Genomic DNA, 42,886 nt, shown 5'->3' on the forward strand with positions numbered 1-42,886 from the left:
GAGGTTCTCGCACTTCAGGTGGACCGGCGCGCCGACCAGCGCGGCGAGGTGCCGGCTGGTCTCCATCGGGGTGACCCGGGCGATCCCGGCCAGCACCGGAGCCGGGCGGCCGGGCCCGCGGACGGCGGGCGGGAGACGTCAGCCGTTGACCTTGTCGTCGATCAGCTTGGTGACGGTCTGCCAGGCCTTGGCAGGGTCGGTGCCGTGCTGCTCGATGTCGAGGATCCCGTTGTCGGTGATGATCGTCTTGACCGTGCCGTCCTGCTCGCCGATCGGCGCGGGCTTGATGTTCCCGGCGGTGGTGGCGAAGATCTGGCCGGTCGGGGTGGAACCGAAGTAGTCCAGCCGGGCACCCTGCACCGCCGGCAGCTGCAGGCCCGCCGTGGTCGAGGGCAGGTTCCCGACCTTGGTGAACACCTTGGCCTGCTGCTCGGGCGCGGTCAGCCAGGCGGCCAGCGCGGCGGCCTCGGCGGTGTGCTTGCCGGCCTTCGGTACCGTCAGGAAGGCACCGCCCCAGTTGGAGGCGACCGGGGCCTGGGCGATGTCCCACTTGCCCTTGCCACTGTCGCCGGAGTACTTGCTGATGATGCCGGTCATCCAGGACGGGCAGACCACGGTCGCGAACTGGGCGTTGGTGAAGGCGGTGTTCCAGTTGTCCTGGAACTGGCGGAGCCCGGCGCTGATCTTCGCCTGGGAGGCGCTGACCGCGATGTCCCAGGCCTTCTTCACCCCGGGACTGTCCCGGTAGACCAGCTTCCCCGAGGCGTCCGAGTACTGCTGCGCCTCGGCGGACAGCGCCGCGTTGAACAGCCCGCTGGCCGAGTCGGTGAAGAAGGTCCCGGCGGGGGCCTTGGACTGGTACTGCTTGCCGGCGTCGACGAACTTGCTCCAGTCACCCGCCCAGAGCCTGCCGACCGCCTCACGGTCGGACGGCAGACCGGCCTGCTCGAACAGGTCCTTGCGGTAGCAGACCGCCATCGGGCCGATGTCGGTGCCGAGCCCGATCAGGGCGCCCTTGGCGGTGGTCGCCTGCTTCGACTTCCAGGGCAGCCAGGCGTCCGCCTTCACCCCGTCCGCCTTCGACAGGTCGGTGAACTTGTCGCCGAGGGTGCCGGCCGCCTGGGCGATGTAGCCGACCTCGACCGCCTGGATGTCCGAGAGCCCGCTGCCGGAGGCCAGGTGGGTGGTCAGCGCGTCCCAGTACTTCTGGCCGTCCTGGACGGTCTCGTACTTGATGGTGATGTTCGGGTGCGCGGCCATGTACTCGTCGTACAGGCCGGCCTCCTTGTACCCGAAGGTGCCGAAGTCGCCGACGGTCAGCGTGACCTGCGCGGACCCCGGGCCCGCCGATCCGGCGGACTGCGGGCCGCCGCTGCTGCAGGCGGTCAGCAGCAGGGCGGAGCAGAGCAGCGCCGCGGCGGCCGGGGCGGTGGCTCTGCGGGGGCGGGAGGTGGTGCGCATGTGCGTCTCCTTGTTCCGAGGACGGTTCCGAGGACGTTCCGTGGGCGTTCGTTCCGTGGGCGTTCCGAGGGCGTCCGTGGACGGGCCCCGCGGGGTGCGGCCCGCGGCGGCCGGGCCGACCTGCGCGGACGGGTGGCGGATGGGGTGCCTGGTGTTGTCGTACGGGGGTGCGGTGGGGTGCGGTGGGGCGGGGCGCCCCGGCGTACGCTCGCCGAAGGCTGCGTGGGAGCGCTCCCACTCGGCCTGTGGGAAGGTTGCTGCGTCCCGGGGCCGGGTGTCAAGCCTGTGTGTCGGATCTGTTTCCGGCGGCCGTCCCGGGCGGTCCCGGCGGCGGGCGGAGGCCGACCCGGTTGGTGTCCGGCGGCGGGGCGCGGGGACGATGGGGTGGTGGCCGGGCGCGAGTGGAGCCCGGCCGGGTGAACGGAGAGGCGGCAGGATGGCACGGATGGTGGGCGGGCAGGCCGGCGGCCCGGCCGGCGGCGCAGCCCGGGGGGCGGCGCGCCCGACCCTCGAGGAGGTGGCCGCGCTGGCCGGGGTGGGCCGCGGGACGGTCTCCCGGGTGGTCAACGGCTCGCCGCGGGTCAGCGAGAAGGCCAAGGAGGCCGTGCTGGCCGCCATCGCCGAACTCGGCTACGTGCCCAACCGGGCGGCCCGGACCCTGGTCACCTCGCGGACCGACTCGATCGCGCTGGTCGTGCCGGAGGCGGAGACCCGGCTGTTCTCGGAGCCGTACTTCTCCGACATCATCAGCGGGGTGTCGGCCGAACTCGCCGAGACCGAGATGCAGTTGCTGCTGATCCTGGTCCGCAACCGGCGCGAGCGCGAGCGGCTGGCGGCGTACCTGACCGCGCAGCGGGTGGACGGCGTGCTGCTGGTCTCGGTGCACCGGGACGACCCGCTGCCGGCACTGCTGGAGAGCCTGGAGATCCCGTCCGTGCTGGCCGGCCGCCGCGGTGACGCGGAGCCGCTCGGCTATGTGATCGCGGACAACGCGGGCGGCGCCCGGATGGCCGTGCGGCACCTGCTACGGCGCGGCTGCGACGCCATCGCGACCATCACCGGCCCGCTGGACATGGAGGGCGCCAGGGCCCGGCTGGGCGGCTACCGGCAGGCCCTGGAGGAGGCCGGCCGGCCGTACCGGGAGGACCTGGTCGGGCTCGGCGACTTCACCGAGGAGGGCGGCCGGCTCGCGATGCGGGAGCTGCTGGGGCGCAGCCCCGGGCTGGACGCGGTGTTCTGCGCCTCGGACCTGATGGCGGCCGGGGCGATGCAGGTGCTGCGGGCGGCCGGCCGGCGGGTGCCGCAGGACGTGGCGGTGATCGGGTTCGACGACTCGGTCGTGGCCCGGCACACCGAACCGCCGATGACCAGCGTCCGGCAGCCGATCGAGGAGATGGGCCGGACCATGGCGCGGCTGCTGCTGGAGGAGATCGGCTCGCCCGGCCGGGCCCACCGGCAGGTGGTGCTGGCGACCGAGCTGGTGGTCCGCGACTCGGCCTGAGGGTGCGGCGCGACGGCCTGCGGCGCGGGGGTCGGCGAGTGCGGTGCGGGAGCGCTCCCATCCGTCCGTCCGGGTGGTCCGGACCCGTTCGGTGGGCCGAATGGGGGTACCGGCGTTCACTCGTCGGTGGCGACCGGGCCCGGTGCCGCGCCTGCTCGGCTAGCGTCTGCCCTGCCCGACCCCTGACCTCGGCCGGTGCCCCACCCGGGCCGGACCGGACCGGGCGGAACGGGGGACGGATCCGCGGCCGTCCCGAACACCTCGCAGGGGAACCGAACGTGAACCACAGACCGGTGCTCACCGCCGCCACGGCCACGGCCACGGCCGTGCTCGCCGCCCTCGCCGCGCTGCTGCTGGTCGGTGAGGCAGACCGTTCACAGGCCGACTCCGCCCCGGCCGCCGCAGGTGACCCGGCCGCCCGGCCGGACGGGGTGACCCGCGCGCCCGCCGCCGCACCGCCGCCCGCCGACACCGTGGCGGGCAGCGGCCCGGCGGGCGGGCTGACCGTGCTGACGGCCCGGCAGTCCGGGCTGAGGATGCACGCGTTCGGCGTGGCGGAGTCCCGGGCGGCGGACGGCGCAGCCGTGGTCGGCATGCCCCCGGACGCCGAGGCGGACCAGGAGTGGCTGGTCCTGCCGTCGGCCACCGGCGAGCTGGTCCTGCGGTCGTTGCTGGCCCCCGCCGACGACGCCGGACCGCTGCTGCTCACCACCGACCCCGACGACTCGGTCTACCTGCAGCACGGCCGGTCCGCTGGCCCGCAGGAGGACCCGGCCCAGCTGTGGACCTTCGCGGGGGACCCGGCCCGGACCGACGCGGCCGCCACCGACTCCCCGTTCCGGATCGTCGCGCAGCGGGGCGGCTGCCTCCTCGACAACGGGTACGGCGAACGCCTCACGGTCGGTTCGTGCGAGGACCCCGGGGCGTGGTGGACCTCCGACGGCACCACGGCCGCCGCGGGCGCGGACGGACCGGCCGTCAGGTCCTGAGGCCGGCGCCGGGCTAGTACACAAAGTAATTTGATCAAAACATGGAGTGACCTTTCGGGTCGGCGCCGCTGCGCGCTCAGTGAGGGGCGTCCTGCCCGGCGTCCTGCTGGGCGTCGTGCGCGAGCAGGGCGACGTACAGCGAGGTGAGCTGCTCCAGGTCGTCGAGGTCGGTGCCGAGCAGTTCCTCGATGCCCTGCAGCCGCCGGTAGAGCGCCGGGCGGCTGATGTGCTGGTGCTGCGCCGTCAGGGACTTGTTGCGGCCGGTGCTGAGGTAGCCGCGCAGCAGTTCCAGCAGGTCGGGGCGGCCCAGCAGCGGCCCGAGCTCACGCACGATGAAGGACTGCAGCTGCGGGTCGTCGCGCAGCAGCCGGACCAGCCCGCGCAGCCGTACGTCCCGCAGCCACGCCACCGGACCGGCCGGCGGCCCGGCCAGGGCGGCGTCCGCGACGTGCACCGCCTCGACGAACGAGCGGCTCAGCTCGTCCAGCACCGCGCAGCCGAAACCGGCGCCGGCTGCCGCCCGCGCGCCGAGCGCGGCCAGCCGTTCGTGCAGCCGGACCGCCAGCCGGCGCACCTCCTGCTCGGCGTCGCGGCCCGGCGGCAGGCTCAGCAGGACGGCCAGGGCGTCCGGCCGGATCCAGGCCGTCAGTGCCGCGGTGCCGTCGTCGGCGAGCTGCCGCTCGACCAGTTCGCGCAGGCCCGGGACGCGCCCGTGCGGGCGCAGCACCAGCGGGACGAAGGTCCGCCGGCCGGCCGGCAGCCCGGCGGCGCGGATCCGGGGGAGCAGGTCCTCCGGGCGGGCGGTGCCGGCCGCGAGGTCGGTCAGCAGCACCTCCGCGGCCTGCTCCTCCCAGCCGCGGCCGCGTTCGCCGAGCAGGTGGTGCAGGGCCAGCGCCTCGGCGGCGCGGGTGCCGATCACCCGGGCGGTCTGCGCGGTGCCGGGGTGGCCGAAGAGCACCAGCTGACCCCACTGGCGGCCGCGGGCCTCCAGCCGGGCCACGATCCAGCCGTCCGGGCCGAGCGTCACCGGTGAGTTCCCGGCCATCGCGGCGACCTGCCGGGACACCAGGTCCCAGTCGCGCAGCAGGTCGCCCAGTGCGGTACGCGGCCCGGCGCAGGCGAGCACCCGGCGGGCCAGGTTGACCACCACCGCGGGGCCGCCGCCGTACGCGGAGATCTCGTCCAGCAGACGCTGCAGCGGGACGCCGGAGAGGTTGAGTGCGGTGAGGGCGCTGCTCATCCGGTCGGAGAGGTCCAGTGCGGCGAACCGGCCGTGCAGCAGCCGGGCGTGCACCTCCTCGGTGAGGCGGGTGAACGGCGCAGGGCGGTGCAGCACGATCAGCGGGACCCGGCAGCGCTCGGCGGCCCGGCGCATCGCCTCCGGCGTGGTCCGGAAGCCCCGGCCCAGCCCCAGCACCACCGCCGCGGCCTCGGCGCGCTGCATCGCCTCCACGTACTCCACCTGCCGGCGCTCGTCGCCGGCCAGGAGCACCCCCGTGGTCAGCACCATCTCGCCGCCGGAGAGCATCACCGCGACGTCGGTCGCCTCGGCCACATGCAGCCAGCGCACCGGCCGGTCCAGCCGGCCCGGGCAGGCCGCCACCTCGGCGCCCCAGGTCACCATCGGGTCCAGGTCGAGCACGTCCTGCACGGTCAGGCGGCCGTCCTCCAACTGCGCCTCCCCTCCGGGTGATCGTCGGAGTCTATGCCGCCCGCCGGGCCCGCGGTGTGCCCCGGCGCACATTGCCCGCGGCGGGCCCCGGATGACAGAGTGCGACCATGGTCCACCCCGCCGTGCCGCAGGCCTCCCTCGCCCCCGCCGCCGTGTTCGACTGGCTCGACGAGGCCGCCGAGCTGCGCGCGGGCGCCGGACTGACCCGGACCCTGCGCAGCCGCCCCGCCGAGGACCCGGTGCTCGACCTGGCGGGCAACGACTACCTGGGCCTGGTCCGCCACCCCGCCGTGACCGGCGCCGCCGCCGAGGCCGCGCTGCGCTGGGGCGGCGGCGCCACCGGGTCCCGGCTGGTCACCGGCACCACGGCGCTGCACACCGAGCTTGAGAACGAACTGGCCGCGTTCTGCGGGTTCGAGGCCGCGCTGGTCTTCTCCTCCGGGTACGCGGCCAACCTGGCGGCACTGACCGCCCTGACCGACCCGGACACCCTGATCGTCTCGGACGCGTACAACCACGCCTCGCTGATCGACGGCTGCCGGCTGGCCCGCGCCGACGTGCACCGCGCCCCGCACGCCGACCCGGCGGCCGTCCGCCAGGTGCTGGCGGACCGGACGCAGCGGCGCGCCCTGGTGGTCAGCGACTCGGTCTTCTCGGTCGACGGCAACGCGGCGCCGCTGCCGCGACTGGCCGCCGCCGCCCGCGACGGCGGCGCCGCGCTGCTGGTCGACGACGCGCACGGCCTCGGGGTGCTCGGCGAGGGCGGCCGGGGCGCGCTCGCCGCCGCCGGTCTGGCGGGCGAGCCGGACGTGGTGGCCACCGTCACGCTGTCCAAGTCGCTGGGCTCGCAGGGCGGGGCGGTGCTCGGCCCGCGCCGGGTGGTCCGGCACCTCACCGAGACCGCCCGCACCTTCATCTTCGACACCGGTCTGGCCCCGGCCGCGGTCGGCGCCGCGCTCGGCGCGCTGCGCCTGCTGCGTGCCGAGCCGCACCGGGCGGAGCGCGCCCGGGAGGTGGCCCGCACCCTCGCGGCCCGGCTCGCGGCGGCGGGACTGCAGGCCAGCACGCCGGACGCGGCCGTGGTCTCGGTCCGGGCACCAGGACCCGAGGCGGCGGTGCGGTGGGCGGCGGACTGCCGTACGGCCGGGATCGCGGTCGGTTGCTTCCGTCCGCCGTCGGTGCCGGACGGCGTCTCCCGGCTGCGGCTGACGGCCCGCGGCGACCTGACGGAGGACCAGATCGAGCGGGCCGTCGCCACCATCGCCGCCACCGCGCCCTGACCTGCCGCGCGCGGCGCGCGCAGCCGGGCGGCTACGGCGTCACGGCCGGCCGGCGGGGACCGGGCTCTCGACGGCCGGGCGCTCGGTGGCCGGGCGCGCGGGGACCGTGGCACCCGCGGCTGCCGCGGTGCGGCGGCTCCGGCCGGCCAGGCGGCAGCCGAGGCAGTCGGCGTGGGCGGTCATGGTGTCCCGCACCCGCCACGGCCACTGCTGCTCCGGGCGCGGACCGCTGGGCTTGCCCCAGCCGGCCAGGTGCAGGACCCAGGTGACGACGGCGGCCAGGACGGCCAGCGCGCCCCCGAGCCACAGGCCCGCCACCGACCCGGCGCACAGCGCCACCCCGGCCACCGTGAAGCCGGTCAACGCGACCGCCGTGCCGGTCCACCCGGCGACGGTGTGGCCCATGTCGTGGTTGCCGTGCAGGGCACTCATCGCTTCCTCCGGGGGATGTGGGGGCATGGCACGTAGGCTGGAGAGACCGTTTATCTCACGAGCTAAGTATCTTAGAGACTAAGAGGAATCCGCATGCAGGGCAAGCCCCGTCCGGCGGCGACGGCCGCACAGGCACTCGCGGGCATGGACCAGCTGATCGCGCTCAGCCACATCGGGCAGCAGGACATGGCGCAGCGGCTCGGGCTGAGCAGCACCGACCTCACCTGCCTCGGCCACGTCATCGGCGCGGGCGAACAGCCCATCACCGCCGGCGAGCTCGCCGCCCGCGCCGGGCTGACCACCGGCGCCGTCACCGGCGTCGTCAACCGGCTGGAACGTGCCGGGTACGCCCACCGGCAGGCCGATCCGGCGGACCGCCGACGGGTGCGGATCGTCCCCGAGGAGACCGCCAACCTCCGTGTGATGGAGCTCTACCAGCCGTTCTACGAGCGGCTGAACGCGCTGTTCGCCGACTACACCCCGGACGAGGTCGCGGTCCTGACGGACTGGTTCACCCGCACCACCGACCTGATGCGCACCCGCCTGGAGGAGATCCGGCACGGCTGACCGCGCCTGCCCCGGATGCCGCCGCCCGCCCGCGGCAACCGGCGATACCCCCGGCTACTCGCGCGCGGCCGCCCAGTCGTACGGCGCCGGCAGCAGCTCGGCGATCCCTACCGACCGGGGCCCGCCGGGTGCGCCCACGATCACCCGGATGTCGGGGAAGCAGTCGGCCAGCACCTGCCGGCAGCGGCCGCACGGCGGGATCACCCCCCGCTCACCGTCGGCGACCGCGACCATGGTGACCAGGTCGTACGCGCCCTGCCCCGCGGCCGCGCCGATCACGGTCAGCTCGGCACACGGACCGCCGGTGAAGTGGTACACGTTCATCCCCGTGACGATCCGTCCGTCGGCGGCCCGGGCCGCGGCGGCCACCGTGTGCCGGTCACCGGACGCGTAACGGGAGACCACCGCCTCGGCGGCCTCGACCAGCTCCAGGCCGGCGGCGTCGGCGGCTGTGCTCACGGGCGGACTCCCTGGTCGGACGCGGGAACGGGGGCGGCAAGGCAGACGTGAACGGGGCAGGCACCGGCGCCGCGCGGGGCCGGCCCCGTCCACGATAGGTCGCCCGACCGGCCCGGCCCGGCGGATCGCTCCCGGCGCGCCGCCGAAGTGCGCGGCGCACTCGCGCGATACCCGCATCCGCCGTGAACGCCGTGAACCGGTCAGGTCAGGCCCAGGTACCGGGCCAGCGGGTCGTCCCGGCCGGGAGCCAGCAGCAGCGGCGCCAGCGCGCGGCACCAGGCGAGCACCCGGTCGCCGTCGGCCGCGGGCACCAGCGCGGCCAGCTCCTCGATCCGGGCCGTCAGCTCCGCCGGGCCGCCGACCCCCGCCACCGCCCAGTCGACCAGGTCGAAGTCGGGGTCACCCAGACAGGGGCGGGGATCGATCGCGACCGGGCCGTCCGGGCCGTCCAGCACGTTGGCGGGGTGCAGGTCGCCGTGGACCAGCGCAACCGGGCCGCCGGCGGCCAGCTCCCGAGCGGCGCCGCGGCAGCGCTCCGGCACCGGCACGTCCCGGCGCAGCGCCAGGTCGAACACCAGCTCCGTCCGCTCGGCCAGCCGCGGCAGTCCCGGCGGCAGCCCGACCGGTGCCCGCAGGGCGGCCAGCAGCCGCCCCACCTCGGCGGTCCGCCACGGCCGGCCGCGCAGGGTCGACCCCGGCTCGACCCCGGCCAGCAGCAGCGCCCCGGCCGCCGGCTCGTACGCCAGCAGCCCGACCACCGACGGCACCGCGGCCCAGGCCGTCAGGGCCAGTGCCTCCTGGCGGGCGATCAGCGGATCAGGCGTCAGCTTCAGCCACACCGGGGTCCCGTCCGGCCCGCGCGCGCAGCGGTACAGCAGCGCCGTGCCGCCGCCGCCCGCGGCCAGCACCTCCAGGTCCCAGCGCTCGGCCAGCCCGGCCACCAGGTCCGGCACCTCCCGGTACCAGGCCAGGGCCGCCGGCCCGAACCGCCGGACCAGCCGCTGCGCGCCCCCGGCGCCTGGGCCGTCCACCACCGGGTGCTGTCCGGCCGCTTCCACCGCTCCCCCTTCGATCGATCCGTCCGCCCCCGATTCTGGCAGGGCCCGATTCTGGCAGGGCCCGCCGCCGGCCCGGCGGAGCGGGAGCGGGACCCGGGTGGATACCGGCGGCGGGCGGGGGCAGGCGTGGGGTCACGGACACGCGAACAGAGGAGGAGTACCGATGAATCTCGTCATGGTCCTGCTGCTGGCTCCGCTCGCCCTGGCCGCCGTCGTCACCGCGCTCACCCCCGGCAGCCAACCCCGCCACCGCGGCCGCCGGGCGCCCGGCGCGGCCCGGCCCACCGGCGCCGCACCGCGCCACCGTCTCGGCTGACGGAGGATCGGGGAGCGCGGCCGGCGGGCCGGGTCAGGTGGTCAGGTGGTCTTCCTGGCCCGGCTCGGCTGCACCCGGGCGGGCTCGCCCGGCATCTTCGGGTGGTCCGGCGGGTACGGCAGGTCGCCGAGGTCCTGCCGGTGGTACAGCTCCAGCACCGGGTCCAGCGAGAACGCGTGCTGCTCGATGTCCGCGTGCACGTCCCCCAGTTCGGCGAACCGCTCGGGCACCGTGCGCAGGTCGAAGTCGGTCGGGGCGACGTCCGGCACCTCCTCCCAGCGCAGCGGGGTGGACGCGGTGGCCTCCGGCCGGGGGCGCAGCGAGTACGGGGAGGCGATGGTCCGGTCCCGGGCCATCTGGTTGTAGTCCACGAAGATCCGCTCGCCGCGCTCCTCCTTCCACCAGGCGGTGGTCACCCGGCCGGGCATCCGCCGCTCCAGCTCGCGGCCGAGCGCGATCACCGCGTGCCGGCAGTCGGTGAAGGTCCAGCGCGGCTCCAGCGGCACGTACACGTGCAGGCCGCGCCCGCCGGAGGTCTTCGGCCAGCCCCGCAGCCCGTACTCCTCCAGCAGGCCGCGCAGTTCGAGGGCGGCTGCCACCGCGTCGTGGAAGTCGGTGCCGGGCTGCGGGTCGAGGTCGATCCGCAGCTCGTCCGGGTGCTCGGTGTCCGTGCGGCGCACCGGCCAGGGGTGGAAGGTCAGGCAGCCGAGGTTGGCCGCCCAGAGGACGGCGGCCGGCTCGTTCGGGCAGATCTCGTCCGCGGTACGGCCGCTCGGGAAGGCGATCCGGGCCGTCGGCAGCCACTCCGGCAGGCCCTTGGGCGCGCGCTTCTGGTAGAAGAACTCGCCGGTCACCCCGTCCGGGAAGCGTTGCAGCGTGGTCGGCCGGTCGCGCAGCCCGCGCAGCACGCCGGGCGCCACCGCCAGGTAGTAGCGCGCGATGTCCAGCTTGGTGTAGCCGCGCTCGGGGAAGTACACCTTGTCGGGGTTGGAGAGCCGCACCGCCCGGCCGTCCACCTCCAGCTCCACAGCTCCTGCCATGGCCCCACGCTAGACCGTGTCCGACAATTCGCGTCGGATCAGCGCGCGGCGTCTGGGTGCGTGGATCGCAAGGCGGAGGAGAGAGCCCATGCGGAGTATCGGCGACCGACGACAACGCGGCGAGGCGCGTGCCCAGGCGTCGCGCGCCCGGCGGGAATTGTCGGACACGGTCTGAGCCGGGCGCGCCGAGGCGGGCGTATCGGCGCGCGGAGGGGCCGCCGGGCCGCCACCATCGGAGCATGCAGCTACCCGTGATGCCGCCCGTCCCGCCGATGCTCGCCAAGTCCGTGGCCGAGATCCCGCCCGGCATGCAGTACGAGGCCAAGTGGGACGGCTTCCGGGCGATCGTCTTCCGTGACGGCGACGAGGTGGAGATCGGCAGCCGCACCGGCAAGCCGCTCACCCGCTACTTCCCCGAGGTGGTCGCGGCCTGCCTCCGGGAGCTGCCGGAGCGCTGCGTACTGGACGGCGAGATCGTGATCGCCCGGGACGGGCGGCTGCGCTTCGAGGAACTGCTGGAGCGCATCCACCCCGCCGCCTCCCGGGTCCGCACCCTCGCCGAGCGCACCCCGGCCTCCTTCCTCGCCTTCGACCTGCTCGCCCTCGGCGACCGCGCCTTCGACCAGGAGCCGCTCGCCGAACGCCGGGCCGCCCTCGCCGAGGCCCTGGCCGGTGTCGCCGCCCCGGTGCACCTCGCGCCCGCCACCACCGACCTCGGCCTCGCCCGTACCTGGTTCACCCAGTACGAGGGCGCCGGCCTGGACGGTGTGGTGGCCAAACCGCTGGACGCGCCGTACCGGCCCGGCGAACGGACCATGTTCAAGGTGAAGCACCAGCGCACCGCGGACTGCGTGCTGGCCGGCTACCGCGAGCACAAGAGCGGCCCGGTGGTCGGCTCGCTGCTGCTCGGCCTGTACGACGACACCGGCCGGCTCCAGCACGTCGGGGTCAGCGCCTCGTTCCCGATGGCCCGGCGTCGCGAACTGGTCGAGGAGCTGCAGGAGTTGCGGATGGACTCGTTCACCGGCCACCCCTGGGCCGAGTGGACCGAGGAGAGCGCCCAGGCCGCCTCCCGGCTGCCCGGCGGCCAGAGCCGCTGGACCGGGAAGAAGGACCTCTCCTGGGTGCCGCTGCGTCCCGAACGCGTCTGCGAGGTCGCCTACGACCACATGGAGGGCAGCCGCTTCCGCCACACCACCCAGTTCCGCCGCTGGCGCCCCGACCGGGACCCGGCGAGCTGCACCTACGAGCAGCTGGTGGAACCCGTCTCGTACGACCTCGGGGAGCTGCTCGGGCCGTAACTGCTCGGACCGCAAGGGGGAGCGGGCGGAAGGAACTGCGCCCGGGGCTCGTCCCACTTTCAACCTACAGCCGGGTGGGGGCCTTGCCGCAAGGCCCCCACGGTGGGCCAGAATCCATCCTCCCGACCCCACCACCGCTCCGCCGAGGAGGACCCTTCCGATGCGCTTCCTGCTGTCCACCATCGGGTCTCGAGGTGACGTCCAGCCGATGGCCGCGCTGGCGTCGGAGCTGAGCGGGACCGGGCACCAGGTGCGGGTGTGCGCGCCGCCCGACTTCGGCGAGTGGATCGAGGGCCTGGGGATCCCGTTCGTCCCGATCGGGCCCGAGCTGCGCACCGCCGCCGCCTCCGGGCCCCGGCCCGCGGCGGCCCGGCCGACGCCGGAGCAGCTGCGCCGGCTGGCCCGGTCCACCGTCGACGCCCAGTTCGCCACCCTTCCCGCGGCGGCCGACGGCTGCGAGGTCATCGTGGCGGGCGGGGCGCTGCAGATCGCGGCCCGCTCGGTGGCCGAGCAGCTGGGGATCGGCTACGTGTACGCGGGGTACTGCCCGACCACGCTGCCCTCCCCGCACCATGCGCCGCCGCCGCTGACCGCACTGGGGCAGCGCCCGGCGCCGGCGGCGGCCGACCACCTCGGGCTCTGGGCCGAGAACGCGGCGCACCTCAACGACACCTTCGGCGCCGCGCTCGCCGAGCACCGGGCGGCCGTCGGGCTCGCGCCGGTCGACGACGTCCGGAGCCACCTGTTCACCGACCGGCCCTGGCTGGCCGCCGACCCGGTGCTCGGACCCTGGCCCGGGAGTCCCGGCGGGCCGGAGGTGGTGCAGACGGGTGCCTGGCTGCTCACCGACGAGCGTCCGCTGCCCGCGGAGGTGACGGCCTTCCTGGAGGGCGGCGAGCCGCCGCTGTACTTCGGCTTCGGCAGTATGCGCGCACCGCAGGACCTCGCGGCGACGATGCTCGGCGCCGCCCGCGCGCTGGGCCGCCGGGCGATCGTCTCCCGCGGCTGGGCCGGACTCGCGCCGGCCGACGGCGGCGCCGACTGCCTGTCCATCGGCGAGATCAACCAGCAGCTGCTGTTCCCCCGGGTCGCCGCGGTCGTCCACCACGGCGGAGCGGGCACCACCACGGCGGCCGCCCGGGCCGGCGCGCCGCAGGTCGTCCTGCCGCAGATGTACGACCAGTACTACTGGGCCGGGCGGGTCGGGGAGCTCGGAATCGGGACCCCGCACCCGAAAGGTGCTCCGACGGTCGACTCGCTGACCGCCGCGCTCGGCCGGGTGCTGCGGCCCGGGGTGGCGGCCCGCGCCCGGGCCGTCGCCGCGACGGTCCGCACCGACGGTGCGGCCACCGCCGCCCGGCGCCTCACCGAGCGGACAGCGGTCTGAGGCGGCCGGGCCGGTGCGCTCAGCGGCGGTTGCGGGGGTGCTGCTTGGCGGTGCGTTCGTTGCCGTGCTTGTAGTGGCCGGTCCACCGGGCCATCACCAGCTGGGCGTCTCCGGATTCGGCCTCGGTGGTGAACTCGGCGGCGCGCGGTCCGCGCAGCTTCGCGGCGACCTTGCCGTGGTGCCACACCACGACGGTCCCGTCGGGGCGCTGGTCGTAGCTGAATCCGGATGGTGACGGCATGGGTTCCTCTCGGCGTGGTGCAGGGACGCCCGTACCTTGGCAAGACCGTGCGGCGGGTGCAACGGGTTTTCCGGCTGCAGGCCGCGGGCCGCGGTCCGCGGCGCCGGTTCAGGGGCGGGCGGTGGCGACCAGGACGGCGATGCCGTCCAGGATGCGCTGCAGGCCGAACTCGAACAGCAGGTCCAGGTCGAAGTCGTACCCCTCGGTGGCGAGGCGGTCCAGGGTCGGGAAGCCGCCGGCGGCGAAGACCGCCCGCAGTTCGGGCTCGTGGGCGTCCATCCACTCCTCGCTGTCCAGGCCGGTCGCGGCCTGCGCCTCGGCCTCGGTCTCCAGGTTGACCGCCGTGCCCCGGATGTAGTTGATCAGCGCCAGGTAGCAGGTGAAGGCGGTCTGCAGGTCGAGGCCCTGCCCGGCCAGCGTCGCCAGCACCCACTCGCTGAACGGCATCGCGCCGGGCAGCGGCTGAGGCCTGGTCAGCGACATCGCCGGGGCCAGCCACGGATGGCGGCGGAAGGTCGACCACAGGTCGCGGGCCGCGGCCTCCAGCCGGTCCCGCCAGACGGCCTGCGGCCCGGCCGGGAAGGACCAGCCGGCCAGGGCCGTGTCCAGCATCTGCACCACCAGGGCGTCCTTGTCGGCCACGTGCCGGTACAGCGACATGGTGGCCACGCCCAGTTCGGCGGCGACCCGGCGCATCGACACCGCCGCCAGCCCCTCGGCGTCGGCGACCGCGATGGCGGCGGTGACGATCGGCGCGAGGGCGAGCGTCTGCTCGGGCACCGCCCTGCGACGCGCGGGCGGCGCGGGGGCGGGCGGTGCGGGGGCGGGCGGCCCGGGCCGTACCGGCGCGGGGCGGGCCGCCACCACGGTCCCGACGCCGGGGACCGCGTGCACCAGGCCCTGGTGCCGCAGTTCGGTGAGCGCCTTGGTGGCGGTGGCCATCGCGACCCCCCACTGCCGGGTGATCTCCCGGGTCGACGGGACCCGGTCGCCGGGCGCGAGTTCGCCGGCCGCGATCCGCCGTCGCAGCTCGGCGGCGATCCGGGCGGCCGCCCCCGGTCCGGTGCCGCCGGCCGCGGGCGGGCCCGCCGGGCCGTTCGCCGACCCGCCGTCGACCGACTTGTTCACCACGACTCCTCCGCTCCGAACCGGTGCACCTCGACGGGCGCCTGCGGGCACCATCGGCCCTGCGACGACAGTCGCGCCGCGGTCAGCGTACGGGGGCGGCGCTGTCCTGGTCCTCCTGGCGGTCGAGTTCGGTCAGCAGGCCGCGCAGGAAGGAGCGGGTCCGGACGAGGTCGTCCTCGGCGAGGCCGGTGAGGAGTTCCCGGTGTGCGGCGGCGGCGCGGGCGGTGACCAGGGCGAGCGCCTCCTGGCCGAGCGGGGTCAGGGTGAGCAGGGGGGAGCCCTTGTGGTCGGGGTTGGCCGCGAAGGCGGCGTGGCCCGAGGCGGCCAGGTCGTTGGCGACGCGCTGGATGTTCTGCCGGCTGACGCCGAGCCTGCGGGCGGCCTGGGCCACGGTGACCGGGGTCGCCGAGGCCACGCTGAGCACCTGCCAACGGGCCTGGGTGAGCCCGGCCGCCCGGGCGGTCCGCTCGCCGAGCCGGCGCAGCGCCCCGGCCGCCTCGAACACGTCCGCGACCAGCAGGGCCATCATGTCGGCCGCCATCGGCGCCGCCTCCTTTGACAACATATTGTCGATGTGTGAGTCTGTTGTCATCCTACCGCGGGAAATCCAGTTCGAGGAGACCTCCCATGCCCACGATCGACCTGTACCGCAACGTCCACCTCGGCCAGCGGCGCCGGCTCCTCGGCCTCGCCGTCGAGCTCGGCCGTGCCGACGCCGCCCGCCCGGGCCGGGTCGCCGCCCTGGCGGGCGAGTGCCTGGCGATGACCCGCGAACTGCGCGAGCACGCCGACCACGAGGACGCGTTCATCCACCCCCTGCTGCGCGAGCGTGCCCCGGAGGCCGCCGACGCCCTCGAGGCCGAGCACCTGCGGCTGGACGCCTCGCTCGCCGCGCTCGACCGGCGGGCCCGCAGTCTGCCGCAGGCGGGCGACCCGGCCCTGCCGGAGGCGCAGCACGCGCTCTACCTGGCGCTGAACGAGCTGATCAGTGCCTACCTGGCCCACCTGCACGCGGAGGAGACGGTCGCGATGCCCGCGCTGCGCGACCGCTGCGAGGAGTCGGAACTCGCCGGAGTGCTACGGGACTTCCACGCCTCCCGGGCGCCGGAGGCGGCGGTGGCGGACCTGCGGCAGATGCTCCCGGCGCTGCCGCCGGCGGTCCGTGCCGACATCGTGCGGGGCCTGCCGGCCGAAGGGCCCGGTGGTGGCAGCATGCCGGCCGCGGTCGGCGCCGGGCTCACCCGCGAGCAGTACGCCCGGCTGCTGGAGGACCTCGGCATCCCCGAGAGCCACGCCGTGCGGGCGGCCGCCGGCCCGGGTGCACCAGTGCACCAGAACTCCGGTGCACTAGGGCGCTAGTGCGCCGTAGGTCCATTGCTCTGGCGGAATTGGGCTTGCCATGAGTCTGCGTACGCCGTACATTCGGAGGCATGGGACACACCGACATTCTGATCTCCGGCGGCGGCATCGCCGGCCCGGCCCTCGCGTACTGGCTGCACCGGGCGGGCTTCGCCGTCACGGTCGTCGAACGCGCCCCCGCGCCCCGGCCGGGCGGCCAGACCGTGGACCTGCGCGGCGCGGGCCGCACCGTCATCGAGCGGATGGGGCTGATGCCGCAGGCCCGCGAACTCTCCGTCCAGCAGCACGGATTCGTGCTGGTCGACGCGGCCGACCGGATCACCGCCCGGGTGGGCGCGGACAGCTTCGGCGGCGAGGGGATCATCTCCGAGATCGAGATCCTCCGCGGTGACCTCGGCCAGCTGCTGTACGAGGCGACCCGCCCGCACGTCGAGTACCTCTTCGACGACACCATCACCTCCCTCGACCAGGACGAGGACGGCGTGAGCGTCGGCTTCGAGCGGGGCGGCCGACGGCGCTTCGGCCTGGTGGTCGGCGCGGACGGCCTGCACTCGGTGGTCCGGTCCCTCGCCTTCGGGCCGCAGGCGGGCTCCGTCCGCCCGATCGGGATCTACAACGCGTGGTTCACCATGCAGGGCGGCACCGACCTCGGCGGCTGGTTCCGGATGTTCAACGCACCCGGCGGGCTGGTCGCCTCCGCCCGGCCCGGCCGGCACCCCGGCGAGATCAAGGCCGGCCTGGGCTTCCGCTCGCCGCCGCTCGACTACGACCGCCGCGACCTCGACGCCCAGCGGGCGCTGGTGGCCGACCGGTTCGCCGGCGTCGGCTGGCTGGTGCCCGAACTGCTGGCCGCCATGCGCACCGCCGAGGACTTCGCCTTCGACCCGATGGGGCAGGTGCACCTCGACAGCTGGCACCGGGGCCGGACGGTCCTGCTCGGCGACGCCGGGTACTGCGCCACCCCGCTCACCGGCCTCGGCACCAGCCTGGCCCTGGTCGGTGCGTACGTGCTGGCCGGCGAGCTGGCCGGGGCGGGCACCGACCCGCAGGGGGCGCTGCGCCGCTACGACGCCGTGATGCGGCCCTACGTCCGCAAGGCGCAGGAACTGCCGCCCGGCGGCGCCGGCGGCTTCGCACCGTCCTCCGCCCTCGCGATCCGGCTCCGGGCGGCCTCCATGCGGTCGATGAACCGCTGGCCCGTGCGCAACCTGATGGCCGCCCAATTCGCGAAGGCCGGGGACATCGCGCTTCCCCATTACCCGGAACTGAACTGACGTACAGTCATTGAAAGCCACTGCCGGTGCCCATGGTGACGCTGGTTCGGCGGGGGGTCACGTGAAGTTCATCCGCACCGGGCAAAAAGAATCCCGGGTGCGGCCCGGAGGCGGCACCCGGGATTTCCCGGCGAACGGTCAGCCCTGCACGGAGGCGAGCTTCGGGTTCGGGCCGTACTGGTTGTCGTTCGGCTGGCCCTCGGTCGCCAGGAAGACGATCAGGATGATCGAGCCGATGAACGGGATCAGGGAGATCAGCACCCACCAGCCGGAGCGGTTGGTGTCGTGCAGGCGGCGAATGCCGACCGCGATCGAGGGGAGGAGCACGGCGAGCGCGTAGATCGAGCCGAGGACGGCGGTGCCCGCGACGTTGTCGATGACCGCCAGCACGATCGAGATGATGATGTTGACGAGGGCGAACATCCAGAATTCCTGGCGGCGTGCCCGCCCGCTGAATCCGACGTAGTTCTTCAGTACTGCCAGGTACCAGTCCACCGTGGTGCTCCTATTTCTCATGGCTGCTGAGCGGAGCGAACCTATGGCCCGGTCAACTCGCGGTCAAGGTATTTGTGCCGGGCCGATGCGCAACTGTGACGGCGGGCCGGAAACACCCGCCCCATTGCTGCGCACACGCGTGAAATTCCCCCGGTGGACGCACGAATTCCGACGCCGGGTCAGCCCCTCGACCGCGGCCGTTCAATGCCGGTGGTGATTGTCCGGCTGGGCCGGGTCGCCGGGGTGTTCGAGGCCGGGGACGAGGGTCAGCCGGGTCGCCCTGGCATGGTCGAGCCACCGCGTGAACGCTGTGCGGCGGGCGGACTCCAGCAACTGCCCGCACCGGTCCGCCGGGTGCGGCCGGGCGGTCCGGCGGGCCGTCAGGGTGGCGGTCCAGCCGCCCGCCGTGACCGGCCGGCCCTCGGGCGCCCGGCTCAGAGCGGCGGCCAGCTCGGCCGGCAGTGACTCCGGCGCGGCCTCGAACTCGCCGTCCGGCGTGGCCAGCCGCCAGAGCTCGACGGGCGGCCCGGGATCCGCCGCCGGCCGGCGGACCGGGTCGGCGACGGTGTCGGCGGTGACGGCCCGGTAGACCGCACGGACCGCCGCACTGCCCTCGAACGCCGCCGCCGTGATGGACCCCAGCTCGACCGCCGCCCGCTGGTCCAGCCTGACCGGGGCGGTCCCGGTGCAGTCCAGACCGCGCTCGGCCGCCTCCGCCGCGCACAGCGCCTCGGTGAGGAGCACCTGTGCGACCCAGCGGGTCAGCTGCCGGTCCTCCGCGCTGCCCGCCACCGGCAGCGCGGCGGACCGCGGCCCGGCCCGCAGCGCGGCGAGCCGCCGGTCCAGCTCCGCCCGGTCCAGCGGGCGCCCGTCGAGCAGGCCGAGCACACCAGGGTGCGGGTGGGCGTGCGCGTGCTCGTGGCGCTCGGAGTGGTCGTGGTGCTCGTGGTGGTGCCGACTCACGGGGCCACCACCAGCTCGACGGTCGGCGCGTACTGGCAGCGCCCGAACCACATCGCCTTGGCGAGCGCCCAGTACGCACCCGGCTCGGCGTCCGGCGGCGCCGCCAGCTCGAAGGTGACGGTCTGCTCGGCGCCCGCCGCCACCGCGAACCCGCGCACCGGTTCGCCCACCGTGTCCCAGACCCCCCAGGGCGAGACCACCTGCAGCTCGCCGTGGATCTCACCGCGGGTCCGGTTGGCCAGTACCAGGGCCAGCTGCGCCCGCCCGCCCGGCCGTACCCGCAGCGACTGCTCCGCCACCGTCACCGTGAGCCCGGTGTCCCGTCCGGTGGCGGCCTTGGTGCCCTGCGCGGCGGTCCAGTCCTCCGGGACCTCACCGGCCACCGGGAGCAGCGCCGGCAGCTCGCCCAGGGCGATGGTGGCGACGTCCTCGATCCGCTGCCCGGCGTGCTCGATCCGGACGGCGGCGAAGTACAGGCCGGGCTCGGCCCCCGGCGGCGGGGTCAGTTCCACCGGGAAGCGCAACTGTCCGGCGGCCGGCAGCCGGTACGGCCGGCGGCCCGTACTCACCCGCCAGCCGTCCGGGGCGATCACCTCCGCGGTGCCCTCGACCTCGGCGTCCACCAGGTGCGAGGCGAGCACGGCGGACAGCTCGACCGGTTCGCCCGTGGTGCGCAGCAGGCCGGGGGACAGGCCCACCGAGACCGGCAGGTAGCCCATCGGCGCGGGGCCGCGGTTGTGCAGCCAGTACCGGGCGTGCACCGGCTGGGCGGCTTCGGCCGTCGGGCCGAGCGGCGGGCCGTCGCTGCGCGCGCCGACCGGCCGTGCGGTGACGGTGAGCACCTCGCTGCCGGCCAGCGCGATCTCCTGGCCGAGCGCGGCGGTGGCTCGTTCCAGCAGGTCCGCCCGGTGCGGGCGGGTGAGCCGGAGCGAGCCGCCGAGGCGGGCGGTGCGGCCGAGGCCGGTGGACTCGACCAGCCGCAGGGTCACCCCGGAGGCGGCCGGGTCGCCGACGGCCGCCGAGCCGTGCGCGATCGGGTTGCCGGTCGGCTTGAGGGTGCCGAGCAGGACCTCGCGGGCCGGGTCGACCCGCAGCCAGCTGTGGGTGGCCGGCAGTGGCCCGGCCTGGGCCGGTGCGAGCCGGGGGAGCAGCGGGTGGTTGAACTCCTGCCCCTGGGCGGGCAGCGCCAGGGCCCGCCAGTCACCGTCCCCGGACACCAGCGAGTACGAGAACTCGTGCGTCCAGTGCTGGAGTTGGAAGGAGGCGCCGTCCGGCAGGGTGCGCTGCGGCGGGTCGATCCACACGCCCGACGGCCAGCCGGTGCAGGAGCGCATCAGGGACAGGTGCAGGGCGCCGGTCGGGTCGACCGCGAACCCGGGCAGCCCGTAGGTCAGCAGGGCGACGGTGTGGTCGGTGAGCCGCTCGGAGGCGGGCAGCGCGCCGGGGCAGACGGCGTGCACCACGGCGTCGGCGAGGTCCTCGGCGAGCGCCGCCGGGTCGGTGACCACCAGTGCGGGCAGTGCGCGCAGGTCCCGCAGGTCGGCGCCCGGCTGCCAGACCTCGTGCAGCGCCTTCTCGGCGGGTACCCAGACCCGGCCGTGCGCGGCCAGCGCCGTGGCGTACTCGGCGCCGGCCCGTTCCAGCACCTGCCGGGCCGCGTCGTTGGTGTCCGGGCCGCCCAGCACGATCCGGAAGTCAGGCAGGTTGGAGTCGACGTCGAGCCAGCCGTAGCGGGCCCGTTCGGCACTGCCGGTGGTGGCGGTCACGCCGACCCGGGCGAGCGCCACCACCAGGTCGCGGGCGTCGGCGGCCGAGGCCAGGTCGGCGGCCACCACCTCGGCGACGCCGAGCGCCCGGTCGCCGAGCGGCTCGCCGGCCGGGCCGGTCAGCGTGACCCGGGCGGTGGAGCCGAGACCGAACCAGGTGTTGGCCGGGTTGTCCAGCGTCCAGGGCGCCTCGGCGGCGTCCACGTCGGGCAGCGCGAAGCCGCGGCCGACCACCGCGTCCGCGACCTCGCTGACCGGCAGGGCGCCGGGCAGGTCGACCGGGAAGCGCAGCCGCAGCAGCCGGTCGGCGCCGGCGTAGTCGACCACCGTGGTCCGGCAGTCGACCCGGTCGACGCCGTGCCAGAGCGTGACCGTCTGCCGGTACCCGATGCCGTCGACCGTCCCGGCCACCACCAGCCGCTCGCCGAGCGGGCCGCGCTCGCGGCGGACGGTGGCGGGCGCCTCGCCGGCGCCGGTCACCGGGCCCTTGGGGACCAGGTGCCAGGGGCCCTCGCCGAAGTCCGGGTGCTGCGGGTACTCCTCGTACACCCGCAACTCGTTGCCGACCTGGCCCGCGCGGATCAGCTCGCGGCCGGACGCCTTGTCCAGGACGGAGACCAGCGCACCGCCGCGGTCCGGGTCGGCGGCCACCCGGTAGCGGGCGTTCTCGGCCGCCGTCCCTGCGGCGGCCGACCACAGCGGCGCCGCCGGGCCGCCGGCCAGCCGCCAGCTGCGCCAGCCGAGCGCGGGGACGTCCGCCGCGAGGAACCACAGCGTGCCGCGGTCGACGGCGCTCGGCACCTCGGCGCCGGTGTCGTCCAGCACCCGGCCGCCCTCGGTGCCGGACGGAAGCCGGACGGCGGCGAGCGCGGTCCGGTCGAAGGACAGCGTGTTGGTGACCACGACCGCGCTGCCCTCGCCGCTGGTGTCGATCCGCGCCACCAGCGCGTCCAGGGCGGTGTCGCGGACCTCGGCGGCCAGGTCGTGCGCCTCCCGCCAGCCGCCCAGCAGGTCGATGTACACCTGGTCCGACTCGGAGCCGGTGATCGCGTCGTGGTGCGCGCCGTACGCGAGGTGCCGCCAGACCTTGTCGAGCGCCGCGTCCGGGTAGCGCCCGAGGCCCTGGACGGCGGCCAGGGTGGCGAGCTTCTCCGCGTCCACCGCCGCCACCTCGGCGGCCCGCTGGGCCTGCTTGGTGTCGATGTACGAGACGTCCTTGCCGGTGTAGACCGGGTTCATGTCGCGGGTCTGCGGGCTGGGCCGCCGCCCGGTGGCGGCGAGTTCGGCCCGGACGGCGGCGAGGAACTCGCGCGGGGTGCCGCAGACGAACCGCGGCCACAGGTACTTCTCGGCCCAGGAACGGTGGACGGCGGTGACCCACTTGTTCGGCGGGGTGTAGTCGGTGCCTACCGGCAGCAGCAGGTTCTTGGTCGCACCGACCGGCTTGATCTTGCGGTAGAGCTCGTACACGGCCTGCTCGGCGGTGGCCAGGTCGGGCGAGGAGTCCATCCACCAGCCGGCCGAGTAGTGGTGCGCCATGAAGTGGGTCAGCACCCCGCGGCCCGAGGGCGAGAGCCACTCGAACTCGCTCGGGAACTGCATCACCGTGGCGTCGTCCTTGGCCTCCCGGAAGTTCTTCTGGATCGGCCCCCACTGGTGGAACGGGCCGCGCGCCCAGGCGCTGCCGGTCAGCCCCGCGTCGGCCAGGTAGCCCGGGAACTGCGGGTCGTGGCCGAACACGTCCAGCTGCCAGGCGGTCTGCGGGTCGCCGCCGAGGATGTCACGCTGGTAGCCGATGCCGTACACCAGGTTGCGGATGGTGCTCTCGGCGCCGGTCAGGTTGGTGTTGGGCTCGTTGTAGGTGCCGCCGACCAGCTCGACCTGACCGCTCGCCAGCAGCCGCCGCAGGTCCGCCCGGCGCTCCGGGTGCTGGTCGAAGTACGGCTTCAGGTAGTCGATCTCGGCCAGCACGAACTTGTAGACCGGGTCGCGCAGCGCCAGGTCGAGGTGGGTGTCCACCAGGGCGAAACCGTTGCGCTCCCACAGCGGGCGGGTGGTGGCGTCCCCGGACAGCAGCTCCCACGGGGAGGTGTACGCCGCCTGGGTGTTCCACCAGACCGGGTCGTAGTGGAAGTGCGAGACCAGGTACATCGTCCAGCCGGGCTCGGCGGGTTCGAGCAGCGCCTCGGCCCGGGCCGGCCCGGCGGTGACGGTGATCGGGCGCCCGGTGCCGGGCACCGGGTCGGCCACGGTCAGCGGCACCTCGACCACCCCCGTGCCGGTCGCCTCGCCCTCCACCCCCGGCCCGCTGACGGTGATCCGGGTGGGTGGGCCGTCGAGGGTCACCCGCAGCAGCTGGCGCGGTGCCTCCTCGGGCCCGGTGAACAGGTCGGTGCTCTCGACAGCGGTGATGGTGACCGGCACGGGCTGGCTTCCTCTCGGTCGGGCGGTCGGGCGGTCGGGCGGTCGGGCGGTCGGTGCGGTGGGTGCGGTCGGGCGGTACGGCGATGCTGCGGTGCGGCGTTACGAGCCCCAGGCCTCGAACTCGTAGATCCGGGCGGCCGGATCGCCGGTCTGGGTGGGTTTGGTGATCACCAGCCGGACGTACCGGGCGGTGACCGCGGCCGGGCTGGTGGTGGTGGCCGCGGTGTTCCCGGTGACGGTGGCGGCGGTGGTCCACGGGTCCGCGGTGGAGGAGCGGACCTGGACGGTGTAGTCGCGGGTGTTCCAGGTGGCGCTCTCACCGCCGGCCGCCGCGTGCTTCACGGTGAACCGGGACAGCTGGTGCGCCGAACCGAGGTCCACCTCCAGCCACTTGGCGGTGGTGAGGGTGCACCACTTGTCGGAATTGCCGCCACCCACGCTGCCGTTGACGGCTTTGGCCGGGCCCTCCGCACTGTTGCACTGCCCGGAGGCGGTCGCCGGGCGGCCCAGCGCGAGATTGCTCTCGGCAGGCGGGGTGGTGCCCCAGCTGACGGTGGTCGTGGCGGCGGGCGAGCGGCCGAACTCCGCCGACACCGCCTCGACCTCCACGGTGGTGGAACTCTCGCCACCCGCCCGGTCCAACTGCGGCACGTAGTACGAGTCGTTGGGCGTGGCACCGAGGAAGGTCCGGCTCCCGTCGGCGTTGCGGCGGTACACCTCGTAGTGGTGCACGGCGCCGGAGGCCGGGGCCGTCCAGGCCAGCCGCAGCGACTTGCGGGTCGCCGTCACATCGGTGCTGCCCAGCACGGTCGGTGCGCCCGGCGCCGCCGTCGCGTCCACCGAACCGTCGTACACCGCGAGCTGGCCCACCCGCAGATCGTACGAGGGCGCCGAACCGGCAGCCTGGAAGCCGATCTGCGCGATCGTGCGGCCCGCGAAGGCCGACAGGTCGAGTGTCCTGCGCTCCCAGCCGGCGGAGGTGGTGGAGCCCAGGTCGAGGGTGGTGAAGGCGGTCGGCGCGTCGGTGAACGAGACCGCGGCCCTGAGCCCGCTCGGCCCGGCAGACGGGGTCTTCAGCACCACGGAGAGCTTGGTGTCGGCGGCCACCGGCAGCCTGGTCTGGTACAGCCGGACGGTGTTGGTGCCGTCCAGCTTCCCGCTCAGCCGCAGCGAGGAGCCGCCCTCGTACGCGTCGCCGAAGTCGATCGACGGGGTGAGCTTCGTCCCGGTGGAGGTGACCTGCCAGCGGTAGGTCGGCGGCACGTCCTGGAGCGAGAGGTTGTTCCAGCCGCCGGTGGCGACCCGGACACCGGCCGAGTTGTAGAAGTCGCCCTGCCCGGTGTCGAAGGAGGTGACGAACGGCTTGGCGGTGATCGGCGAGGACTCGGCCACGTACGAGGCCAGGCCCTTCCAGGAACTCGAGGTGGTGGTGTCGGACGGGTCGGCGTTGGCACCCACCCAGTAGCGGGAGTCCCTGGCGTAGAAGTCGGCCCGGTCGGTGGCGGACTTCCAGGTCCACTCCGGCCGGTACAGCCCGAGCGAGGCGCTGTGCGGCCGGCCCGCCGGGAACAGCGCGTTCCAGTCGACACCGGTGTTGTAGCCGTTGGCCTCGGTGTCGATGCCCGCGTACAGGTCGTACTCGCTGCGCCCGAGCGAACGGGCCAGCGTCCGTGAGGAGTCCAGCGTGCCGGAGCCCCAGCCGAAGTTGAGGAACATGGAATCCGAAACCCGGCCCGAGGAGTCCTGGAGGAACGCGTCGTTGGCGGAGTCCAGCTGGTTCTGCCAGTCGACCGCGCCGGACTCGGTCATCGCGTCGTACCACATGAAGTCGGTCGGGCCCTGCGCCCTGGCGTACTTCATCTCGTTGCGCAGCTCGGTGGCCAGCGCGGCGTCACCTCCGCCGGTCTCCTGGTTGACGAACCAGCCGTCGAAGCCGTAGTACTGCGCCGCCTGCACCAGCTTGTCCGCGACCGGGTAGCGCGTCCCGGACCTCTGCACGAAGTCGCGCACCCACTGGAGCTGTCCGCCGTACGCCGCGGGCGGGAAGAACACGGTCCCGTACACCTTGACGCCGTTGCGGTGCGCCGCGTCGATCACGGTCGGGTTGGGGGCCAGGATCAGCCCCTCACCCGCGGAGCCGCCCCAGAACACCAGCTTGTCGACGTACTGCCAGTAGCCGAAGGCGTAGTAGCCGGGGTCCTGGGAGCCCTGCGAGGGGTTGTTCGAGGTCGGGCCGAAGGAGACCAGCGAGGCGATCTTCCCCTCGCCGCCGCGGGCGCCCGCGTTGGCCTTCAGCGCGGGGTCCGAGGTGCGTGGCTGCAGCGGCACCCGGGAGCGGTTGAACCGGGCGTCGGGGTCGGTGGCCGGGTCCCAGTTCAGGATGGTGTTCGGGTACCAGTACGAGGCGTACGGCTGGTTGCCGGCGGCAGCCGGGGCGGGCCGCCCGCCGGGTGCGGCCGTCGCGGGGACGGCACCGAGGGCGGTGGTGGCCGCCACCGCGGCACCTAACAGCAGGGTGAGTGGTCGTCGCATCCGGGTCTCCAGTCCAGCGTTCCGTGGGGGTGTCGGCCGGTCTTGCAGATCGTGCGGATGGTGCGGATGGTGCTGCGTGCGGGTGGTGCTGCCGGCGGTGCCGGGTGGTGCGGCTCAGGTGGTGGCGGCCAGCACGGTGCCGATGCCGCGGGCGGCCAGGTAGGCCGGGTCGGCGGCCCGGTGCGCAGGGACGATCGCGGTCGGGCCGGCCTGCCGCAGCCGGACCCACTCGGTGTGGAAGGCGCTGCCGGGGGCGACCTCGGCCCGGCGCTCCGGCTGCGTGGTCAGGTCGGCCTCCAGCACCACGGCCGGACGCCCGTGCGCGAGCGTCCGGCCGGTCCGCAGTTCGGCCACCGAGCGGGCCAGCTGCTCGGCGAGCGGCTTGCGGCGGTGGTCGACGGTGAACAGCCCGAGGTCGTACTCGCGGTCCGGGAAGTCGGCCAGCCGGCGGTCGATGTCGTGCGAGCACCACCAGGTGATGCCCCAGAGCGCCGGGTTGGGCGCCACCTGGTCGATCATCAGCCGGGCGAACGCGGCGGCATCGCCGGCCGGGATGTCCGGCTGGGGTGCGCCGACCTCCTGCAGCCACACCGGGCGCAGCGGGTCCGCGGAGCCGGCCGCGGCGAGCTCGACCAGGTAGTCGGCGTGCGAGGTGGTCGCCGGGCCGAGCGGGCGCTCGGCCGGGCCGTCCACGGCGGAGACGCCGTTGAACACCCAGGAGTGCACGGTGGTCAGGTCGCCCAGCCGCACGGCGTCGGCCGGGTGGAAGGGGTGGTCCGGCTCGTACCAGGCCGCGTCGTACAGCGAGTAGAGGCTGAGCAGGTCAGGGGCGGCCGTGCGGGCGGCGGCGAGCAGGTCGGCGGCCCACTCGGAGGAGGCCCCGGCGCCGGTCGGGTTGGCCGGCCAGAGGTTGTTCACCTCGTTGCCGAGGGTGACCGCGAAGACGTTGCCGCGGGTGGCGACGGCCCGGCAGACCTGGTCGACGTACGCGGACAGGCCGGCCCTGACCAACTCGTCGGTGAAGATGCTGCGCTGGTGCCAGGTGAGCACCCAGGACGGCAGGAAGTCGAAGCTGGACAGGTGCCCCTGCAACAGGTCGACCGCCACGTCCAGCTCGAACTCCGCTGCCACGTCGGCGAGTTCGAGTAGGTCGTCGATGCCCTGGCGGCGGATCAGCGAGCGGTTCGGCTGGATCCAGGGCCAGATCGGGAAGACCCGTACGTGGTCGAGGCCGAGGCCGGCGAGATCCTCGAAGTCGCGTCTGGCGGTGTCCGCGGAGAAGTCCAGCCAGCTGTAGAGCCAGCCCGAGGAGGGTACGTAGTTGGCGCCGAACCGGAGTGCGGCTGGCCCTGGGTGCTGCGTCGTCACGCGCGTCCTCCTGCGGCCGGTCGGGGCCCAGCGGCCCCGGCGGTGCGTACGGGGGCGCGACGGCGGGTACGGGCCGGCCGGGCCGGCCTCGGTGCCGTGCGCTTCGCTCGGAGCCTAAACCGATTTAGTGTGCCTGCCAAGACCGGGTGGCGCGGTGCTCTCACGGACGGTCAGGCGCGGGGTGGCGGTCCGGATGTCGCGGGCCGAGGACGGGTCCGCGACGGCGGCCAGCAGCGCCCCGGCGACCTGCTCCCCGAGCGCGAAGGTGTCCCGGGAGAGCGCGGTGAGCGCCGGGTGGACGATCCGGGCCAGCACCGAGTCGTCGAACGAGACGACGGACAGCTCGCCCGGCACCGACACGCCCATCTCGGCGGCCACCCCGAGCCCCGCCACCGCCATCACGTCGCTGTCGTAGACGATCGCGGTCGGGCGGGCGGCGCGGGCCAGCAGGGTGCGGGTGGCGGCCGCGCCCTCCGCGTCGCTGAAGTCGGTCGGCACCGACACCGCCTCCTCCAGCCCGAGCCGGCGCGAGGCGTCCCGCAGCGCCCGGATCCGGCGCTGGGTGTGCTGGAACGCGGGCAGCCCCGCCAGGTGGGCGATCCGGCGGTGGCCGAGCGCGGCCAGGTAGTCGACGATCGACAGCATCGCCTCCCGGTCGTCAGCCCAGACGCTGGGCAGCCGGCCGTGGTGCCCGGGGCCGCCCAGCACCACCGTCGGCAGGCCGAGCTCCTCCAGCACCCCGATCCGCGGGTCGCGCTGCTGCAGGTCGACCAGGATGAAGCCGTCCACCCGGTGCTCGGAGGCCCAGCGCCGGTAGACCTCCGTCTCGGCGGCGGTGTCCTCGACCACCATCAGCTGGAGGGCGACGGCGTGCGCCGAGAGCCCCGCCTGCAGCCCGGACAGCAGCTGGGCGAAGAACGGCTCCACCCCGATGGTCCTGGCCGGCCTGGCCAGCACCAGCCCGACCGCCCCGGCCCGGGCCCCGCCGAGCGCCCGGGCCGCGCTGTGCGGACGCCAGTTCATCTCCTGCGCGACCCGCAGGATCCGCTGCCGGGTGGACTCGCTGACGCCCGGCCGGCCGTTCAGCGCGAACGAGACGGCGCCCTTGGACACGCCCGCCCGCTGGGCGATGTCGGCGATGGTCGGTCTGGACACGGACGCGGCTCCTCCGCCCGTGCACCCGGGCGCTGGTCACTGCGGGAGGCCGGCCCGGCGGGGCGCCGGGCACGGCGGGCCGGGACGGCGCGGCGTGGCCGGGAACGCCCGCGCGGTGTCCGGAAGGCGCCGGTGCCGACGTCTTGACACCGGAGTGTAGCCCGGAGGATAGTCCCGAGTCGCTAGACCGGTTTAGTGAACTTTTCGGACCGGCCCGGATCCCGGGATCCCCCCGGCGGCCGTCCCGGTCGGTCCACCCGACCCCCGTACCTCCTCGCTCCGTTGAAGCCCCTCCGCAACCAGACGGCGCAGACGCGTCCTGTCGCAGCAGACCGGGAGAGACACATGCGAAGGCACTGGACACGGCTGACCGTGGCACTGGCCGCGGCCGTCACGCTGGCGGGCTGCGGCCTCGGCGGCGACAAGGCGTCCGAGGACGCCGGCGGAGCCGTCACCGGAGAAGTCAAGGGCAAGGTCTCGCTCCAGACCTGGGCCCTCAAACCGAAGTTCACCGACTACGTGCAGAGCGTCATCGACGCCTTCGAGAAGAAGTACCCCGGCACCCAGGTCGACTGGCTCGACCAGCCCGGCGACGGCTACGCCGACAAGGTGCTCAGCCAGGCCGCCGCCGGCACCCTGCCGGACGTGGTCAACCTGCCGCCCGACTTCGCCCTCCCGCTGGTCGGACAGAACCTGCTGCTCGACGTCGGCCAGGCCGACCCGAAGCTCGCCGAGGACTACGTGGCCGGCGGCATCGACGCCTACCGCTACGCCGGGCACCCCGGCGCGTACGGCTACCCCTGGTACCTCAACACCGACGTCAACTACTGGAACGCCGACCTGCTCACCCGGTACGGCCTCGACCCGAAGAAACCGCCCACCAGCCTCGACGAGCTGATCGCCCAGGCGCAGACGGTCAAGGACAGGTCCGGCGGCCGGGTCTACCTGATGAGCCGCAAACCGGGCCTCGGCGACCTGGCGAACGCCGGCGTGAAGATCATGGCCGAGGACGGCAAGAGCTTCACCTTCAACACCCCGCAGGCCGCCGCCCTGCTGGACCGGTACCGGGACGCCTTCGCGCGCGGCCTGCTGCCGCAGGACGTCCTCACCGACAAGTACGCGGGCAACGCCAAGCTGTTCACCGCCGGCACCGCCGCCTGGACCACCGGCGGCGCCAACTTCATCAGCGGCCTGGCCACCGACAACCCGTCGCTGGCGCCCCAGGTCGTCCCGTCCCCGGCCATCGGCACCCCGCCGCTGTACGTCCAGGGCCTGTCCGTGGCCAAGGGCAGCAAGAACAAACCCGCCGCCGTGGCCCTGGCCCGCTGGGTGACCAACGCCGAGAACCAGGCCGCCTTCGCCCACCTGACCAGTATCTTCCCCTCCACCAAGGCCTCCGCCCAGGACCCGTTCTTCGCCAGGAGCGACGGCACCAACGCGAGCGACGCCAAGGTGATCGCCTTCGGCTCGCTCGCCAAGGCCGCCATGCTCCAACCCGTCCAGGTGGACGGCGCGATGAGCGACATCGTCAACCAGCAGATCGCCCTCGCCATCAGCGGCGGCGCCACCTCGCAGCAGGCCCTGGACACCGCGGTCGCCCGCTGCAACCAGCTCCTCGCGCAGTAACCGCCCCCGGGCGCCGCCGTGCGCCCGCACCGGCGGCCCCCGCGGCGGCCGCCGTTCGCGCACGGCGGCCCCGCCCCACCGGGAAGGCAACCCGATGAACCGACGGCCGACCCGCCGGCTGACCCACGGCCGCCGGCTCACCCCCTGGCTGCTGACCGGCCCGGCCCTGCTGTGGCTGGCGGTGTTCAACCTGTGGCCCTCGATCAACACCGTCATCCTCTCCTTCACCAACGCCCGGCCGCTCGGCGGCGGCCGCTTCGTCGGCCTGGACAACTTCCACCGGGCCCTGAGCGACGAACAGTTGGCCGACGCGCTGGTCAACAGCCTGGTCTACCTCCTGATCTGCCTGCCACTGCTGACCCTGCTCCCGCTGCTGCTCGCGGTGCTGGTCGAACGCAAGCTCCCCGGGATCACCGTCTTCCGCACCGCCTTCTACACCCCGGTGATCGCCTCCGCCGTGGTGGTCGCCCTGATCTGGGGCTGGGTGCTGGACGACCGCGGCCTGCTCAACGGCCTCGCCCAGGAACTCGGCGCGGTCGACCGGCCGGTGCCCTTCCTCACCGACCGCTGGCTGCTCCTGCTCAGCGCCATCGGCCTGACGGTCTGGAAGGGCCTCGGCTACTACATGGTCATCTACCTCTCCGCACTCGGGAACATCGGCCGCGAACTCCACGAGGCCGCCGCCGTCGACGGCGCCTCGGCCGTCCGCCGGTTCTGGCACATCACCCTGCCCGGGGTCCGGAACACCATGCTGCTGGTCTCGGTCCTGATCTCGGTCTCCGCCCTGCGGGTCTTCTCCGAGCTGTACGTGCTCTCCGACGGCACCGGCGGCCCGGGCGGCCGCGACATGTCGGTGGTGATGCTGATCCAGATGTACAGCCGCGGCTTCACCGGGCACCTCGGCTACGCCTCCGCGCTCAGCCTGCTGCTGTTCGCCGTCACCCTCGGCCCGATGCTCCTGCTGCTGCGCCTCGACCGGAAGGACTCCCGATGACCGGCCCGGGCCGCCCCGCCAGGGGGTTCAACTCCACCTCGCCGACCGAGAAGGCCGTCCGCTACCTGCTGCTCGCACTGGTCCTGCTGCTCACCGTCGGGCCGTTCCTGTGGGAGCTGTCCACCTCCCTCAAGGGCGCCGACGAGGACATCTGGACCCGCAGCCCCGGCTTCCTCCCGCACCACCCCACGCTCGCCAACTACGCCACGGTCGCCGACACCGTGCCGGTCTGGACCTACGCCCTCAACTCGCTGGTGGTGGCGGCCGTCACGGTGGCCGGCAACGCGGTCGGCGCGACGCTGGCCGGGTTCGCGCTGGCCCGGCTGCGGTTCCGCGGCTCGCGGGCGGTGCTCGGACTCTTCCTGGCGACCCTGGTCCTGCCCGGCGAGGTCACCATCGTCTCCCAGTACGTCACCGTCCGCAGCCTCGGCCTGGCCGACACCCTGGTGGGGGTCGCACTGCCGGGCGCCATCGGGATGCTCAACGTCCTGCTGATGCGCACCGCCTTCCGGGCCGTCCCGGCGGAACTGGACGCGGCCGCCCTGGTGGACGGCGCCAACGCCTGGCAGCGGCTGGTCCACGTCGGCCTGCCCAACGTGCGCGGGATGCTCAGCGTGGTGGTCATCTTCGCGTTCATCGGCGCCTGGGACGACTTCCTGTGGCCGCTGATCGTCCTCACCGACCCCGACCACTACACCCTCACCGTCGGACTCCAGTACCTGAACGGCACCTTCAGCGCCAACCCCCGGCTGATCGCGGCCGGCACGATGATCGCCTTCCTCCCGATCGTGGTGGTCTTCGCGCTGCTGCAGCGCTTCTTCTTCCGGGGCGTCGAGGAGGGCGCGGTGAAGGGCTGAGGCGGCGCCGCGTAGCATGGCCCGCTCTGACGATCACCGGGGGAGTGGATGACAGCACGACGTCGCAGGCAGATCGCATGGTCACTGAGGGGGCTGGCGCTGGCCGCGCTCGTGGTCCACGCGCTGGGCCGTCAGGCCTCCCACTCGGGCGGGCTGGTGGAGGTCGCGCGCTGGGCCGACCACCCCGTACCGCTGATCGGTGCCGCGGTCGTGCTGACCGTGGTCTCCGCCGTGGTCGAGCTGGAATTCCGCACCAGGTGGTCGCAGATCGGCGGCGCGGCCGTCCTGGTCGCGCTGATGTTCGTCGGGTTCCCGATCGCGCTCCTGTCGTACGCGACCGGCGGCGACGGGCGGGCGGTCGACCGGAAGGCCGACCCGCACCGTCCGGACCGCGTGCTGACCGTGACCGACACCGCCTTCTCGGTCGACCCGGTCTACCACGTGGAGCTGCTGACCGGCACCGGCTGGTCCGCCCGCCACTGGGACCTGGGCGTGTGGGACGAGCGGGACGGGCGCGGCTCCTTCAAGCGCGCCGAATGGTCCGGGCCGGACCGGATCACCGTGACCTCGGCGACGGAGACCACGGTCTTCACCGTCGACCCGGCCACCGGCCGCCCGGGCGACCCGACGACGGCGCGCCGCTAGCCGGCCGTGGGGCCGGGGTCGGCGCCGGGGCCGGGGAGGCTGGGCCGAACGGGTGGAGCGATCGGGTGGGCCACGGCACGCCGACGCGGGCGCGGGGCGCCTGCTCGGGGAGGATCGTGAAGCCCTGCTGTGGCGGCCGTTAAGAATTCCTCGATGGACCGCACCCCGTCCGACCAGGCAGATTGCTCCTGCCCGGACGGCCGCGCGCGCCACCGAACCCTGTGCACCGCACGCCGGGCGGTTTCGGCCTGCCCACCGCAGGCCCCACCCCGTACGCGTCAGGAGCACATCCCGTGAAGGCACTCGTCAAGCACAAGGCCGAGCCCGGGCTCTGGCTGATGGACGTCCCCGAGCCCGAGATCGGCCCCGGTGACGTGCTCATCAAGGTGCTGCGGACCGGGATCTGCGGGACCGACCTGCACATCCGCAAGTGGGACGGCTGGGCGCAGAACACCATCAGGACGCCGCTCACCCTCGGCCACGAGTTCGTCGGCGAGGTCGCCGCGATCGGCTCCGCCGTCGCCGACATCAGCGTCGGTGACCTGGTCTCCGGCGAGGGCCACCTGGTCTGCGGCAAGTGCCGCAACTGCCTGGCCGGCCGCCGTCACCTGTGCCGCAACACGGTCGGCCTGGGCGTCAACCGCGACGGCGCGTTCGCCGAGTACGTGGCGCTGCCCGCCTCCAACGTCTGGGTGCACCGGGTCCCGGTCGACCTGGACGTCGCCGCGATCTTCGACCCGTTCGGCAACGCCGTGCACACCGCGCTCTCCTTCCCGCTGGTCGGCGAGGACGTGCTGGTCACCGGCGCGGGCCCGATCGGCATCATGGCCGCCGCCGTCGCCAAGCACGCCGGCGCCCGCAACGTGATGATCACCGACGTGTCGCCGTACCGGCTGGAGCTTGCCCGCGAGGTCGGGGTGTCGCTGGCGCTCAACGTCGCCGAGCACACCATCGAGGAGGGCCAGCAGAAGCTCGGCCTGCGCGAGGGCTTCGACGTGGGCCTGGAGATGTCCGGGCGCCCCGAGGCGATGCAGTCGATGATCGCCAACATGACCCACGGCGGCAAGATCGCCATGCTCGGCCTGCCCGCCGACGAGTTCCCGGTGGACTGGTCGCGGATCGTCACCTCGATGATCACCATCAAGGGCATCTACGGCCGCGAGATGTTCGAGACCTGGTACGCGATGTCGGTCCTGCTGGAGGGCGGCCTGGACCTCTCCCCGGTGATCACCGGCCGGTACCCCGCCACCGAGTTCGCCGCCGCCTTCGACGAGGCCGCCGGCGGCAACTGCGGCAAGGTCATCCTCGACTGGACCGCCTGAGACCGGACCGTCCGACCCTCTGACCCCCCGCTAGGAGCCACTGTGTTCGACAACGTCCGCGACGACCTCGCCGCCACCCTCGACGAGATCCGCGAGGCCGGCCTGTTCAAGCCCGAGCGCGTGATCGGCACCCCGCAGAGCGCGGCGGTGGCCGTCACCGGCCGCGACGGCGAGGTGCTGAACTTCTGCGCCAACAACTACCTGGGCCTCGCCGACCACCCCGCCGTGGTCGCCGCCGCCAAGGACGCCCTCGACCGCTGGGGCTACGGCATGGCGTCCGTCCGCTTCATCTGCGGCACCCAGGACGTGCACAAGCAGCTGGAGGAGCGGCTGTCCGCGTTCCTCGGCCAGGAGGACACCATCCTCTACTCCTCCTGCTTCGACGCCAACGGCGGCGTCTTCGAGACCCTGCTCGACGAGCGCGACGCCGTCATCTCCGACGCGCTCAACCACGCCAGCATCATCGACGGCATCCGGCTCTCCAAGGCCCGCCGCCACCGCTACGCCAACCGCGACCTGGCCGACCTGGAGCAGCAGCTCAAGGACACCCAGCACGCCCGCCGCCGGCTGATCGTCACCGACGGCGTGTTCTCGATGGACGGCTACATCGCCCCGCTGCGCGAGATCTGCGACCTGGCCGACCGCTACGACGCCATGGTGATGGTCGACGACTCGCACGCCGTCGGCTTCGTCGGCGCCAACGGCCGCGGCACCCCCGAGCTGCACGGCGTGATGGACCGGGTCGACATCATCACCGGCACCCTCGGCAAGGCGCTCGGCGGCGCGTCCGGCGGCTACGTCGCGGCCCGCCGCGAGATCGTCGCACTGCTGCGCCAGCGTTCCCGGCCGTACCTGTTCTCCAACTCGCTGGCCCCGGTGATCGCGGCCGCCTCGCTCACCGTGCTCGACCTGCTGGAGAAGTCCGGCGACCTGCGCGAGCGGCTCGCCGCCAACACCGCGCTGTTCCGGTCGAGGATGACCGAGGCCGGCTTCGAGATCCTGCCCGGCGAGCACGCCATCGCCCCGGTGATGATCGGCGACGCGGCCAAGGCCGGCCGGCTCGCCGAGCTGCTGCTGGAGCGCGGCGTGTACGTGATCGGCTTCTCCTACCCGGTGGTCCCGCACGGTGCGGCCCGGATCCGGGTCCAGCTGTCGGCCGCCCACTCCACCGAGGACGTCGAGCGCGCCGTCGCCGCCTTCGTCGACGCCCGGGCGGCGCTCGGCGAGTGACACCCTGACGCCCCGTCCGGCGGGCGGCTCCCGGTCTTCGACCCGGGGCCGCCCGCCGACGCATGTCCGGGGCACGTCATGCACACCGTCTGCACACGTTTCCTGCATCATCCGGTGCACGGGGCGGAGCGCCGGTGCGGACGGTGAAGGCCGTTGCCGACCGGTGGAGTTCCTCGGGCGACCGGCCCGCGCGGGAGCGGGACGCGCTGACGGGATGTCAAACTTTTACAAAAGCTTCAGGCTGTGGACGGTCGCGTGCGACCGGTCGCCACTCCGTGCACCTAGTGTGCTCATCTGATCATCGATCACATGAGTTCCACAGGAGCTAGGAGAGTTGTGACCGGCATATTCGGGGGCCGCCCGGCCGACAGGCCGACCGGGTGGATGAGACGTAGCCGCTCGGTCGGGCTGATCAGCCTGATGGCGGTGGTGACGGGGCTGCTGACGGCTCCGTCCGCAGAGGCAATGGCGGCCGCACGGCCGCACGGGAAGGTCTGGACGCCGAAGACGCCGCTGGGCGTCGCGGCCACACCGGTCAAGGGGAAGGACCTGGCGCTCACCGCGCCGAAGGGCCCCGCGTACCCGGTGCCGGAGGCGTGGAAGCCCTCCGCCGCCGGCACGTTCGCCGGAACCGCCGTGGTCGACCTCGGCGGTGGACGCAAGCCGGCCGCCGCGGCGGCCGGCGACACCACCCTGGTGCAGGCGGGACGGCTTCCGGTGGCGCTCGCCCCGGCCGGCCCCGGCACCGCCCGGTCCGTCCAGGTGGAGGTCGGTGACGCGGCCAAGGGCCGGGCGGCCGGTGCCACCGGACCGACCGTCACGCTGACCGCGACCGCCCCCGACACCGGGGCACCCGCCGAGCGGGTCAAGGTCGCGCTCGACCTCAAGGCCCTGCAGGGCGCCGCCTGGTCCGACCGGACCCGGCTGGTGGCCCTCCCGGCCTGCGCCCTGACCAGCCCCGAGGCGGCCGACTGCCGCAAGGCCACCCCGGTGGCGTCCACGGTCGACGCCGCGGGCGTGCTGAAGGCCGAGGTCGCCCTGCCGGCCGCGACGGGCGCGAAGCCCGCCGAGGGCGGGAAGCAGGCCCGTGGCCTCTTCGCCGCCCCCGCGCAGGGCGGCCCGGCGGCCGCCGCGCCGATGGTGCTGGCGACCACCACCGGCGCCTCCGGGGCCGCCGGCAGCTACGCCGCCACCTCGCTCAACCCGTCCGCCAACTGGGGCTCGGGCGGCAGCGTCGGCAACTTCACCTACGCGTACCCGATCCAGACCCCGGCCTCGCTCGGCGGCGCGGCCCCCTCGGTGTCGCTCGGCTACGACTCGTCCTCGGTGGACGGCAAGAACTCGGCGCAGAACGCCCAGGCCTCCTGGATCGGCGAGGGCTGGAGCTACGACGCCGGCTTCATCGAGCGCACCTACCGGCCCTGCGACAAGGCCGGCATCAAGGACTCCGCCGACCTGTGCTGGGGCGGCCAGAACGCGACGCTCAGCCTGGCGGGCCACTCCGGCACCCTGGTGCGCGACGACTCCACCGGCGTCTGGCACCTGGAGGGTGACGACGGCTCGAAGGTCGAACTGCTCACCGGTGCGCCGAACGGCCTGAACGGCGGCGAGCACTGGAAGGTCACCACCACCGACGGCACCCAGTACTGGTTCGGCCGCACCCGCCTGCCCGGCGGCGACGGCACCGACCCGTCCGCCAACTCGGCCTGGGGCGTACCGGTGTACTCGCCCAACGCGGGGGACCCCTGCTACAGCTCCGGCTCCGGCAAGGACTCCTGGTGCACCATGGGCTGGCGCTGGTCGCTGGACTACGTGGTCGACGCGCACCAGAACCTGACCACCTACGGCTACGCCAAGGAGACCAACTCCTACAGCCGCGGCGGGGTGCAGAACTACCCCAACGGCGTGCTCACCGGCTACGACCGGGCGGGCTACCTGACCGGCATCGCGTACGGGCAGCGGCTGCCCGACCAGATCGCCGCCAAGGGCGCGGCCAAGCCGGCCGCGAAGGTCACCTTCAGCTCCTCCGAGCGCTGCCTGCCGTCCGGCAACATCACCTGCGCCGACGCGCAGCGCACCACCGCCAACGCCTCGTCCTGGCCGGACGTCCCGGTTGACCAGATCTGCGCGGCGAGCGGCACCTGCACCAACTACGCGCCGACCTTCTTCAGCACCAAGCGGCTGACCGGGATCTCCACCGAGGTGCTGGTGGGCTCCGCCTACCGCACCGTCGACTCCTGGGCGCTGAAGCACTCCTTCCCCAACCCGGGCGACGGCACCAAGCCGGCCCTGTGGCTGGACTCGGTCCAGCGCACCGGCACCAACGGCCAGCCGGCCGTCACCCTGCCCGCGGTCTCCTTCACCGCACGTGAGCTGCCCAACCGGGTGGACGGGCTGACCCCGGCGCAGCCGGCGTTCAACCGCCCCCGGATCCAGCAGATCACCACCGAGACCGGCAGCCGGATCAACGTGGTGTTCCAGGACACCGAGTGCTCCCGGGTCAACAACCACATGCCGTCCTCCGAGGACGGCAACACCATGGCCTGTATGCCGGTCAAGTGGTACCTGCCCGGCCAGTCCTCGCCGGACCCGGTCAACGACTGGTTCCACAAGTACCTGGTCAAGTCGGTCACCGAGCAGGACGCGGTGGGCGGTTCGCTGATCAGGTCGACCGACTACTCCTACGGCGGCGGCGCCGCGTGGCACCGCAACGAGGGGGAGTTCACCGACCCCAAGACCCGGACCTGGGACGGGTTCCGCGGCTACCAGACGGTGACCCTCACCACCGGTAGCGGGTACGGGGGCGAGGCCCCGAGGACCCAGCAGCGGACCACCTACCTGCGCGGCATGGACGGCGACGTCAAGGCCGACGGCTCCAAGCGGAGCGTGGCGGTCACCAGCCCGCTCGGCGGCAGCGTCACCGACAGCGACTGGCTGGCCGGGACGGCGGTCGCCACCGAGTCCTTCGACCGGGCCGGCGGCAGCGTCCGGGCGATGCAGGGCAGCACCTCCGGCAGCCAGCAGGTCACCGCGACCCACAAGCAGCAGGGCGGCATGCCCGACCTGCTCGCCCGCTACCCGGCGTCCACCGCCACCAGCACCAGCAAGGAGCTGTTGGCCGACGGCAGCTGGCGCACGGTCAGCACCACCGGCACCAGCGACCCGGCCAAGGGCAACCGGCAGATCCAGGTCCAGGACAACGGCGACGGCACCGCCGCCGCCCCCGTGCTGTGCACCACCACCACGTACGCGGTCAGCAGCGACCCGCTGCGGCTGGACCTGGTGAGCGAGAAGAAGGTCGTGGCCGGCCCCTGCGGCACCGCGGCCACGGCGGGCACCACCGTCTCCGACGTCCGGTCGCTCTACGACGGCAAGCCGTTCGGGCAGGCCGGTGCGGCCGGTGACTCCACCGGTGCGCAGACCCTCGACCACTACGACGCCCAGGGCCGGCCGGTCTACGTCGACCTCGGCCACGTGACCTCCCAGGACGTCTACGGCCGCACCCTCGCCACCGCCGACTCCGACGGTTCCACCTACGACGCCGCGGGCAACCAGCTCTCCGGCGCCACCACCACCGCGATCACCACGACCACCGCGTACACCCCGGCCACCGGGGCGCTGCCGACCGAGACCAGGCAGTACGGCCCGATGGGGGCGTCCTGGACGAGCACGGTGACCGAGGACCCGGGCCGCGGGCTGCCGCTGACCAACTCGGACATCAACCAGCGCACCACGACCCAGAGCTACGACGGCCTCGGCCGGCTGACCGCGCTGTGGACCTCCACCCGGGCGGCCAACCTGACGCCCTCGCAGAAGTTCAGCTACGCGATCAACGGCACCTCGGCGCCGTCGGTGATCACCACCGAGTCGCTGCTGGAGGACGAGTCCTACTCCAAGAAGACCGAGCTCTACGACGGTCTGGGCCGGCTCCGGCAGACCCAGACCAGCCTGCCGACCGGTGGCACCGGCCGGCTGATCACCGACAGCGTCTTCGACTCGCACGGCTGGGCGATCAAGGCCTCGGCGCCGTACTTCGAGCAGACCACAGGCCCGAACGGCACCGTCTTCGTCCCGCAGGACTCGCAGGTCCCGGCCGAGACCTGGGTCGGTTACGACGGCCTGGGCCGACCGCTGACCAGCACCTTCGTCTCGTACGGGCAGCAGCAGTGGACCTCCTCCACCGCCTACCCGGGCGCCGACCGGATCGACGTCACCCCGCCGCAGGGCGGCTCGGCCACCAGCTCCGTGCTGGACGCCCGCGGCCGTACCACCCAGCTGTGGCAGTACCGCGGAGCGGTGGCCACCGGCAAGGCGGCCGACGCCGAGGTCAGCACCTTCACCTTCACCCCGGGCGGCCAGCCCGCCACCCGGACCGACGCCGCGGGCAACACCTGGTCCTACACCTACGACCAGCGCGGCCGTGTCGTCGCCAACCAGGACCCGGACACCGGGACCACCACCTACGGCTACGACGCGGACTCGCGGCTGGCCACCATCACCGACGCCAAGGGCGAGAAGCTCGCCTACACCTACGACCTCCTCGGCCGTAGGACCGGGATGTACAAGGGCGGCGTCGCCCCGGCCAACCAGCTCGCGGGCTGGAGCTACGACACCCTCGCCAAGGGCCAGCCGACCTCCTCGACCCGCTACGTGGGCGGTGCCTCCGGCGCGGCCTACACCCAGGCGGTCACCGGCTACGACACCTCGTACCGGCCGCTCGGGGTCAGCCTGACGATCCCCGCCGCCGAGGGCGCACTGGCCGGCACCTACACCACGGCCAACGAGTACTCGCCGGTCCTCGGCTCACTCGTGCACACGGACCTGCCCGCGGTGGGCGGCCTGCCGGCCGAGGGCATCGACTACACCTACACCAACACCGGCCTGCTGCTGGCCTCCGGCGGCAACAGCACCCTGGTCACCGACGTCCAGTACGACGCACTCGGGCGGGCCACCCGCACGACCGTCGGCGACTGGGGCCGCCAGGTGGTCTCCACCCAGCAGTACGACTGGGCGACCGGACGGGTCGTCAAGTCCTTCCTGGACCGGCAGACGGGCACCACGTCGGTCGACGAGACCGGCTACACCTTCAACCCGGCCGGGCGGATCACGTCCGTCACCGACAAGCAGAACGCCTCCGTCACCGACACCCAGTGCTTCACCACCGACTACGCCGGCCGGCTCACCAACGCCTGGACGGACACCGGGAGCGTGACCACCAAGGCCGCCCCGTCCGTCCCCGGCATCGGCGGCTGCGTCAACGGGAGCGGCCCGGCCGTGACCGGCGGCAAGCCCTCGGTCGGCGGTCCGTCCCCGTACTGGCAGAGTTACGAGTACGACCGGACCGGCAACCGCACCAAGCTGGTCCAGCACGACGTCACCGGTGACACCGGCAAGGACGTCACCACCGTCCAGACCTTCGGCGCGGGCGCCAACACCAGGACCACCGCACCGAACACGGGCGGCGGCACCGGTGGCCCGCACGCGCTGCTGACGGCCTCGACCACCTCGGCCTCGGGGACCAAGGCCACCACCTTCCAGTACGACGCCGTCGGCGGCACCACCGCCGTCACGGACGTCTCGGGTACCGCCGACCTGGTCTGGGACGGCGAGGAGAAGCTGGCCTCGTTCACCCGCACCGGCGACGTGGCCGGTACCTCGTACCTGTACGACGTGGACGGCAGCCAGCTGATCCGCCGGAACCCCGGCAGCACCACGCTGTACCTGGGCATGGACGAGCTGACCCTGGACACCGCCAGCGGCTCGATGAGCGACGTGCGCTCCTACACCGCGCCCGGCGGGATCACCGTCACCCGGGTCACCGCCCCGACCGGCGGCGGCAAGCTCGTCTACCAGGCGAGCGACCCGCACGGCACCAGCAGCGTGCAGATCGACACCGATGCGGCCCAGACCGTCACCCGGCGCCCGACCGACCCGTTCGGCAACGCCCGCGGCACCCAGCCCGCGGCCGGCGCCTGGGCCGGGGCCAAGGGCTTCGTCGGCGGCACCAAGGACGACGCCACCGGGCTCACCGACCTGGGGGCCCGTCAGTACGATCCCGTGCACGGCCGGTTCATCAACCCGGACCCGCTCCTGAGCCCGGGATCGCCGCAGCAGTGGAACGGCTACGCCTACAGCAACAACAACCCGATCGACTACAGCGACCCGAGCGGCCTGAACTGGTTCTCCGACAAGGCGTCGAGCCTGTGGAAGTCGACCAAGTCGACGTTCAACAGCGGCGTGAAGCAGGCCGGTGCCGCGATGAGCGGCTACTACCACGCGGCCGTCGACGAGGTCTCCCAGCTCGGCGAGGCCTGGGACCGGCTCACCGGTGACACCGAGGGCGCCGACCGGCTCAAGTACGAGCGGGAGCACCCGCAGAGCCCGATGAACGGCACCACCTTCCTGAAGAACCTGGGCGGTGACATCGACGGCCCGCAGACCAAGATGAAGGGCTACAAGGTCGGCCGCTTCCTGGAGCACATCTTCGGGCCGGTGCCGATGCCCTCGCCGGCCGGGGTGGAGTCCTCCGCCGTCCGCGCCGCCGAGAAGGTCGCGTTGAGGACCGCGGCCAAGGGGGCGGCGAAGAAGCTGACCAGCTCCTTCGGCAAGCTCGTCGAGAAGGTCGTGGGCTGCCGCCACAGCTTCCCCGCCGGGACGAGGGTCCTGCTCGGTGACGGCGGCAGCAAGCCGATCAACGAGGTCCGGCAGGGGGACGAGGTCGCCTCGGCCGGGCCGGTGACCGACGAGAAGACCGCGAAGCCGGTGACGGCGACCATCGTCACCCCCGACGACAAGGACTTCACCGACCTCAAGGTCACCACGGCGTCCGGCGCCACCGAGTCGCTGACCGCGACCGGGCACCACCCGTTCTGGAACGACACCACCAAGCGCTGGACCGCCGCGGCCGACCTCAAGGCCGGGGACCTGCTCACCACCGCCGACGGCCGGACCGTCACGGTGGCGGAGGTCCGCAACTACTCGACCGCGCCCACGACGGCCTACGACCTGACCGTCGACGACCTGCACACCTACTACGTGCTGGCCGGGGAAACGCCCGTCCTGGTCCACAACTGCGAGGTGCGGGTGATCGACAAGGAGGCGCAGGCCTGCACCCTCGGCGACGTGTGCGGCCACATCGCACTCGGGGTCAACGACGCCAAGGGCGTGTTCGAGGACCTGGCGAGCTCCATCGGGGCCCACACCTTCAACGGGGACCCCTGGGGCGCCGAGGACGCGACCTCGAAGGCACCCCTGTGGATCACCGGGGTGCAGCGGGTGGCGTCCGACGCGAACGTGAAGATCTCCATCGCACTGGACGGTCTGCCCGGTGACAACGCCGCCGACATCTTCCTCCGCGCCTACCAGCGCGGCATGCGCGCCGGGCCGGGCAAGGCCGCGGACAGCGGCTACGGGACCACCTGGGAGATGTCGGTGATCGGGAAGGCGTGCCGCGTCGGCGACCGGGACTGGTCCAAGATCGACTTCTATCTCGGAGGCAAGCTGGTCCCCAAGAAAGAGATGACAGAACCGGCCTGGAGGAACGTCACCCCCGGCCTGAACGGAGTCGAGTGATGACGATGAACTGGCCCGACCGGGCCTTCCACCTGTGGTGGTGCAGTGCCACCCACACCACCCTGCGGCTGCAGAGCAACCCCACCTTCGCCCAGGGCGCGCCGGCCACCCGGATCGAGATCCAGTTCGGTCATGTCAGGTCGCTGTTCATCCGGCCTGTCGCCGACGGCCTGACCGTCGTCCGGGCGACGCCGCAGGAGGGCGCCGGGATCTGCTCCCGGTACTCCCTCGACCCGGCCTGGGCGGACTCGGTCTTCCTGCTCCGCTCCACCTGGGAGGGGTTCATCGTGTCGAGCGCCCCCTCCTGGCGCGAGGCCGTGCGTGACATCGACGACCCGTCGCTGTTCACCCCGGTCGAGGACGCGGCCGAACTCGCCGACGTGACGTTCGGCCACGCCTGACGGCCGCCCGCCCGACCCAGGAGCCGCGCCCCGACCACCGTCCGGGCGAGACCGAGGGAGCACAGCCGGGT

At 73.8% G+C, this 42,886-nt stretch carries 32 protein-coding genes; 17 read left to right on the forward strand and 15 right to left on the reverse strand.

The window, feature by feature from the left end; translation table 11 throughout:
- Positions 1–138 precede the first annotated feature (138 nt).
- Positions 139–1,461, reverse strand: a complete 1,323-nt coding sequence (locus AB0D08_RS25650) for an ABC transporter substrate-binding protein (protein WP_033822514.1) — start codon at positions 1,459–1,461, stop codon at positions 139–141.
- Positions 1,462–1,906: 445 nt separating this feature from the next.
- Between AB0D08_RS25650 and AB0D08_RS25655 the strand changes: the two genes are divergently transcribed.
- A complete protein-coding gene (locus AB0D08_RS25655) occupies positions 1,907–2,962 on the forward strand; it encodes a LacI family DNA-binding transcriptional regulator (protein ID WP_359891960.1) in 1,056 nt (351 codons plus the stop codon).
- Between the two features lie 278 nt (positions 2,963–3,240).
- Positions 3,241–3,951 carry a hypothetical protein gene (locus AB0D08_RS25660; protein ID WP_359891912.1) on the forward strand — a complete coding sequence of 237 codons (711 nt, stop codon included), beginning with the start codon at positions 3,241–3,243 and terminating at the stop codon, positions 3,949–3,951.
- A 76-nt stretch (positions 3,952–4,027) separates the two neighbouring features.
- Here the strand turns inward: AB0D08_RS25660 and AB0D08_RS25665 are convergent, their stop codons facing one another.
- Positions 4,028–5,623, reverse strand: a complete 1,596-nt coding sequence (locus AB0D08_RS25665; RefSeq protein WP_033822511.1) for a PucR family transcriptional regulator — start codon at positions 5,621–5,623, stop codon at positions 4,028–4,030.
- A 107-nt stretch (positions 5,624–5,730) separates the two neighbouring features.
- On the opposite strand from AB0D08_RS25665, the gene AB0D08_RS25670 reads away from it, so the two are divergent.
- Entirely contained in the window at positions 5,731–6,903 is a 1,173-nt protein-coding gene (locus AB0D08_RS25670; protein WP_359891915.1) for an 8-amino-7-oxononanoate synthase, read from the forward strand.
- A gap of 39 nt (positions 6,904–6,942) precedes the next feature.
- On the opposite strand, the gene AB0D08_RS25675 is transcribed toward AB0D08_RS25670, so the two are convergent.
- Positions 6,943–7,335 (reverse strand): HGxxPAAW family protein, encoded by a 393-nt coding sequence (locus AB0D08_RS25675; protein ID WP_359891918.1) that lies wholly within the window; start codon positions 7,333–7,335, stop codon positions 6,943–6,945.
- 93 nt (positions 7,336–7,428) lie between these two features.
- On the opposite strand from AB0D08_RS25675, the gene AB0D08_RS25680 reads away from it, so the two are divergent.
- A complete protein-coding gene (locus AB0D08_RS25680) occupies positions 7,429–7,902 on the forward strand; it encodes a MarR family transcriptional regulator (RefSeq protein ID WP_033824986.1) in 474 nt (157 codons plus the stop codon).
- 54 nt (positions 7,903–7,956) lie between these two features.
- Here the strand turns inward: AB0D08_RS25680 and AB0D08_RS25685 are convergent, their stop codons facing one another.
- Positions 7,957–8,334: a cytidine deaminase gene (locus AB0D08_RS25685; protein ID WP_359891963.1), complete on the reverse strand. Its 378-nt coding sequence runs from the start codon at positions 8,332–8,334 to the stop codon at positions 7,957–7,959.
- A 227-nt stretch (positions 8,335–8,561) separates the two neighbouring features.
- Complete coding sequence (locus tag AB0D08_RS25690; RefSeq protein WP_359891922.1) at positions 8,562–9,419, reverse strand: aminoglycoside phosphotransferase family protein; 858 nt, start codon at positions 9,417–9,419, stop codon at positions 8,562–8,564.
- Between the two features lie 163 nt (positions 9,420–9,582).
- Between AB0D08_RS25690 and AB0D08_RS25695 the strand changes: the two genes are divergently transcribed.
- On the forward strand, positions 9,583–9,735 hold the full coding sequence (locus AB0D08_RS25695) for a hypothetical protein (protein WP_158515637.1): 153 nt from the start codon (positions 9,583–9,585) through the stop codon (positions 9,733–9,735).
- Between the two features lie 41 nt (positions 9,736–9,776).
- Here the strand turns inward: AB0D08_RS25695 and ligD are convergent, their stop codons facing one another.
- Entirely contained in the window at positions 9,777–10,775 is a 999-nt protein-coding gene (ligD, locus tag AB0D08_RS25700; protein WP_199520512.1) for a non-homologous end-joining DNA ligase, read from the reverse strand.
- Between the two features lie 239 nt (positions 10,776–11,014).
- Here ligD and AB0D08_RS25705 point away from each other — a divergent pair, with 239 nt between their 5' ends.
- Together AB0D08_RS25705 and AB0D08_RS25710 are read left to right on the forward strand one after the other, a co-directional pair.
- Positions 11,015–12,076 carry an ATP-dependent DNA ligase gene (locus AB0D08_RS25705; protein ID WP_033824983.1) on the forward strand — a complete coding sequence of 354 codons (1,062 nt, stop codon included), beginning with the start codon at positions 11,015–11,017 and terminating at the stop codon, positions 12,074–12,076.
- A 160-nt stretch (positions 12,077–12,236) separates the two neighbouring features.
- On the forward strand, positions 12,237–13,463 hold the full coding sequence (locus AB0D08_RS25710) for a glycosyltransferase (RefSeq protein ID WP_033824982.1): 1,227 nt from the start codon (positions 12,237–12,239) through the stop codon (positions 13,461–13,463).
- Between the two features lie 19 nt (positions 13,464–13,482).
- Here the strand turns inward: AB0D08_RS25710 and AB0D08_RS25715 are convergent, their stop codons facing one another.
- The 3 genes from AB0D08_RS25715 to AB0D08_RS25725 form a co-directional block, all read right to left on the reverse strand.
- Positions 13,483–13,704, reverse strand: coding sequence for a hypothetical protein (locus AB0D08_RS25715; protein WP_033824981.1), 222 nt, complete (start codon positions 13,702–13,704; stop codon positions 13,483–13,485).
- Between the two features lie 108 nt (positions 13,705–13,812).
- Complete coding sequence (locus AB0D08_RS25720; protein WP_359891929.1) at positions 13,813–14,832, reverse strand: TetR/AcrR family transcriptional regulator C-terminal domain-containing protein; 1,020 nt, start codon at positions 14,830–14,832, stop codon at positions 13,813–13,815.
- Positions 14,833–14,914: 82 nt separating this feature from the next.
- A complete protein-coding gene (locus AB0D08_RS25725; RefSeq protein ID WP_033819620.1) occupies positions 14,915–15,373 on the reverse strand; it encodes a MarR family winged helix-turn-helix transcriptional regulator in 459 nt (152 codons plus the stop codon).
- An 86-nt stretch (positions 15,374–15,459) separates the two neighbouring features.
- Between AB0D08_RS25725 and AB0D08_RS25730 the strand changes: the two genes are divergently transcribed.
- The gene (locus AB0D08_RS25730) at positions 15,460–16,191 is read left to right on the forward strand and encodes a hemerythrin domain-containing protein (protein ID WP_359891932.1); all 732 of its coding nucleotides are present in this window, start codon (positions 15,460–15,462) and stop codon (positions 16,189–16,191) included.
- Between the two features lie 71 nt (positions 16,192–16,262).
- Positions 16,263–17,465 (forward strand): FAD-dependent monooxygenase, encoded by a 1,203-nt coding sequence (locus AB0D08_RS25735; RefSeq protein WP_033819621.1) that lies wholly within the window; start codon positions 16,263–16,265, stop codon positions 17,463–17,465.
- Between the two features lie 138 nt (positions 17,466–17,603).
- Here the strand turns inward: AB0D08_RS25735 and AB0D08_RS25740 are convergent, their stop codons facing one another.
- From AB0D08_RS25740 to AB0D08_RS25765, 6 genes are all read right to left on the reverse strand, one after another.
- Complete coding sequence (locus AB0D08_RS25740; RefSeq protein ID WP_033819622.1) at positions 17,604–17,960, reverse strand: DUF805 domain-containing protein; 357 nt, start codon at positions 17,958–17,960, stop codon at positions 17,604–17,606.
- Positions 17,961–18,161: 201 nt separating this feature from the next.
- Entirely contained in the window at positions 18,162–18,923 is a 762-nt protein-coding gene (locus AB0D08_RS25745) for a hypothetical protein (protein WP_359891936.1), read from the reverse strand.
- Positions 18,920–23,113 carry an NEW3 domain-containing protein gene (locus AB0D08_RS25750; protein ID WP_359891939.1) on the reverse strand — a complete coding sequence of 1,398 codons (4,194 nt, stop codon included), beginning with the start codon at positions 23,111–23,113 and terminating at the stop codon, positions 18,920–18,922. Before AB0D08_RS25750 ends, AB0D08_RS25745 begins: the two co-directional genes overlap by 4 nt.
- A gap of 99 nt (positions 23,114–23,212) precedes the next feature.
- Positions 23,213–25,645, reverse strand: coding sequence for a discoidin domain-containing protein (locus AB0D08_RS25755; RefSeq protein WP_359891942.1), 2,433 nt, complete (start codon positions 25,643–25,645; stop codon positions 23,213–23,215).
- A 114-nt stretch (positions 25,646–25,759) separates the two neighbouring features.
- Positions 25,760–27,013 (reverse strand): glycosyl hydrolase, encoded by a 1,254-nt coding sequence (locus AB0D08_RS25760; protein WP_359891945.1) that lies wholly within the window; start codon positions 27,011–27,013, stop codon positions 25,760–25,762.
- 114 nt (positions 27,014–27,127) lie between these two features.
- Positions 27,128–28,168: a LacI family DNA-binding transcriptional regulator gene (locus AB0D08_RS25765; protein ID WP_359891947.1), complete on the reverse strand. Its 1,041-nt coding sequence runs from the start codon at positions 28,166–28,168 to the stop codon at positions 27,128–27,130.
- A 345-nt stretch (positions 28,169–28,513) separates the two neighbouring features.
- On the opposite strand from AB0D08_RS25765, the gene AB0D08_RS25770 reads away from it, so the two are divergent.
- The 8 genes from AB0D08_RS25770 (at position 28,514) to AB0D08_RS25805 (ending at position 42,815) form a co-directional block, all read left to right on the forward strand.
- Positions 28,514–29,794 (forward strand): sugar ABC transporter substrate-binding protein, encoded by a 1,281-nt coding sequence (locus AB0D08_RS25770; protein WP_033819627.1) that lies wholly within the window; start codon positions 28,514–28,516, stop codon positions 29,792–29,794.
- Between the two features lie 94 nt (positions 29,795–29,888).
- Positions 29,889–30,788, forward strand: coding sequence for a sugar ABC transporter permease (locus AB0D08_RS25775; protein WP_051812096.1), 900 nt, complete (start codon positions 29,889–29,891; stop codon positions 30,786–30,788).
- On the forward strand, positions 30,785–31,645 hold the full coding sequence (locus tag AB0D08_RS25780) for a carbohydrate ABC transporter permease (protein ID WP_359891951.1): 861 nt from the start codon (positions 30,785–30,787) through the stop codon (positions 31,643–31,645). Before AB0D08_RS25775 ends, AB0D08_RS25780 begins: the two co-directional genes overlap by 4 nt.
- A gap of 48 nt (positions 31,646–31,693) precedes the next feature.
- Entirely contained in the window at positions 31,694–32,290 is a 597-nt protein-coding gene (locus AB0D08_RS25785; RefSeq protein ID WP_149038058.1) for a hypothetical protein, read from the forward strand.
- 293 nt (positions 32,291–32,583) lie between these two features.
- Entirely contained in the window at positions 32,584–33,612 is a 1,029-nt protein-coding gene (gene tdh / locus AB0D08_RS25790) for an L-threonine 3-dehydrogenase (RefSeq protein WP_033819629.1), read from the forward strand.
- 42 nt (positions 33,613–33,654) lie between these two features.
- Positions 33,655–34,842 (forward strand): glycine C-acetyltransferase, encoded by a 1,188-nt coding sequence (locus AB0D08_RS25795; protein ID WP_359891954.1) that lies wholly within the window; start codon positions 33,655–33,657, stop codon positions 34,840–34,842.
- A gap of 384 nt (positions 34,843–35,226) precedes the next feature.
- The gene (locus tag AB0D08_RS25800) at positions 35,227–42,414 is read left to right on the forward strand and encodes a polymorphic toxin-type HINT domain-containing protein (protein ID WP_359891957.1); all 7,188 of its coding nucleotides are present in this window, start codon (positions 35,227–35,229) and stop codon (positions 42,412–42,414) included.
- On the forward strand, positions 42,414–42,815 hold the full coding sequence (locus AB0D08_RS25805) for a hypothetical protein (RefSeq protein ID WP_033819631.1): 402 nt from the start codon (positions 42,414–42,416) through the stop codon (positions 42,813–42,815). The genes AB0D08_RS25800 and AB0D08_RS25805 overlap by 1 nt, the downstream gene beginning before the upstream one ends.
- Positions 42,816–42,886 lie beyond the last annotated feature (71 nt).

It is taken from the genome of Kitasatospora sp. NPDC048540 (assembly GCF_040651175.1).
Lineage (GTDB): Bacteria > Actinomycetota > Actinomycetes > Streptomycetales > Streptomycetaceae > Kitasatospora.

Coding starts and splice junctions, on each gene's coding strand:
- AB0D08_RS25770 (WP_033819627.1), top strand. CDS start 28,514: ATGCGAAGGCACTGGACACGGCTGACCGTGGCACTGGCCGCGGCCGTC.
- AB0D08_RS25655 (WP_359891960.1), top strand. CDS start 1,907: ATGGTGGGCGGGCAGGCCGGCGGCCCGGCCGGCGGCGCAGCCCGGGGG.
- AB0D08_RS25675 (WP_359891918.1), bottom strand. CDS start 7,335: ATGAGTGCCCTGCACGGCAACCACGACATGGGCCACACCGTCGCCGGG.
- AB0D08_RS25730 (WP_359891932.1), top strand. CDS start 15,460: ATGCCCACGATCGACCTGTACCGCAACGTCCACCTCGGCCAGCGGCGC.
- AB0D08_RS25725 (WP_033819620.1), bottom strand. CDS start 15,373: ATGGCGGCCGACATGATGGCCCTGCTGGTCGCGGACGTGTTCGAGGCG.
- AB0D08_RS25695 (WP_158515637.1), top strand. CDS start 9,583: ATGAATCTCGTCATGGTCCTGCTGCTGGCTCCGCTCGCCCTGGCCGCC.
- AB0D08_RS25670 (WP_359891915.1), top strand. CDS start 5,731: ATGGTCCACCCCGCCGTGCCGCAGGCCTCCCTCGCCCCCGCCGCCGTG.
- AB0D08_RS25805 (WP_033819631.1), top strand. CDS start 42,414: ATGACGATGAACTGGCCCGACCGGGCCTTCCACCTGTGGTGGTGCAGT.
- AB0D08_RS25785 (WP_149038058.1), top strand. CDS start 31,694: ATGACAGCACGACGTCGCAGGCAGATCGCATGGTCACTGAGGGGGCTG.
- AB0D08_RS25755 (WP_359891942.1), bottom strand. CDS start 25,645: ATGCGACGACCACTCACCCTGCTGTTAGGTGCCGCGGTGGCGGCCACC.
- AB0D08_RS25715 (WP_033824981.1), bottom strand. CDS start 13,704: ATGCCGTCACCATCCGGATTCAGCTACGACCAGCGCCCCGACGGGACC.
- AB0D08_RS25800 (WP_359891957.1), top strand. CDS start 35,227: ATGAGACGTAGCCGCTCGGTCGGGCTGATCAGCCTGATGGCGGTGGTG.
- AB0D08_RS25705 (WP_033824983.1), top strand. CDS start 11,015: ATGCAGCTACCCGTGATGCCGCCCGTCCCGCCGATGCTCGCCAAGTCC.
- AB0D08_RS25680 (WP_033824986.1), top strand. CDS start 7,429: ATGCAGGGCAAGCCCCGTCCGGCGGCGACGGCCGCACAGGCACTCGCG.
- AB0D08_RS25710 (WP_033824982.1), top strand. CDS start 12,237: ATGCGCTTCCTGCTGTCCACCATCGGGTCTCGAGGTGACGTCCAGCCG.
- AB0D08_RS25650 (WP_033822514.1), bottom strand. CDS start 1,461: ATGCGCACCACCTCCCGCCCCCGCAGAGCCACCGCCCCGGCCGCCGCG.
- AB0D08_RS25780 (WP_359891951.1), top strand. CDS start 30,785: ATGACCGGCCCGGGCCGCCCCGCCAGGGGGTTCAACTCCACCTCGCCG.
- AB0D08_RS25735 (WP_033819621.1), top strand. CDS start 16,263: ATGGGACACACCGACATTCTGATCTCCGGCGGCGGCATCGCCGGCCCG.
- AB0D08_RS25775 (WP_051812096.1), top strand. CDS start 29,889: ATGAACCGACGGCCGACCCGCCGGCTGACCCACGGCCGCCGGCTCACC.
- ligD (WP_199520512.1), bottom strand. CDS start 10,775: ATGGCAGGAGCTGTGGAGCTGGAGGTGGACGGCCGGGCGGTGCGGCTC.